This is a genomic window from Candidatus Tumulicola sp., assembly GCA_035601835.1.
Taxonomy (GTDB): Bacteria; Vulcanimicrobiota; Vulcanimicrobiia; order Eremiobacterales; family Eremiobacteraceae; genus DATNNM01.
This window is the reverse complement of record DATNNM010000016.1, coordinates 173,014-228,804: the sequence shown is the minus strand read 5'-3', so window position 1 is coordinate 228,804 and position 55,791 is coordinate 173,014. Positions and strand designations below refer to the sequence as shown.

50 protein-coding genes and 3 tRNA genes (1 of these 53 only partly in view) are annotated in these 55,791 nt (G+C 64.5%); 38 read left to right on the top strand and 15 right to left on the bottom strand.

The features are described 5' to 3' along the window. Window positions 1–215: 215 nt before the first annotated feature. On the top strand, window positions 216–587 hold the full coding sequence (locus VN934_11510) for a hypothetical protein (protein ID HXM19418.1): 372 nt from the start codon (window positions 216–218) through the stop codon (window positions 585–587). 65 nt (window positions 588–652) lie between these two features. On the opposite strand, the gene VN934_11505 is transcribed toward VN934_11510, so the two are convergent. From VN934_11505 to VN934_11485, 5 genes are read right to left on the bottom strand one after another with little or no spacing between them, the layout of a single operon-like run. Next, the gene (locus VN934_11505; protein HXM19417.1) at window positions 653–1,372 is read right to left on the bottom strand and encodes a hypothetical protein; all 720 of its coding nucleotides are present in this window, start codon (window positions 1,370–1,372) and stop codon (window positions 653–655) included. A gap of 5 nt (window positions 1,373–1,377) precedes the next feature. Further along, window positions 1,378–1,608 (bottom strand): DUF2905 domain-containing protein, encoded by a 231-nt coding sequence (locus VN934_11500; GenBank protein ID HXM19416.1) that lies wholly within the window; start codon window positions 1,606–1,608, stop codon window positions 1,378–1,380. Window positions 1,609–1,612: 4 nt separating this feature from the next. Next, window positions 1,613–2,185 carry an aminoacyl-tRNA hydrolase gene (pth, locus tag VN934_11495; protein HXM19415.1) on the bottom strand — a complete coding sequence of 191 codons (573 nt, stop codon included), beginning with the start codon at window positions 2,183–2,185 and terminating at the stop codon, window positions 1,613–1,615. Window positions 2,186–2,224: 39 nt separating this feature from the next. Next, complete coding sequence (locus tag VN934_11490; GenBank protein HXM19414.1) at window positions 2,225–2,881, bottom strand: 50S ribosomal protein L25; 657 nt, start codon at window positions 2,879–2,881, stop codon at window positions 2,225–2,227. A 6-nt stretch (window positions 2,882–2,887) separates the two neighbouring features. Next, window positions 2,888–3,940: a ribose-phosphate pyrophosphokinase gene (locus VN934_11485; GenBank protein HXM19413.1), complete on the bottom strand. Its 1,053-nt coding sequence runs from the start codon at window positions 3,938–3,940 to the stop codon at window positions 2,888–2,890. Between the two features lie 164 nt (window positions 3,941–4,104). Here VN934_11485 and uvrB point away from each other — a divergent pair, with 164 nt between their 5' ends. From uvrB to ligA, 9 genes are all read left to right on the top strand, one after another. Continuing rightward, window positions 4,105–6,156 (top strand): excinuclease ABC subunit UvrB, encoded by a 2,052-nt coding sequence (uvrB, locus tag VN934_11480; protein HXM19412.1) that lies wholly within the window; start codon window positions 4,105–4,107, stop codon window positions 6,154–6,156. Next, the gene (locus tag VN934_11475; protein ID HXM19411.1) at window positions 6,156–6,749 is read left to right on the top strand and encodes a hypothetical protein; all 594 of its coding nucleotides are present in this window, start codon (window positions 6,156–6,158) and stop codon (window positions 6,747–6,749) included. The genes uvrB and VN934_11475 overlap by 1 nt, the downstream gene beginning before the upstream one ends. Window positions 6,750–6,766: 17 nt before the next feature. Then, a complete protein-coding gene (locus tag VN934_11470; GenBank protein HXM19410.1) occupies window positions 6,767–8,818 on the top strand; it encodes a M28 family peptidase in 2,052 nt (683 codons plus the stop codon). Beyond that, window positions 8,815–9,561, top strand: coding sequence for an HAD family hydrolase (locus VN934_11465; protein HXM19409.1), 747 nt, complete (start codon window positions 8,815–8,817; stop codon window positions 9,559–9,561). Before VN934_11470 ends, VN934_11465 begins: the two co-directional genes overlap by 4 nt. Before the next feature lie 39 nt (window positions 9,562–9,600). Continuing rightward, window positions 9,601–10,023, top strand: coding sequence for a DUF1036 domain-containing protein (locus tag VN934_11460; GenBank protein ID HXM19408.1), 423 nt, complete (start codon window positions 9,601–9,603; stop codon window positions 10,021–10,023). Between the two features lie 107 nt (window positions 10,024–10,130). Beyond that, a complete protein-coding gene (uvrA, locus tag VN934_11455; protein HXM19407.1) occupies window positions 10,131–13,145 on the top strand; it encodes an excinuclease ABC subunit UvrA in 3,015 nt (1,004 codons plus the stop codon). Window positions 13,146–13,219: 74 nt separating this feature from the next. Then, window positions 13,220–13,939 (top strand): hypothetical protein, encoded by a 720-nt coding sequence (locus VN934_11450; GenBank protein HXM19406.1) that lies wholly within the window; start codon window positions 13,220–13,222, stop codon window positions 13,937–13,939. A gap of 7 nt (window positions 13,940–13,946) precedes the next feature. Beyond that, on the top strand, window positions 13,947–14,303 hold the full coding sequence (locus VN934_11445) for a PilZ domain-containing protein (protein HXM19405.1): 357 nt from the start codon (window positions 13,947–13,949) through the stop codon (window positions 14,301–14,303). Between the two features lie 79 nt (window positions 14,304–14,382). Next, window positions 14,383–16,404 (top strand): NAD-dependent DNA ligase LigA, encoded by a 2,022-nt coding sequence (ligA, locus tag VN934_11440; protein HXM19404.1) that lies wholly within the window; start codon window positions 14,383–14,385, stop codon window positions 16,402–16,404. A 4-nt stretch (window positions 16,405–16,408) separates the two neighbouring features. Here the strand turns inward: ligA and VN934_11435 are convergent, their stop codons facing one another. Next, a complete protein-coding gene (locus VN934_11435; protein ID HXM19403.1) occupies window positions 16,409–17,980 on the bottom strand; it encodes an NAD(P)H-hydrate dehydratase in 1,572 nt (523 codons plus the stop codon). Beyond that, window positions 17,977–18,339, bottom strand: a complete 363-nt coding sequence (gene acpS, locus VN934_11430) for a holo-ACP synthase (protein ID HXM19402.1) — start codon at window positions 18,337–18,339, stop codon at window positions 17,977–17,979. The genes VN934_11435 and acpS overlap by 4 nt, the downstream gene beginning before the upstream one ends. A gap of 68 nt (window positions 18,340–18,407) precedes the next feature. Here acpS and VN934_11425 point away from each other — a divergent pair, with 68 nt between their 5' ends. Continuing rightward, the gene (locus VN934_11425; protein HXM19401.1) at window positions 18,408–18,941 is read left to right on the top strand and encodes an archaemetzincin family Zn-dependent metalloprotease; all 534 of its coding nucleotides are present in this window, start codon (window positions 18,408–18,410) and stop codon (window positions 18,939–18,941) included. Between the two features lie 20 nt (window positions 18,942–18,961). On the opposite strand, the gene VN934_11420 is transcribed toward VN934_11425, so the two are convergent. Further along, on the bottom strand, window positions 18,962–19,483 hold the full coding sequence (locus VN934_11420) for an NUDIX hydrolase (protein ID HXM19400.1): 522 nt from the start codon (window positions 19,481–19,483) through the stop codon (window positions 18,962–18,964). A gap of 48 nt (window positions 19,484–19,531) precedes the next feature. On the opposite strand from VN934_11420, the gene VN934_11415 reads away from it, so the two are divergent. Both VN934_11415 and VN934_11410 read left to right on the top strand, forming a co-directional pair. After that, window positions 19,532–20,740: a thiolase family protein gene (locus tag VN934_11415; protein ID HXM19399.1), complete on the top strand. Its 1,209-nt coding sequence runs from the start codon at window positions 19,532–19,534 to the stop codon at window positions 20,738–20,740. A 17-nt stretch (window positions 20,741–20,757) separates the two neighbouring features. Then, complete coding sequence (locus VN934_11410) at window positions 20,758–22,242, top strand: aldehyde dehydrogenase family protein (protein ID HXM19398.1); 1,485 nt, start codon at window positions 20,758–20,760, stop codon at window positions 22,240–22,242. 1 nt (window position 22,243) lies between these two features. On the opposite strand, the gene VN934_11405 is transcribed toward VN934_11410, so the two are convergent. Then, a complete protein-coding gene (locus VN934_11405) occupies window positions 22,244–22,897 on the bottom strand; it encodes a TlpA disulfide reductase family protein (GenBank protein HXM19397.1) in 654 nt (217 codons plus the stop codon). Between VN934_11405 and VN934_11400 the strand changes: the two genes are divergently transcribed. Further along, window positions 22,865–23,314: a MauE/DoxX family redox-associated membrane protein gene (locus tag VN934_11400; protein ID HXM19396.1), complete on the top strand. Its 450-nt coding sequence runs from the start codon at window positions 22,865–22,867 to the stop codon at window positions 23,312–23,314. The genes VN934_11405 and VN934_11400 overlap by 33 nt on opposite strands. 10 nt (window positions 23,315–23,324) lie before the next feature. Beyond that, window positions 23,325–24,227 (top strand): cytochrome c, encoded by a 903-nt coding sequence (locus VN934_11395; protein HXM19395.1) that lies wholly within the window; start codon window positions 23,325–23,327, stop codon window positions 24,225–24,227. Between the two features lie 11 nt (window positions 24,228–24,238). On the opposite strand, the gene VN934_11390 is transcribed toward VN934_11395, so the two are convergent. Both VN934_11390 and VN934_11385 read right to left on the bottom strand, forming a co-directional pair. After that, window positions 24,239–24,844, bottom strand: a complete 606-nt coding sequence (locus VN934_11390) for a hypothetical protein (protein ID HXM19394.1) — start codon at window positions 24,842–24,844, stop codon at window positions 24,239–24,241. Window positions 24,845–24,912: 68 nt separating this feature from the next. Next, a complete protein-coding gene (locus tag VN934_11385) occupies window positions 24,913–26,547 on the bottom strand; it encodes an AMP-binding protein (protein HXM19393.1) in 1,635 nt (544 codons plus the stop codon). A 163-nt stretch (window positions 26,548–26,710) separates the two neighbouring features. Between VN934_11385 and VN934_11380 the strand changes: the two genes are divergently transcribed. The 6 genes from VN934_11380 to lipA are packed head-to-tail and all read left to right on the top strand — an operon-like array spanning window position 26,711 to window position 33,208. Then, window positions 26,711–27,823 (top strand): thiamine pyrophosphate-dependent enzyme, encoded by a 1,113-nt coding sequence (locus tag VN934_11380; protein ID HXM19392.1) that lies wholly within the window; start codon window positions 26,711–26,713, stop codon window positions 27,821–27,823. 13 nt (window positions 27,824–27,836) lie between these two features. Then, window positions 27,837–28,835: an alpha-ketoacid dehydrogenase subunit beta gene (locus VN934_11375; GenBank protein ID HXM19391.1), complete on the top strand. Its 999-nt coding sequence runs from the start codon at window positions 27,837–27,839 to the stop codon at window positions 28,833–28,835. A gap of 55 nt (window positions 28,836–28,890) precedes the next feature. Then, entirely contained in the window at window positions 28,891–30,258 is a 1,368-nt protein-coding gene (locus tag VN934_11370; protein ID HXM19390.1) for a dihydrolipoamide acetyltransferase family protein, read from the top strand. Next, the gene (gene lpdA / locus VN934_11365; protein HXM19389.1) at window positions 30,252–31,682 is read left to right on the top strand and encodes a dihydrolipoyl dehydrogenase; all 1,431 of its coding nucleotides are present in this window, start codon (window positions 30,252–30,254) and stop codon (window positions 31,680–31,682) included. The genes VN934_11370 and lpdA overlap by 7 nt, the downstream gene beginning before the upstream one ends. Continuing rightward, window positions 31,679–32,347 carry a lipoyl(octanoyl) transferase LipB gene (gene lipB, locus VN934_11360; GenBank protein HXM19388.1) on the top strand — a complete coding sequence of 223 codons (669 nt, stop codon included), beginning with the start codon at window positions 31,679–31,681 and terminating at the stop codon, window positions 32,345–32,347. Before lpdA ends, lipB begins: the two co-directional genes overlap by 4 nt. Further along, window positions 32,348–33,208 carry a lipoyl synthase gene (gene lipA / locus VN934_11355; protein HXM19387.1) on the top strand — a complete coding sequence of 287 codons (861 nt, stop codon included), beginning with the start codon at window positions 32,348–32,350 and terminating at the stop codon, window positions 33,206–33,208. Between the two features lie 23 nt (window positions 33,209–33,231). Here the strand turns inward: lipA and VN934_11350 are convergent, their stop codons facing one another. Further along, window positions 33,232–34,041 (bottom strand): biotin--[acetyl-CoA-carboxylase] ligase, encoded by an 810-nt coding sequence (locus VN934_11350; protein HXM19386.1) that lies wholly within the window; start codon window positions 34,039–34,041, stop codon window positions 33,232–33,234. Between the two features lie 248 nt (window positions 34,042–34,289). Here VN934_11350 and ndk point away from each other — a divergent pair, with 248 nt between their 5' ends. From ndk to VN934_11320, 6 genes are all read left to right on the top strand, one after another. After that, window positions 34,290–34,739 (top strand): nucleoside-diphosphate kinase, encoded by a 450-nt coding sequence (gene ndk / locus VN934_11345; GenBank protein ID HXM19385.1) that lies wholly within the window; start codon window positions 34,290–34,292, stop codon window positions 34,737–34,739. A gap of 14 nt (window positions 34,740–34,753) precedes the next feature. Continuing rightward, entirely contained in the window at window positions 34,754–36,010 is a 1,257-nt protein-coding gene (eno, locus tag VN934_11340; GenBank protein ID HXM19384.1) for a phosphopyruvate hydratase, read from the top strand. Between the two features lie 52 nt (window positions 36,011–36,062). Next, window positions 36,063–36,139, top strand: a tRNA-Ile gene (locus VN934_11335). Between the two features lie 22 nt (window positions 36,140–36,161). Further along, window positions 36,162–36,234: transfer RNA gene (locus tag VN934_11330), tRNA-Glu, on the top strand. Between the two features lie 414 nt (window positions 36,235–36,648). Next, a complete protein-coding gene (locus tag VN934_11325; protein HXM19383.1) occupies window positions 36,649–37,488 on the top strand; it encodes a hypothetical protein in 840 nt (279 codons plus the stop codon). A gap of 40 nt (window positions 37,489–37,528) precedes the next feature. Further along, a tRNA-Val gene (locus VN934_11320) sits at window positions 37,529–37,601 on the top strand. A gap of 543 nt (window positions 37,602–38,144) precedes the next feature. Here the strand turns inward: VN934_11320 and VN934_11315 are convergent. Beyond that, the gene (locus VN934_11315; protein HXM19382.1) at window positions 38,145–39,035 is read right to left on the bottom strand and encodes a Dyp-type peroxidase; all 891 of its coding nucleotides are present in this window, start codon (window positions 39,033–39,035) and stop codon (window positions 38,145–38,147) included. Window positions 39,036–39,138: 103 nt separating this feature from the next. Between VN934_11315 and VN934_11310 the strand changes: the two genes are divergently transcribed. Then, entirely contained in the window at window positions 39,139–40,173 is a 1,035-nt protein-coding gene (locus VN934_11310; protein HXM19381.1) for a hypothetical protein, read from the top strand. A gap of 27 nt (window positions 40,174–40,200) precedes the next feature. On the opposite strand, the gene VN934_11305 is transcribed toward VN934_11310, so the two are convergent. Beyond that, window positions 40,201–41,037 carry a hypothetical protein gene (locus VN934_11305; GenBank protein HXM19380.1) on the bottom strand — a complete coding sequence of 279 codons (837 nt, stop codon included), beginning with the start codon at window positions 41,035–41,037 and terminating at the stop codon, window positions 40,201–40,203. A gap of 73 nt (window positions 41,038–41,110) precedes the next feature. On the opposite strand from VN934_11305, the gene VN934_11300 reads away from it, so the two are divergent. Genes VN934_11300 through ileS form a run of 6 tightly spaced genes read left to right on the top strand, consistent with a single transcriptional unit; the run spans window position 41,111 to window position 50,725 of the window. Continuing rightward, window positions 41,111–42,799, top strand: coding sequence for a tetratricopeptide repeat protein (locus tag VN934_11300; GenBank protein ID HXM19379.1), 1,689 nt, complete (start codon window positions 41,111–41,113; stop codon window positions 42,797–42,799). Between the two features lie 33 nt (window positions 42,800–42,832). Beyond that, window positions 42,833–43,309, top strand: a complete 477-nt coding sequence (locus VN934_11295; GenBank protein HXM19378.1) for a hypothetical protein — start codon at window positions 42,833–42,835, stop codon at window positions 43,307–43,309. A gap of 52 nt (window positions 43,310–43,361) precedes the next feature. Continuing rightward, on the top strand, window positions 43,362–45,395 hold the full coding sequence (locus VN934_11290) for a DUF5693 family protein (protein HXM19377.1): 2,034 nt from the start codon (window positions 43,362–43,364) through the stop codon (window positions 45,393–45,395). After that, window positions 45,392–46,498 (top strand): polysaccharide pyruvyl transferase CsaB, encoded by a 1,107-nt coding sequence (csaB, locus tag VN934_11285; GenBank protein ID HXM19376.1) that lies wholly within the window; start codon window positions 45,392–45,394, stop codon window positions 46,496–46,498. Before VN934_11290 ends, csaB begins: the two co-directional genes overlap by 4 nt. A gap of 13 nt (window positions 46,499–46,511) precedes the next feature. Then, complete coding sequence (locus VN934_11280) at window positions 46,512–47,633, top strand: site-2 protease family protein (GenBank protein ID HXM19375.1); 1,122 nt, start codon at window positions 46,512–46,514, stop codon at window positions 47,631–47,633. Then, window positions 47,630–50,725 carry an isoleucine--tRNA ligase gene (gene ileS, locus VN934_11275; GenBank protein ID HXM19374.1) on the top strand — a complete coding sequence of 1,032 codons (3,096 nt, stop codon included), beginning with the start codon at window positions 47,630–47,632 and terminating at the stop codon, window positions 50,723–50,725. Before VN934_11280 ends, ileS begins: the two co-directional genes overlap by 4 nt. Window positions 50,726–50,820: 95 nt before the next feature. Here ileS and lgt read toward each other — a convergent pair whose 3' ends face one another. Beyond that, complete coding sequence (gene lgt / locus VN934_11270; protein HXM19373.1) at window positions 50,821–52,716, bottom strand: prolipoprotein diacylglyceryl transferase; 1,896 nt, start codon at window positions 52,714–52,716, stop codon at window positions 50,821–50,823. A gap of 50 nt (window positions 52,717–52,766) precedes the next feature. On the opposite strand from lgt, the gene VN934_11265 reads away from it, so the two are divergent. The 4 genes in view from VN934_11265 to tgt are tightly spaced (each overlapping or abutting the next) and all read left to right on the top strand, a layout consistent with a single transcriptional unit that may run on beyond the window. Further along, window positions 52,767–53,513 carry a cytochrome c biogenesis protein CcdA gene (locus VN934_11265; GenBank protein HXM19372.1) on the top strand — a complete coding sequence of 249 codons (747 nt, stop codon included), beginning with the start codon at window positions 52,767–52,769 and terminating at the stop codon, window positions 53,511–53,513. Then, window positions 53,510–54,004: a signal peptidase II gene (gene lspA, locus VN934_11260; GenBank protein ID HXM19371.1), complete on the top strand. Its 495-nt coding sequence runs from the start codon at window positions 53,510–53,512 to the stop codon at window positions 54,002–54,004. The genes VN934_11265 and lspA overlap by 4 nt, the downstream gene beginning before the upstream one ends. After that, window positions 54,001–54,915: an RluA family pseudouridine synthase gene (locus VN934_11255; GenBank protein ID HXM19370.1), complete on the top strand. Its 915-nt coding sequence runs from the start codon at window positions 54,001–54,003 to the stop codon at window positions 54,913–54,915. Before lspA ends, VN934_11255 begins: the two co-directional genes overlap by 4 nt. After that, window positions 54,912–55,791: the 5' portion of a tRNA guanosine(34) transglycosylase Tgt gene (gene tgt, locus VN934_11250; protein HXM19369.1), read on the top strand. It continues 239 nt past the right edge of the window; only the first 880 of its 1,119 coding nucleotides appear in the window; it begins with the start codon at window positions 54,912–54,914; its stop codon lies beyond the right edge, outside the window. The genes VN934_11255 and tgt overlap by 4 nt, the downstream gene beginning before the upstream one ends.

The window sequence follows — 55,791 nt, the reverse complement described above, 5'->3', positions numbered from 1 at the left end:
ACCCATCGTCAAGCGCGGCAAACCCAAGCTCGCGTATCCGGTGACCGCCCTGCTCGACCTGCCGCTGGCGGACTATCCCCCGGAAGCTTGCCCGCTGTGCCGGCGCGGTGAGCCGGTGACCGACCCCGGCAGCCGGCGCTCCAGCCAGGCCCCTTGAATCGCGTCTGGCCGTGATGTACAATCGCCATACAGGGATTCGAGGGGGCTTCTAGAGCATGCGTAATTTCCTGGCACTAGCCGTGGCGCTCTTTTTCGTAGCCGCGGCATCACCGCGTCCGGCGGCGGCGGTTCAATTCCAAGGCAATCTGCTTGACGGCAGGTTCTTACGAGCGACGGTGTTCGGACCCTTCGGCATGCAGCCGGCAACCGTGTACTTCACCGGCGACCGTGCCCGCGTGACGACGAGTGACGGCTCGATCCTCATCATGCATGTGAGCGACGAAGATATCATGGACCCGGCGTTCGTCTCGGCGACTGGGCTCGACGGTTTCCGCTACAGACTGATGTTGGATCCAACGCAGGTTTCGTTCGGCGGAGCGGTGTTCGACCCAGGTATGCTCCCGCGCGGAGGCCGCGGCAACTTCTAGTGGTCTAATAGTCGAGTTTGTAGTGCCGGGGCTTTAGCCCCGGTTCTTTTTTTCCACGCCTTTTTTCACGCCAGCAAAACGTTCGAAACGATCTGCGTTCCCAAGTGCTGGGCGGTGAGCAGTTCCGTCACCGCCGCGTGCGCGGCGGCGAGGTCCAGCAGCTGCGCGGCGTCGACGCCGGCCCGTACGCCGAGCGCGGCCGCGACGAGACGCCGCGACAACTGCGGAGAAAGATCTGTGCTGTCGGCAAGCGCGAGCGCTTCGGCGGCGGTCAACTCAGCGATGATGCCTTCGGCTGCCGGCACGCCCCCTGATGGCGCGTTGAGCATCAGACGAACAGCGCCGACGGCTCCGGCCAACGCGCACGCGGCGTCGTCGCCGTTCAGCGGCGCGGGTTGACCCGAAACGGCGGCGCCTTCCGAAGCGAACAGCGGGATATAGCCTTTTTCCAGGAGCAACGACACGAGCTGGACGTTCACCGATCGCACTGCGGTCGCACCCGCCTCATCCACGGATACCACGAGCGTGCTCGCCGAGCTGCCATCCAGGTTGACCGCCTCGCCGCCGACGCGATTGATATTCCCGATCAACCTCGCCGCAGTGCGCCGCTGGGCCAGATCGTACACGACGAGCGGGCGCACGCCCAGCCGGCGCATGAACACGAGGTCGGAGCTCAAGGTCGCCGATTCCGAAAGCGCCTCGTCCAGGCGCATGACGACCGCGCGCCCGACGAACGGTCGCGCCGTCGTCAATTTTTCCGGATCCGGTTCCAGGAATGCGTCCATCGCCTCTAGCGCCGCCTCAACAGCACATTCAACACTATCGTCAAAACGATGGAGAGCAGCAGCGAAGTTCCAAGCGGGACGGCGATCTGCCAGCCGCGCCCCGAAAACGTAAGATCGCCAGGGAGCGCGCCCAAGCGGAGCGGCCGCGCGAAGTAGAGCAGAAGACCGATAGTGGCAAGCGCCAGTCCGGCTACGATCAGTATGCGTCCAAGCTGCGGCGCAAAATTGATCAACACAGAGTCATTCGGGTTCGACGAGCCAGCCGCCCTCCGCGTTGACGAGCGCGATCGCGGCCTCTACCCCGTCGCGCAAGAACGCTTCGACGCCATCGGCCGCACGCCCGATGACCTCGTCGAGCGCGGCTTCCTCATCGGCGCTGAACGGGCCGATGACATGGCCGATCAGCGGCGCCGGTCCCGGCCGTCCGACGCCGACGCGCAAACGAGGGAAATCGTCTGAGTGCAGCGCGTCGATGATGGAGCGCAGCCCGTTGTGCCCGCCTTCGCTGCCGCTGCGGCGCGCGCGGAGCCTGCGAAACGGCAGATTCACGTCGTCGCAGACGACGAGCAGCTGCGGCGGCGCCAGCTTATAGAAGGAAGCGAGCGGTGCGACGCTGTCGCCGGAATCGTTCATGTAGGTCTGGGGCATGGCCAGCAGCGCGCCGAGCGCCGGCACCTGCGCCGTGCGCGCATCGAATTTCGAGCGCCACGTGACCGGGCCGTGCCGGCGCGCCAGCAATTCGACCACGCGAAAGCCCACGTTGTGCCGAGTCCGGACGTACGAACGCCCCGGATTGCCGAGTCCGACGACCAGACGGGAAACGCCTGAGTCCGCCGGCTTGAGCAGCGGCCTTTAGGCCTCCGCCTCTGCCTCGGGCTCCTCTGCTTTTTTCTCGCCGATGAGCTCGGGTTGCAGCGGCTCGGCCGCCACCACGGGCACCTCTTCTTCGATCTTCGAAGGCGGCAGCAGCGTGCACACGATTTCGTCGGGCTCGTCGACGACCTTGACGCCCTCCGGCACGGGCAGGTCGCGCACGTGGAGCGTGTCGCCGATGTTCAGGCCGCTGACTTCCACCTCGATCTTCTCGGGGATGTTCCCCGGCAGCGCCTCAACGGTGAGTTCGCGCAAGACCAGATCGAGCACCCCGCCTTCCTTGACGCCCGGGGCGGCTCCGACGGCGACCAGCGCGACCTCCGCCTCGACCGTTTCATCGAGCCGGACGGCGTGCAGATCGACGTGCACGAGATGCTTGGTGATGACGTCGAGTTGGCGCTCGTGGACCATCACCGGCGTGGGACCGCGACCTTCGATCTCCAACGTGAAGACGGAGTTGATGTTGTGGCCATGCAACGCGTTGCGCAAGTCGCGCGCTTCGATGACGACCGGCAGCGGATCGCCGAATTGATGCCCATAGACCACGCCCGGCACCTTGCCTTCGCGGCGTAGTTTGTTGACGGCGTGCGTGCCGGTCTCTTTACGCGGCTTGGCCGCAATCGTGATTTGTTCCATGATTCCTTACTTGACGCCGACGGCTTCGGCCGGCGATTCGAGGTTGAAAAGCGATTGATCCTTGCCGTCCTTGCCCAAGGTCTCTTCCTGTTCGGCGTAGATCTCGGACACCGAGCGGTTGGCCGAGATGCGCCGTATGGTTTCGGCCAGCATCGGCGCGACTGAGAGAACTTTGATCTTGTCGCCGCGGATGTCGTCCGGCACCGGGATCGTATTGGTCACGATGATCTCGGAGATCGGCGAGTCGATGAGCTTCTTCGCCGCTCCAGCGGCGAAGATGCCGTGCGTGGCGCAGGTGACGACCGACGTCGCGCCGCGCTCCAGCAGTGCTTCCGCGGCCTTGGCCAGCGTGCCGCCGGTCGAGATCATGTCGTCGATGATCACCGCGGTCTTGCCGCGCAGATCGCCGACCACTTCGCTCACCTCGTTGACATCGGGTCGCGGCCGGCGCTTGAACACGATCGCGACCGAAGCTTGCAGCTTCTTCGCGAACGATTCGGCGCGAGCCACACCGCCCGCGTCGGGCGACACCACCACGACGCCGGAGCCGCGCAGCTTCCGGGTGTTGATGAGGTAGTTCGCGAGGATGTAGCTGGCGGTGAGGTTGTCGACCGGGTCGTCGAAGAAACCTTGGATCTGCGCCGCGTGAAGGTCCACCGTCAGCATGCGCTGCACGCCCGCGGTCGACAGCATGTTGGCGACCAGCTTGGCCGAGATCGGCTCGCGGCCTTTGGTCTTCTTGTCTTGCTTCGCGTAGCCGTAGTACGGGATCACGGCGGTGATCCGATAGGCGCTCGCTCGGCGCAGCGCATCGGTCATCAACAGCATCTCCACCAACGAGTCGTTGACGGAGCGGCCCGCTTCAGGCGGCTTGCATAGCGATTGGATGACGAAGACGTCGGCGCCGCGCACGTTTTCGTGGATCTCGATGCGGCACTCGTCGTTGGCAAACGTCGAAACCAGCGCTTTTCCTACGTGCGTGCCCATCTTGTGGGCGATCTCCACGGCAAGCGCGCGGTTCGAATTGCCGGAGAAGAGGACCGGTTTTGCCGTAGCCATAACAGCGGTCTCCCATCAGGTTCGTCTTGTGTAGTGCCGGAGCTTTAGCCCCGGAATCACCGACCCAAGGGTCGGACTAGTTGTTCTCCGAAACCAGTCCACGAACCCCCCAAGGACCAAGCACGAATGTAGCGCTCCGAGCGTAGCTCGGAGAAGAGATAGATATGCCCAAGTTCAAAGTCGAAGCCCCTTTTCGTCCCTCCGGCGACCAGCCCGCCGCCATCGATGCGCTCGCCTCGGGCCTCGAGCGAGGCGACCGCGCGCACACCCTGCTGGGGGTGACGGGCAGCGGCAAGACCGCGACCATGGCCTGGACCATCGAGCGCGCCCAAAAACCGACGCTGATCTTATCGCATAACAAGACGCTGGCGGCGCAGCTGTGCGGCGAGTTCAAAGAGTTCTTTCCGAACAACGCGGTCGAGTATTTCGTCTCCTATTTCGATTACTATCAGCCCGAAGCGTACATCCCCTCATCGGACACGTACATCGAAAAGGATTCCTCCATCAATGAAGAGATCGAACGGCTGCGCCATTCCGCGACGCAGTCGCTGCTGACGCGTCCGGACACGATCATCGTGGCGTCGGTGTCGTGCATCTTCGGCCTCGGCTCGCCCTCCGACTACATGGAGATGTCGCTGCGGCTGCGGCGCGGCGAACAATTCGACCGCGATAAGCTGCTGCGCAAGCTCGTCGACATGCAGTACACGCGCAACGACCTCGCGATGGTGCGCGGCACGTTCCGCGTGCGCGGCGACGTGCTCGAATACGTCGCGGTCGACGACGAGATCGTGACGCGCATCGATTTCTTCGGCGACGAGATCGAGCACATCACGCGGGTGAATCAGGTCACGGGCGAGATGCTCGACGACCTCGGCGACATCACGATCTTCCCGGCCAAGCACTTCATCACGCCGGAAGAGAAGCTGCGCCGCGCGCTCGTGAGCATCGAGGCGGAGCTCGACGAACGCCTGGCGTTCTTGAAACGAGAGAACAAGCTGCTCGAGGCGCAGCGACTGGAGATGCGGACGCGCAACGACCTCGAGATGTTGCGCGAACTCGGTTACTGCAACGGCATCGAGAACTACTCGCGTCACCTCACCGGCCGTGCTCCTGGTCAAACCCCGTTCTGTCTATTGGACTTCTTCCCGGACGACTGGCTGCTGTTCGTCGATGAATCACACGTGACGTTGCCGCAGGTGCACGGCATGTACGCGGGCGACCGCTCGCGCAAAGAGGCGCTGATCGAGTACGGATTCAGATTGCCATCAGCGATCGACAACCGGCCGCTCACCTTTGAGGAGTTCGACAAGCACATCAATCAGGTGGTCTACGTGTCTGCGACGCCCGGCACGTACGAGCGCAAGCATGCGTCGCAAGTGGTCGAACAGATCATCCGCCCGACCGGGCTCGTCGACCCGAAGATCGAAGTCCGCCCCACCAAGGGCCAAGTCGACGACCTCATGGAGGAGGTGCGCCTCCGCGCGCAGGCGGGCGAGCGCGTGTTGGTGACGACCTTGACCAAGAAGATGGCGGAGGATCTGACCGACTACCTCATCGAGATGGGCGTGCGCGCCCGCTACCTGCACTCCGAGATCGAGACGCTAGAGCGGATCGCGATCCTGCGCGACCTGCGCCTTGGAGAATTCGATTGCCTGGTCGGCATCAATCTGCTGCGCGAAGGGCTGGATCTGCCGGAAGTCTCGCTCGTGGCGATCCTCGACGCCGACAAGGAAGGCTATCTCCGTTCGGAGGTCTCGCTGATCCAGACCATCGGGCGCGCTGCGCGCAACATCAGCGGCACGGTGCTCATGTACGCGGACAACGTCACGCAATCCATGGAGCGCGCGATCAACGAAACCGCACGGCGACGTGTCAGGCAGGTGGCGTACAACGCCGAGCATCACATCGATCCCCAGTCGATCCGCAAAGCCGTGCGCGACATCCTCGCCGCCGCACTGTCGAACGACGACGAGCGCAAGCGTACCCGGGCCGGCAAGCTCAAAGACGTGCCGCGCGACGTGCTGCTCGCGACTTGCGTCAAGCTCGAGAAAGAGATGCGCGCCGCCGCCCAACGGCTGGAATTCGAGAAGGCCGCTGCGCTGCGCGACGAACTGTGGGAGCTGCGCAAGCAATTGCCTGACGGCGGCGATCCGGCGCTCTCGCGCAAGGCGCCCAACGTGTTCGGCGAAAAGCTGCGCGAAGCCGCGCTCTTCTGATGTCCACCCGGATGATCGCCGTGACTCTCGCGTTTGTCCTCTGTTCCGCGGGCGGAGCGCTCGCGGCCGATCCGTCCGTCTCAAACCATCAGTACATAACCTGGGTGAAGAGCTTGCCGCTCGACCAGCTCACATGGCCCTTCGAAACCGGAGGCCGTGGCGTTTCGCCGACAAAGGTCACAGACGGATTCAGCGCCCTCAAACTGGACGGCGCGACGATCGATGACCTTGCGCCGCAACGCTACTACGTGAAGTATGATGCTGCGAACCACCTCGTAGCATTCCAGCGCGGCTGCTGCTCGTGGGGCGAGAGGGTGCTCGAAGAGGCCTCTTCGCCGCCGCCGGCAGGGCTCGCCGCCGCTGACTACGGCGGATTGAAGACCGACCTCGGCATTGGGATCGGCTCGACAGTTGAAGAGGTCGCGAAAGCTTTCGGGCCCGTGAAATCTTGGATCTCAAAGAAAACGTCGCCCCTGCGCGGCGTGGAGTATCGCCATCGCATCGGCCCCGCGCATCCCACGTGCGTGCAGGACGCCCGCTTCGTGTTCAACGGCGGCAGAGTCGTCGCCATGTCGTTCATCACCGCGTGCTAGGAAAGGGAGCGTCAAGAATGCGTGCTGCGCAGGCGCTTGTCGCCATTCTCTGCCTGACGCTCGTCGCGGCGACGGCGTCGGCCGATCCGGTCGCGAGTGAGCCACGCGGCTTCACGCCCGGGATGCTGGCCCAAGAATTGAAGTGGGAACGCATTGTCAACGACTCGCCGTCGGTCACGGCGGCCGACGTCTACGAACGCGCGCTCGCTTCCGAAGTGCATCGCATGGGCTCAGCGGCGGACTATCGCACCGCGGTGTACGTGCGCGACCGATTGGCGGCGGCGGGCTGGGATGCGCGCATCGTGGAATATGAAGTCGCGATCGCAGTGCCAACCGTGCAGCGCTTGGAGATCGTGGCACCGCAGCATCAAGCGGTAAACCTCTATGAGGCGGCGCTGCCCGGCGATCTGTATTCGAAGGACCACGCGGCGATCGGCAAGCCGTTCGCCGGCTACAGTTTTGACGGCGACGTCACCGGCCCGGTGGTCTACGCGAACTACGGGCTCGAAGAAGACTACAAACGTTTAACCGCATCGCACGTCGCCGTCCGCGGCGCGCTGGTAGTCGTGCGCAACGGCAAGGGCAGCGCCGTGCGCAAAGGACGCACTGCGGTGAAGTACGGCGCCAAAGCGCTGCTCATCTTCAACGATCCCAGCGCGGACGGTTACCTACATGGCGAAGTCTACCCGAACGGACCATGGCGGCCCAGCTTCGCCGCAATGCGACGGACGCTCGGCATCGACAGCACCGGCGATCCGACCGCCATCGGCGTCCCCGTTCCCGGCGCTCCGCACAAGCCGTTCTCATCGCTCCCCTATCCGAGGATTCCGATCTCCCCAATCACCGCAGACGTCGCCATGCTTCTCCTGGCGCGCAACGGAGGGCCACCGGTGCCGTTCGATTGGCACGGCGGGCTGCCGATCGTCATGCATGTCGGCGGCGGCGCGCTGCGCGCGCGCTTCGTGTTGCAATCGCATCGTTACTTCGGTCCGATCTGGGACGTCATCGCGGAGTTGAAAGGCGCCGTGAAGCCGGACGAGATGGTGATCACCGGCGGTCACCGTGACGCATGGACTTATGGCGCGGTCGACCCGATCAGCGGCACGGTCGATCTGCTGCAGCTGGGCGACGCATTCGGCAAGCTCGCGAAGACCGGTTGGCGGCCCTACCGCACGGTCGTCATCGGATCGTGGGATGGAGAGGAAGTCGGTCTGTTCGGCAGCGCGGCGTGGGTGCAACAGCACGAAGCCGAACTGCGCGCCGGATGCGTGGCGTATATCAACACCGACGAGGTCGCCTTCGGTCCGACTTTTGGAGCGGGCGCCACCCCCGATCTCGCCGGCATGCTCCACGACGTGAGTTTCGCTGCGAGCGCGCCGGATGGCCGGCTGACCGCCGACTACTGGCGCGCCCAAGACCCGAAGATGAAAGTCGACGACATCGGCGGCGGCAGCGATCACGAGCCGTTTGTCTTCATGGAAAACCTGCCCGCGGGCCAAACCGGATACTTCGGTGCGTTCGGCACCTACCACTCGGCATACGATGACATCGCCAGCCTCAAGATCTTCGATCCCGGAATGAAACGCGCCGTCGCCGCCGCACGCTACACGAGTCTGACCGTGCTGCGACTCGCCGGCGCGCCGTATCCGGACTTGCGCCTTTCCGGCCTGAGCGACGCGATGGCGACCCGCGTCAAAGCATTTGCGGCAATGCCCGACGCCAAGGAGCGCCGGGCCGCGGTGGCGGTCCAGCTCCAGCCGCTTGTCGATTCCTTCGCGCAAGGCGCGGCCGCCCTGGACAAGGCGGCCGATGACGCGCTCTCAACCGGCGACGTGACGAGCGCCGCGAGCGCGTATGCGCGCTTGCGCGCCGCAGAAGCAGCATTCCATACGGTCAAGCTGCGGCGCGGATCGGATTGGCAGCATTCGCTTCTCTACGGCGTCGGCGGATACGTTTCCAACGTTCTGCCGACGCTTGACGACACGCTTGACGCCAAATACGGGGATGAGGCTTTGGGACAGCTCAGCGACGCGTTCGCGGCAGCGCTGCGCGCGCTCGCCAATCAATGAAGGTCCGCGCGATCTTCTTCGATCTCGACGACACGCTGGTCGAGGACACGCTGGCGCTCGAGCAGTGCGCGGAAGCGGCGGTAAGAGAAGTTGCGCCCGGCATCCGAGCAGACCCGAGAGCGCTCGCGGTCGCGTACGTCGAATCCGCAATCGACTTCTGGGAAAGTCTCGAACCTGGCGCGGCGCGACCGCGAAGCGGCGATATCCGGCCCTCGATGTGGCGTGCGGCTCTCGCGCGCCACGGCATCGAAGACGCGAGCCTCGCGGGCAAGATCGCCGAGCGTTACGATGTACTGAGGCTCGAGCGAGCCGAGTTGCTTCCCGAGGCCGTGCCGGTGCTTGCCGCCCTGCACGGGCGCTACAAGCTTGCCATCATCACCAACGGCTTCGCCGAGACGCACGAAAAGAAGATCGCGCGTCTGGAGTTGGGACGTTTCTTCGATCACGTCATCCTCGCCGGCGAGATGCAGCTGGTGAAGCCCGATCCAGCGATCTTCGTGCACGCGATGGCGCTGGCGGGAGCGACTCCGCAAGACAGCGTCATGGTGGGCGATCGCTACAACCGCGACATCGCCGGCGCCCACGCCGCCGGCATGCGCGCCATTTGGATCCAGATGCGCGGCGAAACGGTCCCGCCCGGCGCGCGCCCGCCGGACGCCGTCATCGCCCGTATCGGCGACCTTCCCGCTGCGCTCAAAGGTATGGAGGCGTCTAGCCAGGGCATGCCGAGGGCATCTATATGAGGGGGACCCTGGCAATATCGTCAGCCCGGAGATTTTTTCATGGATCGGAAGATCATCATCGCGACGGTCAGCGCCGTCGCCGCAATACTTTTCCTGGCCGCACCGCGACCCGCGCAGGCAAGCCTGCAGATCTGCAACAAGAGCAGCGAACGCATCGACACTGCGGTCGCCTACTATTATGACGACGGCCTCGATGCGGCGTGGGAGAGCGAGGGCTGGTGGGTACTTCAGCCGGGACAATGCGCCACCCCGGTCAGCTACGACCTCGACTACCGTTACTATTATGTGTTCGGCAACGGGCCGAGCCACTATTGGGGCGGCACGTACAATTTCTGCGTGGACATGAGCACGAAGTTCGACTTTCTTGATTCGGACACGAAGTGTCCCAACGGGACCTGGAAAGGCTTCCGCAGGATCGACACGGAGAACTACAAGCAGTATACGTGGTCGTTCAATGACTGAGCCAGACTAAAGTCTGGCTACGCAGGACCTAAAAGGTCCTGCTCCACAAAGGTCCCGCTCCACATGAGAGGCACGCCGCGTAGCGGAGCGCGAAGTAGTGCCTCCCAATGAATAAGCGTCCCAACGGCAGTCCGGCCGATCCGCACGCGGCGCCGGTCGTCGCCGTGCCGGTTCGTCGTGGCCTCGACACGATCGTGATCAAGGGCGCGCGCGAGCACAACCTCAAGAACATCGATCTCACGCTGCCGCGCAACCAACTGATCGTCATCACCGGGCTGTCGGGCTCCGGCAAGAGTTCGCTCGCATTCGACACGATCTACGCCGAGGGCCAGCGGCGTTACGTCGAATCGCTCTCGTCGTATGCGCGGCAGTTCCTCGGTCAGATGGAGAAACCCGACGTCGACTACATCGAGGGGCTGTCGCCGGCCATCTCGATCGATCAGAAGTCGGCTAGCCACAATCCCCGGTCCACGGTGGGCACGGTCACCGAGGTCTATGACTATCTGCGCTTGATCTACGCGCGCATCGGCATTCCGCACTGCCCCAACTGCGGGCGCGTGATCACCCGCCAAAGCGCCGAGCAGATCGTCGACCAAATGCTCAAGTTGCCGGAAGGCACGCGCCTGCAGATATTGGCCCCCATGGTGCGCGGGCGTAAGGGCGAGTATCAAAAACTGTTCGAGCAGGCGATCAAGGACGGCTATGCGCGCGTCCGCGTCGACGGCGTCGTGCATGAGCTGCGCGACAAGATCGCGCTCGACAAGAAGCGCAAGCATTCCATCGACGTCGTCATCGACCGGCTGGTCGTCAAGGCCGACTTGCGCAAACGGCTCACCGATTCGGTGGAGACCGCGCTGCGGCTGACCCAAGGCCTCGTCACGGGGTTGGCGCAAAAGCCCGGCGGCAAAGAAGAAGACCTGCAGTTCTCCGAAAAGTTCGCATGCAACCATTGCTGCCTGTCGTTCGATGACATGGCGCCGCGCATGTTCTCGTTCAACTCGCCGTACGGAGCGTGCCCCGAGTGCACCGGCCTGGGCGTGAAGATCGAGGTCGACCCGCGCCTGGTCATCCCGGACCGCAATAAGTCGTTCCGCGAAGGCGCGGTCGTGCCGTGGACCAAGAATCTGTCGCCGGGCATGAACCCGTTCTACGTGCAGCAGGTCGAGTCGCTGATCCGTACGGCCGGTTACGACCTCGACACGCCCATCAAGAAACTGCCGAAAGATCTGCTCGACCTCATCCTGTACGGCGACGACGAGGACGAAAAGCGCCGCTTCACCTTCCGCACCAAGTCCGGCAAGAAGTGGCACTACGAGTCCCACTACCGCGGCATCATCCCGAATCTGCAGCGGCGCTATGCGGAGACGTCATCGGACTGGGTCAAGGAAGAGATCGAGAAGCTGATGACCTCGGTGAAGTGCGCAGCGTGCAAGGGCGCGCGCTTGAAGCCGGAGTCTTTGGCGGTCACGCTCGGGGCTCAGTCGATCGCGCAGCTGACCGCGTTGCCCGTGGACCGCGCGCTGCGCTTTGTGGAAGCGCTCAGTCTGAACCCCCGCGAGAAGAAGATCGCGCAGCAGATCGTGAAAGAATTGCGCGCTCGCCTCGGGTTCTTGGTCAACGTCGGACTCGAATATCTCACGCTCGATCGCAGCGCCACGACGCTTTCAGGCGGCGAAGCGCAGCGCATCCGGCTTGCCACCCAGATCGGATCGTCGTTGGTGGGCGTCCTGTACGTGCTCGACGAGCCGTCGATCGGCCTGCACCAGCGCGACAACGCGCGCCTGCTGGCCACGCTTAAGACGCTGCGCGATTTGGGCAACACGCTGATCGTGGTCGAGCACGACGAAGATACGATGCGCGAGGCCGACTATATCGTCGACATCGGACCGCGTGCCGGCAAAGAAGGCGGCGAGATCGTCGCGCTCGGCAAGATCGCCGACATCGAGGCGAATCCTCGATCGCTCACCGGCCGCTACCTCAAGGGCGAGGAGTTCATCCCGATACCGCGCGCGCGCCGCACGCCCAAAGGCACGTTGACCGTGCGCAACGCGCGCGCCAACAATTTGGCCGGCATCGATGTGTCTTTTCCTCTCGGCGTGCTGTGCGCAGTGACCGGCGTGTCGGGCTCAGGCAAGTCCAGCTTGGTGGACATGGTGCTCTATCGCGCGCTCGCGCATCATCTTCACGGCCAGTCGGGCGATGAGACCTATGGCGCCGTCCGCGGGATGGAGCAGCTCGACAAGGCGATCATCATCGATCAGTCGCCGATCGGGCGCACGCCGCGCAGCAACCCGGCGACCTATACCGGGGCCTTCGATCCGATCCGCGAGCTGTTCTCGCTGACGCCGGATGCGCGCGCGCGAGGCTTCGCGCCTGGACGCTTTTCGTTCAACGTGAAAGGCGGCCGTTGCGAGTCGTGCGCCGGCGACGGCATCATCAAGATCGAGATGCATTTCTTGCCCGATGTGTACGTGCAATGCGAGGCGTGCAAGGGCAAGCGCTACAATCAGCAGACGCTGGAGATCCGCTACAAGGGCAAGTCGATCGCCGACGTGCTCGAGATGCGCGTCGACGAGGCGGCGGAATTTTTCGAGAACGTGACGCGCGTGCACAACAAATTGAAGACGATCTGCGACGTCGGATTGGGCTACATCCAAATGGGCCAACCCGCGACGACGCTCTCCGGCGGCGAGGCGCAACGCGTGAAGCTGGCGACCGAACTCTCGCGACGGAGCACCGGGCGCACGTTTTACATGCTCGACGAACCCACGACGGGCTTGCACTTCGCGGACATCGCGCAGCTGCTCGACGTGCTCAACCGCTTGGTCGACGCGGGCAACACCGTGCTTGTGATCGAGCACAACCTGGACGTCATCAAGACCGCCGATTACATCATCGACCTCGGGCCTGATGGCGGCGAAAAGGGCGGCACCGTGGTCGCCGCGGGGACGCCTGAAGCGGTGGCCCGGGAAGACCGCTCGTACACCGGGCGTTACCTGCGCCGCGTGCTTGCCGATCCGCGCGCTCACATCGCCATCACCAGCGAGCACGCGGCGGTGGCAGATTACCAGCGCGCCAACGTCGAACTGCTGCGGGCGCTCGAAGAGGCCAAGCTGCCTTAAGCAAAGGGCTCCGCTTTGCCGATGAGAATTATATAGCTCTTCGAGCGAGGCTCGGAGACAAGGACGACATTCTAATGGCTGAAGCATTGAACGCAAGCGAGCTCCCGACGGTGCTTGCGTTGCCCGTGCTGGTGAGCGGCCGCAACGCCGAGCACAAAGTAGACGTCAAGGGACAAGCGACGCGGTTGGACGAGACCGGTTTCGTCGCAAATTTCCCGGACCCGATCCCCGACGGCACGATACTCTTCACCACGATCGATATGCGCAATATCAACGCGATGGCGCGCGGGCTCGCCAAAGTGAAATCGCAGACGCCCATGGGCGAGAACGCAGGCTATCAGACTTACGCTGATTTCATCGACCTCAACGACGACGGCAAGCAGAAGATCGCGAAGATGCTCGGCGGCGGGCGCTCGGAAGGTTTCACGCAAGCGCCAACGCGCAACTTCGCCGTCGATCAGCTCGGCACGCTGCCGGGCATGGGGCCGCTGCGCACCGGTGGTCCCGGCAACTATGGCGGCGGTCCCGCCAACTATCAAGTGACGCAAGAGGGCAGACGTTCGTACTTCGAACCGGCGCCGTTGCGCGCGGTCGCGCACCCGACCGCATCCACGAAGTTTTGGAATTCACTCGGCGTGACCGCCTACATCGCGGCCTTGCTCATCGTCGTGGCGCTGTTCCCCCAGGGGCGCGCATTCGAGTTGATGGTGCTTCACAAGATAGCCTACGTGTTCGAGCGCATGTGGTATTGGGCCAATCACATCGGCAACGTCCAGCTCTATAACAACACGTAAGCACCGCATGACTCGCGCTGCCCGCCCGAGCGCTCCCGAGCGCCGTAAGCATGCTCGCATCGCGAGATCGCTGCCGGTGCACGTGCACGTGGGCACCGAAGCACAGCGCCACGACGGGCGGATCCTGAACATCGGCGGTGGCGGCGTGCTGCTCAAGACGGAGTGCCCCGTCGGCACGAACGACCAGATCAGCATCGAGATCGACCTCAAGGACGAGAGCAAACCGATCTCCGTCTACGGCGTGGTCGTGCGCAATGATGCGCGCGGCATGGGCGTCTCGTTCATACGCGTGAGCGAAGTGAACTCCGACCTCATCGCCTACCTCATCAGGAAATGGCAGCGCGAAGAAACCCCCCAAGTCTAACCCCAATGTAGCGTTCCGAGCGAAGCTCGGATGTGTGGTATGCCGGACTTTAGTCCGGCTCGATAGAACTGCGCCGCCAATGCCACAGGTCGAGCGCGATCGCGCAGCGGCCCGCGCGGCTGAGTTGCGCGAGCTGCTGCACCGTTACAACTACGAGTACCACGTCCTCGATAGTCCGAGCGTCAGCGATGCCGACTTCGACGCGCGCCTGCGCGAGCTGCAAGCCGTTGAGACGGCGTTTCCCGAACTGCGCACGCCGGACAGTCCGACGCAGCGTGTCGGCGGCGCGCCATCGGGAGCGTTCGCGCCGTATCCGCACAGCGTCCCCATGCTGTCGCTGGGCAATGCCTTCGGTCGCGAGGAGTTCGGCGCGTGGCACCAGCGCGTGCGCAAACTGCTCGGTCGCGAGCCGAGCGGCTACGTGGCCGAACTCAAGATCGACGGGCTGGCGATCTCGCTGCGCTACCAAAACGGGATCTTCGAATCCGGCGGGACGCGCGGCGACGGCTCGATCGGCGAAGACGTCACAGCCAATCTGCGGACGGTCCGCTCGCTCCCATTGCGCTTGCGCGACGCGGCGCCGCGGCTGCTGGAAGTGCGCGGCGAAGTATACATGCGGCGCTCGGACTTCGAGAAGATGAACGAGCGGCGCATCGCAGCCGGCGAGCCGGCTTTTGCCAATCCGCGCAATGCTTCGGCAGGCTCGCTGCGCCAGTTGGACCCGCAGGTGACCGCGACGCGGCCCTTGCGCTTCTTCGCGTACGCGATCGGCGAATCCGACCCGCCGTTGCCGGTCGCCACGCAATGGGAGCTGCTCCGCGCGCTCGACGGCCTCGGCCTCCCCGTAAACCGCGAGGCGAAGCGTTTCGACGAGTACGAAGCGGTCGTGGCCTTTTGCGAGTCGTGGGAGAGCAAGCGCGCAGGCCTGGACTACGGGATTGACGGCGTGGTGGTCAAGGTCGATTCGCTCGAGGAACAACGTACGTTGGGATTCGTCGGCAAAGACCCGCGCTGGGCCATCGCGTTCAAGTACGCGCCGGAAGAAGCGACGACGAAATTGCTCTCGATCGAGGTCAACGTCGGGCGCACCGGCAGCCTCAATCCGTACGCCGTGCTCGAGCCGGTGGTCGTGGGCGGCGTGACCGTCAGCACCGCCACCCTGCACAACGAGGACTACGTCCGCAGCAAGGACATCCGCGAGGGCGACGTCGTGATCGTCCGTCGCGCAGGCGAGGTGATTCCGGAGATCGTCGGGCCGGTCATCGCAGAGCGCAAAGGCAAACGCTTGCGCGAATATTCGCTGCCGACCCGTTGCCCGGCATGCGGCACCCCGGTAGTGCGAGTCGAAGGCGAGGCGATGACGTACTGCGAGAACGCCGCATGTCCGGCGCAACGCAAGGAGCGGCTCGTCCATTTCGCCTCGCGCGGCGCGACGGACATCGAGGGTTTGGGCTACCATTTTTCTCGCGCGCTGGTGGAGGCCGGCTTGGTGGAAGACGTCGGCGACGTCTACTCCCTCACGAGCGACGGTCTGCTGACGCTGCCGCGCACCGGCGAGAAACTCGTCGCCAACCTGCTGCGCAACGTCGAGCTCAGCAAGCGGCGGCCATTCGAGCGCGTGCTGTACGCGCTCGGGATACGCTTCGTCGGCGCCCAGAACGCGCAGATCCTCGCGTCGGAGTTCGGTGACATCGACGCGCTCATGGCGGCGACCTCGGAACAGTTGGAGGAGGTCGAGCAGATCGGCCCGCGCATCGCGGCGAGCGTCGTGGCGTTCTTCCACGAGCCGCGCAACCGAAGCGTGATCGAGAAGCTGCGCCGCGCGGGCGTCACGTTGCGGGGCCCCAAGCGAACGCGTGCCGCCGCCGCCGTAGGGCCGCTGTCCGGAAAGACGTTTGTGCTGACGGGGACGTTGCCGAATCTTTCGCGCGAGGAAGCAACCGAACGCATCGTCGCGGCGGGCGGCAAAATCTCAGGTTCGGTGAGTTCGAAGACGGACTACGTCGTGGCGGGCGAGTCGCCCGGCAGCAAACGTGCGAAGGCGGAAAAGCTGGGCGTGACGATCATCGACGAATCCGGCCTGAAAAAACTGCTGCCGTAAGGCCCTACACGACGCGCGTCAGATAGCCGTCGTCGTCGTCTTTGCGCTCCTCCAGCCAGTGCAGCGAGTCTTGCAATGCACGAGCGACGTCGCCCGCGGCGACGCTGCGTTTGTGCTGGCTGGCCAGATAGTCGGCTGTGATCCCATGCCAGTAGGCGCCGATCGCCGCGGCTTGGCGCGCGCTGCATCCGGCGGCGATCATGGCCCCGATGATGCCGGAGAGGACGTCGCCCGTACCGGCGGTCGCGAGCAACTCGTTCCCCGTGAGGTTGACGTAGGTCGCCTCTTTGGTCGCGATGATCGAACGCGGTCCTTTGAGCAGCAGCGTGACATCAGCGCTTTCGGCGAAATCATCCGCTGCCTTGATGCGGTTCGCGATGGCGGCATCGGCGTTCTCACCGAGCAGGCGCGCGAATTCGCCGTCGTGCGGCGTCAGCACCGCCTTCTTGTCCTTGAGCACGCCGAGGTGCCCGGCCAGCGCGAACAGCGCGTCGGCATCCACGACCAGCGGCCGCGTGGTGCGCTCGACGAACGAGCGCACGACGGTTTGCGTTGATTCCTCCCGCCCCAAACCGGGGCCGATGACGACGGCGCCGGCGTGGCGTGTGAGCTCGAGCAGCGACGCGACAATGGCTTCCGCGTCGTCCGTTTCCGGCCACGGCGCGACGATCTGCTCGACGGCATGATAGCGGACCGGTCCCGCCGCTGCGGACGGACAGGCGATCGTCACGTAGCCCGCGCCGGCGTTTTGAGCGCCCAAAGCCGTGAGCAGGGGTGCGCCGACATATTCTTGGCTGCCGCCGATCACGACCACGTCACCCGCCGTGCGCTTGTTCGCGAGAGCGCTGCGCTGCGGCAGCCAGAAGAAGAACTGCTGCTTGGTCATGATGTGGTAGCGGCCGCCGACGTCGGCGAGAATGGACGGCGGGATGCCGATGTGCGCGACCCACAGCTCGCCGACGTAGGATGCCGCGGGGTAGAGCAGCATGCCGACTTTCGGCGCCGCCATGGTGACGGTCGCGTCTGCCGAGACCGCCGGCCCGGGGACCAGTCCGGAACTGGCGTCGATGCCGGTCGGCATGTCGACCGCGACGACGTCGCGATCCGCGATGTTGATCTCGTTGACCCAGGTGCGATACGCTTCGCGCAGCGGCCCCGTTGAGCCGGTGCCGAGCAGCCCGTCGATGATGAGCGCCGCCGCGCGGAGGCCCGAGCGGAAGAACTCCGGCGTTTGTTCGCGTAAGTAGCTGATGGAGGCGCCCAGGCCGTCCATGATCTCCAGTTGCGTGCGGCACAGTTCGTTGCATTCGGGCTTGGGGGCGGCGACGTAGATGTCCGGCTCGAAGCCGAGCTGCATGAGGTAACGGGCTGCCACGAGCGCGTCGGCGCCGTTGTTGCCCGGGCCAGCGACGACCGCGATGCGAATAGGGTCGCCTTCCAGTTCTTCAAGAAAATCGCGGCTCAGGTCCGCGACGGCGCGGCCGGCCGCCTCCATCAGGACGATCGGCGGTATGCCGACGTCCTCGATAGCGCGCTGGTCGGCGGTGCGCATCTCCTGCGCGGTCAGCGCGTTCATGCTTCTAGGATCACGGTCGCGACCGCGCTGACTCTTGAGTGCGAGATCGTCAGATGCATGCGCCGCACGCCGCGCAGAGCGACCAGACGCTCAGCCTCCCCGAGCAGCGCAACGTACGGTTTGCCGCTGCGCTCGTGGCGCACGCCGACGAGCCGCCAGGGGATCGCGTGGCCAAAGGCCTTGCGCGTCGCCTCTTTGGCGGCAAACGCGCCGGCAAGACGCTCGGCGCGATAGCGATGACGCATCGCATGGGCCATCTCTTCGATCGTGAAGACCTTCTTCGCGAAACGTTCAAGTCTGGCGGAGTCGAAATTGAATCGCTCCACTTCTGCGATGTCGGTCCCCAAACCGATGATCATGCGTTAATGACTCCCATCACAAAAGGCCGGCGGAGGACTTCAAAAGGTTCGGTGGAAATTGCAAGTTCGTGGAAAAGATCGGGCTGGTTCCCATCAACAGCGTCGCCACCGAATTCTGCGAACGTTTGGTTCCATGTCTCGAAGAGCGCTTTCTGCATAGGTTCGCAGTCGAAAAGCCCGTCACCCTCTCACCGGCGCTTGCGAATAGCGCGCGCCGCCAATACTTCCTCACCACGGTTTTCAACCGGCTGCAGGCGGCATTCCCGAATCGTGAAGGCTTCCTCCTCGGCGTGATCGGCGACGATCTGTACAAGACGTCGCATAACTTCATTTTTGGCGATGCGAGCGACAGCGACCGCGTCGCCGTGGTGTCGGTCTATCGATTGCGCAATGATTTCTACAACGAGAAGCCGGACGAAGCGACCCTTTTCAACCGAGTGCTCAAAGAGTGCGTCCATGCGCTCGGCCACGCCTTCGGTTTGAAGCATTGCTACAACGCGCGCTGCGCGATGTACTATAGCCACTCCGTGTACGACACGGACGGCAAGCTCACGTATTTCTGCGACGCGTGCGACAAACGCGTGCGCGCGCAACGCCTCTGATCCGAGCTTGGCTCGGAACGCTACAACTGACCGCGCGCCCAGGCCAGCGCGATCTGCGTCTTCGCGTCCGGGATCTCGTCGCGCGTGACCATCGCCCACGCCTCCTCGACGTCGTACGTGCGCACCTCGATGTGCTCATTGTCCTCCGGCTGCGCGACGCCGCCCGTCAAGCCTTCGGCCACGAACAGGTGGAGCAGTTCGCTGCAAAAACCGGGCGCGCTATAGAACGACCACAAACGGCGCATCCGCTCGCAGCGGTAACCGGTTTCTTCGATGAGTTCTCGCGTGGCGCACGCCGTCGGGTCCTCGCCGCGTTCGAGCTTCCCCGCGGGCACTTCTAACAGGAAGCGGCCGGCGGCCGGCCGGTATTGACGAACCAGAACGATCGTACTCGGCTGAGGCTGCGCGATGATCGCGACCCCGCCGTTATGCTCGACGATCTCAAACGACGAGCGATGCCCGTTGTCGAGTTCCACGTCGTCGATGCGCAAGCTGACCACGCGTCCCTCAAAGATGCGGCGGGTCCCATGTATGCTGGTCACGAACGGCCCTTTCAAGCCTCATCACCCAATATCCTAAAGAAGCGATCAATGCGCGAAGTCGTCATCGTGGCCGCCGCTCGTACCCCCATCGGCAAGTACGCCGGTGCGCTCCGTCTCGTCCGGCCGGACGACATGTCCGCCCTCGTGCTGCGCGCGCTGGCGGACAAAACGCGTCTGGATCCGGGCGACATCGAAGACGTGGTGTGGGGTTGCAGCAATCAGGCGGGCGAGGACAACCGCAACGTCGCGCGCATGGCCGTCCTAGCCGCGGATTTTCCCGAATCCGTCGCCGGCGCCACCGTGAACCGGCTGTGCGGTTCGGGCTTGCAAGCCGTCAATTTCGCGGCGCAAGCGATCGCCTGCGACGCCGGTGACGTATTCTTGGCCGGCGGGGTGGAGAGCATGACGCGCGCTCCGTACGTCATGCCCAAACCGGAGGCGGAATTCGCGCGCGCCCCTCAGTTGTACGACACCACGCTCGGGGCGCGCATGTACAATCCCAAACTGACGCAGCGCGGCTACCCGCCCATCGCCATGGGAGAAACGGCCGAGAACGTTGCGGAACAGTATCACATCAGCCGGGTGGAGCAGGACGAGTTCGCCTTTCACAGTCAGCACAAGACCGGCGCGGCGCAGAAGGCGGGTGCATTTGCGGCGGAACTGATCCCTGTGCCGCTGCCGTCCAATGGAAGGCTCAAGGCTGAGTCGGAGATATTCGCAGTTGATGAGCCTCCCCGTCCCGACGTCACCATGGAACAACTCGCGAAGCTCAAGCCGGCGTTTCGCGAAGGCGGCTCGGTCACGGCCGGCAACTCTAGCGGCATCAACGACGGCTCCGCCGGCGTGGTGCTGATGTCGCGGGAAGAAGCCAAGCGCCGCGGACTGAAACCGCTCGCGAGTATTCTCACAACGGCGGTGGCCGGCGTGAATCCCAATTGCATGGGCCTCGGCCCGATTCCGGCGACGCAGAAAGCGCTCGATCGCGCCCGGCTCCGCGTCGACGACCTTGACCTCATCGAGCTCAATGAAGCCTTTGCCGCGCAATCGCTTGCGTGCGTGCGCGAGCTCGAGCTGCCGATGGAGCGGGTCAACGTCAACGGCGGTGCGATCGCGCTCGGTCACCCGCTGGGCTGCAGCGGCGCGCGCATCCTAGTGACCTTGCTGTACGCCATGCAAGCGCGCGGGGCGAAACGCGGCCTCGCGACGATGTGCATAGGCGTCGGCCAGGGCATCTCCACCATCGTGGAACGCACTTAAGTAACCGGAGACATCGAATGGCAATCGCGCTCGACAAGAAGACCTACGATCTTTTCATCAACGGCGAGTTCGTCAAGCCGCAATCCGGCGAGTATTTCGACGTCATCAATCCGGCGACGAACGAGGCCATCGCATCGGTCGCTGCCGCGAGCATCCGCGACGCAGACCTAGCTGTGGTCGCCGCGCGCAAAGCGCTGGAAGGGAAATGGGCGACCACGCCCCCGGCGCGCCGAGCTCGGGTGCTGTTCAAAATCGCCGGCATCATCGGCGAGCGCATCGAGGATCTAGCGCGCATCGAATCCCTCAACAGCGGCAAGACGATCTCCGGCGCCAAGGCCGAGATCGGGCAGGTCATCGAAGATTTCGAGTTCTACGGCGGCGCCGTCACCAAGCTGATGGGCAACACCATCCCAGCCCCGCCCAACTTCTTCAATTACACGCTCAAAGAGCCGGTCGGCGTGTGCGCGCAGATCGTGCCGTGGAACTATCCGCTGCTGATGGCAGCGTGGAAAGTGGCGCCCGCGCTCGCCGCCGGCTGCACCGTCATCCTCAAGCCGGCGAGCCCGACGCCGATCACCGCCCTGCTGCTCGGCCAGATCTGCACAGAAGCGGGGTGTCCGCCGGGCGTCGTCAACGTGCTTCCCGGCCCGGGCGCCATCATCGGAGCCCACTTGGCGAGCCATCCTGGAGTCGACAAGATCGCGTTCACCGGAGAGACGACCACCGGCGCGACCATCATGCAGCTCGCGGCCGCAACGATCAAGCGTGTGACCCTCGAACTCGGAGGCAAATCGCCCAACCTCGTCTTCGAAGACGCGGACGTCGACGCGGCCGTCGCCGGTGCGCTGCACGCGATCTTCTACAACGCGGGGCAGTCGTGCGACGCGCGGTCGCGCATCCTGCTCCACGAGCGCGTGTACGAAGATTTCTTGCAGAAGTTCGTCGCGAAGGCCAAGGCGCTGGTGGTCGGCGATCCGCTGGACCCGAAGACCCACGTCGGAGCCATCATCTCGCGCAAGCAACTCGAGAAGATCGAGGGCTACGTCGGCATCGGTCAGCAAGAAGGCGCGACGATTGCCTGCGGCGGCTGTCGTCCGGATGGCGCGCTTGCGAAGGGCAACTTTCTCCTGCCTACAGTCCTCGACAAGGTGAGCAATAGCATGCGCGTGGCGCAAGAAGAGATCTTCGGACCGGTGGCGGTCGTGACCACCTTCAAGGACGAGGCTGAGGCGATCGCGCTTGCCAACGATTCGACGTACGGTCTCGCCGCGTCGGTGTGGACGAACAACGCAGGGCGCGCGCAGCGCGTCGCGGCTGCGCTCAAATCGGGCGGCGTCGCCATCAACACCCCGATCTCGATCTTCCCGGGCGTGCCGTTCGGCGGTTACAAGCAATCCGGCTTCGGCCGCGAGTTGTCGCTGCAGACGCTCGAGCTCTACACCGAGACGAAGGGCGTCGTGATGTACACGGGCGCCAAGCCGATCAACCTTTTCGGGGTTTAAGCTAGAGGCCAGCCTTGTGAAGGCCTGCGAGCAGGCGTGATTCTTTCATCTCACCACCTTGCGACCACACGATTTTACCGTTCGCGTCCACGACGTAGAACTGCGGAAAACCCGCGATTCCAAAAGCGTTCGCAACCGTGAACTTCGGATCGAAGAACGTCGGCCAACTGACGCCGAACTTCTTATCGAACGCTTCGACGTCGGCTTGACTTTCGGGGACCGGGTTGTTGGGCGTCGCGTCCGATGCGAGCCCCGATGCGGTCACCGAGATGATCGCCAGTTTGGATTCCTGGATCTTGGAGCGGATGGATTTGAGCACTTTGGTCATGCGCTGGCAATGCGGACACCACGTGGCGAACAGCTCGAGCAGATACGGCTTGCCGGCCAGCGACGCGTTGGTGATGCTGCCTAACGGCCCGCTGACCGAGAACGCCGGCGCCTTGACGCCGGCGGGCGCAGGCGACGGAGCCGCAGGCGGGAATGCGTCGAGGGAAACGGCGGCCCCGGAGACGACTTGGTTGTGTTGAATGATCGCGTAGGCGGCGATCGCAGCGATCGCCACGAGCGCGATGACCACGGCGACGATCTTGCCGGTGCGTCGCGGCCCAGAGGAAGGATCTCGTTGCTGTCGGCGGCGTTCGGCGCGCGTGCTCATCTCGTACCCCTTCTTGCCAGGCTGCTGCTCGGTGGAGTGTTCTTCGCCGCCGGCGCACTGAAAATTGCGCACCCGTCTGATCTGGCCGCCACGATCACGGCGATGAAATTGGGACTTCCGGGCCAACTGGTCGCATTCATCGCCGTTGCCCTGCCTCCATTCGAGATGCTGCTCGGCGTATATCTGATCGGCGGCTGGCTCCTCGCGTGGAGCTCCGTAGTCGCGGGCGCCCTCCTTGGCGCATTCATCCTCGCGCTCAGCTCGATGTTGCTGCGAGGGATCCATGCCAACTGCGGCTGCTTCGGCGTGGGTGCGGAACCGACCACGTGGCTGACGGTGCTCCGCGATGGGTCCTTCATCATCCCGGCGCTGTACCTGGTCTGGTGGAGCAGGATTTCCAAGGACGACGGGGCGTAGCGTCAGCCTCATGCTCCGTCGGCTGTTCCTCATCGTTCTCGGTATCGTCGGCCTTGCCGTCATCGCGATCGTGGCCCTCTACGCGATCGGCAGCGCAGCGCTGGACAAGACCTACGCGATCGCGCCATCGGCGCTCGACCTGACGATTCCAAGCGATAAGGCCAGCATCGCGCGCGGCAAACACTGGGCGACCTCCCTGGCGAAATGCGCCGACTGCCACGCCGCCGATCTCGGCGGCGGCGGGATGAACCTCGACGTGCCGCCGTTCCACGGGGTCGCCCCCAACCTCACGCGCGGTCAAGGCGGCATCGGCGCGACGTTCACCAATACCGACTACGTGCGCGCGATCCGGCACGGCCTCGACGAGAGCGGCCACGCCCTCATCATCATGCCATCCGACCAATACACGTCGTTATCTGACCAAGATCTGGCCGACATCATCGCGTACGTGAAGAGCGTTCCGCCCGTGAACCGCGAGTTGCCGGATACGACCGTGAAACCGCTCGGCCGCATTTTGATGGGCGCGGGGATGTTGCCGCCGCCACCTGCGACCGTCATCAATCACGACGGGCCTTGGGTCGCGGTCATGAAGCCGGCGGCGAGCGTCGAGTACGGACGCTATCTCGCGATGACAAACGGTTGCACGGGTTGTCATGGAGCGGGCCTATCAGGCGGGCCGATTCCGGGCCTGCCGCCCAGCGCGCCGAAAGCCACGAACATCACGCCGACGGGCATCGGCGGCTGGAGCGCCGCCGATCTCACACTCGCGCTGCGGACTGGCAAGCGCCCGAATGGCACCACGATCAATCCGTTCATGCCGTGGGCGGCCACCGCGAAGATGACCGATCAGGAGATGAAGGCGCTGGTGATGTACGTGCGCTCGGTGCCGCCAAGACCTACGGGAACGAGATAAAACGATTTCGCTTAGGTCGTGCGCGTCGGCTCGGCGATGTCGGAGACGATCCGGTCGCTCAAGCGCTCGATGAGACCGACCTCGTCGTGCGCGACGCGCATCGCACGATCGAGCGACGGCACGCCGGTCGGCGCGTTCATGGAAACGGCCATGACGTAGAACTTGTCGGGCTGTGCGAACAGCGGCTCGACGTGCACGTCGCGCTGCGTGCCGTCATCGCCCGTGAACAGGAAGCGCACGCACGAGTGGGTGCAATGGCCCCCGACGATGTCCCAGGCCGGATTGGGCGGCGCGTAGTTGCGCAGCACCGCAGCCGGATCGAGTCCCTCCAGAGCCTGTATGGTGCCCGTGCCCTCGATCCGCACGCGATAGGGCGGCGCGATGTCGATGAGGGGGACCGTCTTGTGCAGGTCCGCTTGCATCTGCTCGAGCGCGTTGGTCGACACGTGAGCGCCGTTTTCGGAGACCTCGATGCGCGTCTGGTCGATGATCAGGGCGCGGCCTTTCGTGGCATCGGCGAACAGCACCCCGTTGGGGATCTGCGTGAGCGACGGATAGTCGCGCGACAACTCACGCAGCAGGTCGCCTTGCACGGACGCCGGCAGCGGCGCGCTCATCGTATTGCGATACAGCCCGACGGCGATCTTCGTGAACGTGAATGGTCCGAGTTTTATGGTGAGTTCTCCTAAGTCTGGCGCGCTCGTTTGCGGAGGTCCACGCGGCGGATCTTGCCGGAGATCGTCTTCGGCAGTTCGCTGACGAACTCGATCTCGCGCGGATATTTGTACGGCGCGGTCAACTTCTTGCAATGCTCCTGCAGTTCCGCCACGAGCTCGTCGCTTGGGGTGTGCCCAGGCGCCAGAATGACGAAGGCCTTGACGATCTCGCCGCGCAGCGGATCCGGCGCCCCCACCACCGCTGATTCGGCGACCGCCGCATGCTCGAGCAACGCGCTCTCGACCTCGAACGGTCCAATGCGGTAGGAGGCCGAGTTGATGACGTCGTCCGCGCGTCCGACGAACCACAGGTAGCCATCCTGGTCGCGCAGGGCGCGGTCGCCCGTGATGTACCAATCGCCGACGAACGATTTTTTCATCTCGTCCGGATTCTTCCAGTACTCTTGGAAGAGCCCGACCGGCCGCTGCGGCTTGACGCGCACGGCGATGTCGCCCTCCTTGCCGGGCGGCAGCACGGCGCCGCCATCATCGATGACCTGCACGTCGAAACCGGGCGTCGGCCTGCCCATCGAACCCGGCCGCACGTCCATAGGCGGAAAGTTCGCGCACAGCAGCGTCGTCTCTGTTTGACCGTAGCCGTCGCGGATGGTCAAGCCGGTGTGGCGCTTCCAAGTCTCGATCACTTCCGGGTTGAGCGGTTCGCCCGCGGCGACGCAGTGCCGCAGCGCCTTGGGCTTGAACGCGTCCAGCGGCTCCAGCACCAGCAGCCGGTAGACTGTGGGCGGCGCGCAAAACGTCGTGACGGGATAATGCGCCAACATCCGCAGGCATTGCGCCGCATCGAATTTGCCGGTCGCGTTGTGCACGAAGATCGCGGCGCCGCACAGCCATGGGCCGAACAAGCTGCTCCACGCCGCCTTCGCCCAGCCGTTGTCCGAGAGGTTCCAATGCAGATCCCCGGGCGTGAGATCGAGCCAGAATTTTCCGGTCGCGGTGTGGCCGAGCGGATACGATGCGTGGGTGTGCAGGACCATCTTCTGATTGCCGGTCGTGCCGGACGTGAAATACAGCAAGCACGGATCGGACGACTTCGTCTTGGCTGCGTTATCCACGTTCGGTTGCGATGCGAGCAGGCTGACGAACGAATACGCGCCGTTGCGACTTTCTCCGAGCACGATGACGTGCTTGAGCGTCGGGCACTGGTCGCGTATGTTCCACACCTTTTCCAAGTTCGCCGGATCGACGAATGCAGCCGCTGCTCCCGCCGCGTTCACGCGATAGACGATGTCCTTGGGCGTGAGCAGCGCGGTGCCGGGCATCGGCACGATGCCGGCACGGATGCAGCCGAGCATCGCTTCCCACCACTCAGGAATGCGCGGAGCGACGATCAAGGCGCGGTCGCCCGCCGCAAGACCAAGCGAACGGAGCGCGTTGGCGCAGCGCTTGGACGCGTCGCGGAAGTGCGCGAACGTGAAGTCTTCTCGGGTCTCGTCGTCATCCGCCCACGCCAAAGCGAGCTTGCCTTCGTCTTCGGCCCAGCGGTCGATCACGTCGCTCGTGAAGTTGAAGCGCTCGGGGACCTCGAGCCGGAAATCACGATATGCGCTCTCGTAATCGGTCATGTTCGACGTGCGCACACCCATATGACGCAAAAGCCTCCGCGCAGCGAAAACAGAAATTCAACAGAGGGATATGCTCTCGCGTCGGCACCGACCTCTGGGGTCCGAACTTCCACAGGGCGGAGGGAATGACCGATAACCCAAGAAGCGGCAAGACGACACATTCGCGGTTTTGAGAAGAGGCGTCATGGAGATCAAGCCCTTCACGGACAAGCCCATAAAGTTCATGGAGTACGATGGCCGGCCGGCCGGCGACGTCAGCGCGCTCGGCCTCACCAACGAGCAGCTCGTCGACATGTATCGCTGGCTCATCTACAATCGCGCGGTCGACGACCGCGGCTACATCCTCGTGCGCCAGGGCCGCGCCGGGTTCTATGCGCAGACCTCCGGTCAAGAAGCGTCGCAGATCGGCAGCGCGCTGCCGCTCCAAAAAGACGACTGGCTGTTCGGCGATCACCGCTCGCAGGGCAGCATGCTCGTCAAGGGACTTAGGGCCGCGGAGTGGTTCGCACACGTGTTGGGCCGCTCGCTCGACCCGACCAAAGGGCGCATGATGCCGCACGGCTCCGGCCGCGCCGATCTGCACATCGTTCCCGGATCGTCCACCGTCGGCAATCAGATCACCGAAGCGGTCGGCACCGCGATGGCTCAAAACATCAAGAAGAAGAAAGAGATCACGATCTGCTATTTCGGCGACGGCGCGACGAGCGAAGGCGACTTCCATGTCGGCATGAACTTCGCAGCGGTCTATAATTCGCCGATCATCCTGTTCTGCCAGAACAACCAATACGCGATCTCGGTCAGGCTGGAAGAGCAGACGCACACCAAGACGATCGCCGAGAAGGCGCACGCGTACGGCATGGAGGGTTACTTCGTGGACGGCAACGACGTGCTGGCCGTTTATGCGGTCACCAAGCATTGCGCGGACAAAGCGCGCGAGGGACGCGGGCCGAGCCTGATCGAGTCGTACACCTACCGCTATGGCCCCCACTCTTCGGCCGATGACGATAGCCGCTACCGTCCAAAAGGCGAACTGGAGATGTGGCGCTCGCAGCGCGACCCGATCACGCGTTTTCGGAATTTCTTGCAGCTCCGCAAGCTGTGGGACGACGAGAAAGACATCGCACTGCAAGCCCGGGTGAAAGACGAGCTTGCCGCCGCGCTCGAGGAAGCGGAGAAGAGCCCGCCGCCAGAACCGCTGACCGTGTTCGATCAGGTGTACGCGCAGTTGACGCCGCATCTCGAGTGGGAGCGCAGTGAGCTCGCCGCCGAGCTGGGCGTCTCGCAACAGGCCAGGTGACTAAGAGACCGCCATGACAACCGTTGAAGTTGAAAAAAAGCAGACCTACACGATGGTGCAGGCCATCCGCTCAGCGCTCATCGACGAGATGAGGCGCGATCCGAACGTCGTCACCCTCGGCGAGGACATCGGACCACGCGGTGGCGTGTTCTTGGTCACCGAAGGGCTGATCGACATGTTCGGCAAGGACCGCGTCATCGACACGCCGCTCGCCGAGTGCGGCATCATCGGCGCTGCGGTCGGCATGGCTCTGTACGGCTTGCGGCCGATCGCCGAGATCCAGTTCATCGATTTTCTGTATCCCGGCTTCGACATGTTCGTGTCGGAAGCGGCGAAGCTGCGTTACCGCTCCGCCGGACAGTTCAAGGTGCCGATGGTCGTCCGCTCGCCGTACGGCGGCGGTGTGCGCGGCGGCAACTACCACTCACAATCGCCGGAGGCGTACTACGTCGCGACGCCCGGCATCAAAGTCGTGGTGCCGAGCAATCCATACGACGCCAAAGGTCTACTCATCTCGTCGATCCGCGACGACGACCCCGTGATGTTCATGGAGCCTAAGAAGATCTATCGCGCGGTCAAGACCGAGCTGCCCGAAGGCCCGTATGAAGTGCCGCTCGGCAAGGCCGCGGTCGCGCGCGAAGGCAAGCACGTTTCGATCATCACGTTCGGTGCGATGGTGCCCGTGGCGCTCGAAGCGGCGACTGCGATGGAGAAAGAAGGCGTCCAGGTGGAGGTCATCGACCTGCGCACGCTTCAACCCTATGACACCGAGGCGATTCTGCAGTCGGTGGGCAAGACCGGCCACGCGGTGCTGCTTCAGGAAGCGCCCCGCATCGGCGGTTACGTCGCGGAGATCGCGGCATTCCTCGCGGAGCAGGCGATCGAACATCTCGAAGGGCCGATCGTCCGCGTGACGGGGTGGGATACGCCGTTCCCCTATGCGCTTGAGAAGGCGTATATGCCGAACGTCGAGCGCGTCGTCCGCGGGATCAAGAAAACGCTCAACTTCTAACCGACCGCGTCGCTTTTGTAGTGCCGGGGCTTTAGCCCCGGGAATTGGGGACTAAATGCCGGTCGAACTCGAAATGCCGGAACTGGCCGAGTCGGTCATCGAAGGCGAAATCGTCAAATGGCTCGTCAAAGAGGGCGAGCACGTCAAGTTGGATCAGCCGCTCGTCGAAGTCATGACCGACAAGGTGACGGTCGAGATCCCGTCTCCGATCGAGGGCATCTTGCTCAAGCAAGTGGCGCCCGAAGGCGCGGTCGTTCCGATCGGCAAGCCGATCGCGATCTTCGGCAAAGAAGGCGAGTCGCTCGCAAGCCCCGCGCCGGCCGAGACGGCTCCGGCTTCCGCCACCCCACCCCCCGAAGTGGTCGTGGGCGGCGAGGTCAAACCCAAGATCGAAGCACAAGCCCCTTTAGATAAAGTCGCGCCGGCGCGCGTCGGCAACGGACAGACGGGCGCGCCGGCCAAAGGGCCGTCTGAGACGGCTGCGATCGGCCCCTTCGGAAGGCCGCTCGCCACGCCGGCCGTCCGCAAGTTCGCGCGGGAACTCGGCGTCGATCTCAACCAGGTGCGCGGGTCAGGCGAAGGTGGGCGCATCCAACGAGAAGACGTTCAGCGCGTCGCCTCGTCCGGCGGCGCAGCTGCAGGCCAAGCCGCACAACCGAGACCGCAACCGGTCGGTGCCGGAGCCGCCGCGAGCGCCGGCGCCGCCGCGAGCGGCGAAACCGAGCGCGTGCCGCTGCGCGGCCTGCGCCGCGTCATCGCAGATCACATGATCCACTCCAAGCACACCGCCGCGCATACGCTCCACGTCGACGAAGCCGACGTCACCGAGCTCGTCGCCATGCGCAATCGTGCGAAGCAGATCGCCGCCGAGCGCGGCGTGAAGCTGACCTTCTTGCCGTTCTTCGTCAAGGCCGCATGCGCAGCGCTGATCAAACATCCGTACATGAACGCCTCGCTCGACGACGACAAGCACGAAATCGTGCTCAAGAAGGACTACAACATCGGGATCGCCGTCAATACCGAGGGCGGACTGGTCGTCCCCGTCATCCACAACGCCGATCGAAAGTCCATCTTCGACCTGGCGCGCGCCATCGCCGATCTCGCGGAAAAAGCCCGTGCAGGCAAGCTCGCGCACGACGACATCGCCGGCGGCACGTTCACCATCACCAACGTCGGCTCCGTCGGCGGCCTGTTCACGTTTCCGGTCATCAACTGGCCGGAAGTCGGCATTCTCGGAACGCACTCGATCCAGCAGCGCCCCGTCGTGCGCAACGATCAGATCGTCATCCGCGACATGACCTATCTGTCGATCTCGTTCGATCACCGGGTGGTCGACGGCGCAATCGCCGCGCAGTTCGTCAAAGACGTCGCCGAACTGCTCGCCGCTCCCGACGTCTTTCTTATGGAGAGCGGCTCATGGTAGCGAACAAGTACGACGCGATCGTCATCGGCGGAGGCCCGGGCGGCTATACCGCTGCGATCCGCTTGGGGCAACTGAAGAAGAAAGTGGTGTGCATCGAGCGCGAGCGTCTCGGCGGCGTCTGCCTCAACTGGGGATGCATGCCGAGCAAAGCGCTGCTCCACGTCGGAGAGGTCATAACGGCGGCACACGACCTCAAAGAGATGGGCGTCGAGTTCGGCGAGCCGCGGATCGACCTGGCGTCGCTCAACAAATGGAAGTCCAAGATGATCGACGACCTCGTCAACGGCGTCGGCACGCTCTTCAAGGCGAACAAAGTCGAGTATATGGTCGGCGAGGCCGAGCTGATCAACAAGATCACGGTGCGCGTCAAGAAAGCCGACGGACGCTTCGAAACGCTAGTGGGGGACGCCGTCGTGATCGCCACCGGGTCGGAGCCAGTGGCGCTTCCGGGCTTCAAACGCGACAGCAAGACGATCCTCAATTCCGACGACGCCGTGAGCCTCGCGGATCTGCCGAAGAGCATCCTCATCCTCGGCGCCGGGGTGATCGGTTTGGAATTCGCCACGATCTATCGACGGCTGGGCGCCGAAGTCACGGTCGTCGAGATGCTCGACCGCGCCCTCGCCGACACCGATCTCGAGATTTCGACGCTGCTGCTGCGCATCCTCAAGAAGCAGGGCATCAACGTCCACCTGAAGACGAAGGCCGCGGGCGTTGAGGTGGTGGGCTCGCGCGCGCGCGTCAAGCTCGAAGGCGAGATCAACGAGGCGCGCGAGTACGACAAAGTGCTCGTGGCGGTCGGCCGGCGGCCTCGCACCGGCGACCTGCGCCCCGAGTCGCTCGGCATAGCCATGGACGGCTTGTTCATCAAGGTCAACGAAAAGCGCGAAAGCGACGTGCCGGGCGTGTACGCCATCGGCGACTGCGCCGGCGCGCCGCTGCTCGCCCACAAAGCGATGAAGGAAGGCATCGTCGCAGCCGAAGTGATCGCCGGGCTGCCGGCGGCCTACGATCCGATCGCCGTCCCCAACTGCGTCTATACCGACCCGCAAGTGGCGACCGTCGGCTTGTCGGAAGAGCAGGCGAAGAGCGCGGGCTATGAGGTCAGCGTGGGCAAGTTCCGCCTCTCGGCGTTGGGGCGCGCGCGCACGGTCGGCATTTCGGACGGCATGGTCAAGATCGTCGCCGACAAGAAGACCGACCTCGTGCTTGGAGTGCATATCGTGTCGCCGACGGCCGAGTCGATGGTCGCGGAAGGCGTCGTCGCACTCGAGATGGGCGCGACCGTCGAGGACATCGGCTTGTCGATACATCCGCACCCGACGTTCTCTGAGTCCATCATGGAAGCTGCGGAAGCGCTCCACGGCAAGTCGATCCACATGGCCAACGTCACGGCCCCGATACCAACGCCGGCGAAGACGTGACCGTCAGCCTTTTCGATCTCGGCTTCATCCGCTTCAAAGAGGCATGGGATGTGCAGCGGCACATCCACGCGGAACGGGTCGCCGGCATGGTAGGCGACGCGCTGCTGTTCTGCGAGCATGCGCCGGTGATCACGATGGGCAAGTCGGGTCGCAGGCACAACCTGCTCGTCTCGCAAGAAGAACTGCGTCGCCGCAACGTCGAGTACTACGATATCGAACGCGGCGGGGACCTCACCTATCACGGGCCCGGCCAATTGGTCTGCTATCCGATCTTCAAGCTCGCGCGGCTGCGCGAGGTGCAAGGCTTCGTGCGCAAGATGGAACTCAGCATCATCAAAGCGATGAACGCGTTCGGGGTGAAGGGGGAACAGCGCCAAGCGCATGCTGGCGTGTTCGTAGGGTCCGCCAAGATCGCGTCGATCGGAGCTGCCGTTCAGGGCGGGGTGACTTTCCACGGTTTCGCCCTCGACGTCATCACCGATCTCAGCTACTTCCAACTGATCAATCCGTGCGGCATGCCCGACGTCCAGGTGACATCGCTTTCGAGAGAAGCGGGCCGCGAGGTGCGGATCGGCGAAGTCAAGCCTCCTATGCGCGCCGCCCTGGAAGAAGTGTTTGAGATCAAGCTCGCCCCCACCGCGGCGCAGGCGATCGGGACTCTGTAGATGATCGCGCGAAAACCCGAATGGCTCAAAGTCAGGCTGCCGAGCGGCACGAACTACGAGAAGCTGCGCTCGATCGTCAAGGAGCGCGGCCTGCACACCGTGTGTCAGGAAGCGATGTGCCCGAACATCGCCGAGTGTTGGGGCGTCGGCACCGCGACCTTCATGATCTTGGGCGACACGTGCACGCGCGGCTGCCGTTTTTGCAACGTGAAGACGGGCCTTCCCAACGCCATCGATCCCCTCGAGGCGGTAAAGCTCGCGCAATCGATCGAGGATCTTGGGCTGAACTACACGGTCATCACCTGCGTCGATCGCGACGACTTGCCTGACGGCGGCGCGCTGCAGATGGCCGAAGCGATCCGCGCGATCCACCACCGCACGCCGCACGTCAAAGTCGAAGTGCTGACGTCGGATTATCGCGGCGACGTCGCCGCGCTGCGCACGGTGATCGATGCCAATCCGGAAGTTTTCGCGCACAACATCGAAACGACCCGGGCGCTCACTCCGCACGTGCGCGACCGCCGCTGCGGCTACGACCAATCCTTGAACGTGCTCGCGAACGCCAAAGCCATGCGCCCGCAGAAATTCACCAAGTCGAGCATCATGCTCGGCCTCGGCGAGAGCGACGAGGACGTGCTGCAGACAGCGAGCGATCTGCGCAACGTCGGCGTGGACATCATCACGTTCGGTCAGTACCTGCAGCCCACGCACCGCCACCTCAAGGTCGTCGAGTTCGTCTCGCCGGAGAAGTTCCGATGGTTCGCGCAAGCGGTGAAGCCGCTGGGATTCCACCAAGTGGTCTCCGGCCCACTCGTGCGTTCTTCGTACCACGCCGAGCAAGCATTCGCGACGACGATGTGATTCCCGGGGCTAAAGCCCCGGCACTACAGCATCGCAACGTCGCCGAGGGTCACGCGAACGGGTCCGCTCGTGGTGTCCAGCAACAAAGCGCCGTCATCCGCGACCCCACGGGCTATGCCTTCGTGCAGCAGCGCGCCGCCCGCGGCGCGGACGCTCAGGCGCAGGCCTTCAAGCTTGGCGCCGCGCGCCCAATCGGCGATGATCCCCTTAGGGCGCTCAAGCAGGCGGTCGTACTCCCGCTCGTAGCACTGCAACAAACCAGCGGCCAAAACAGTCCTATCGATACGGTGGCCGGCTACGTCCGATAACCAGGCCGCTGTTCCCGCGAGGGCGGATGGAACTGCGGCGGGCCGATTCACATTAATTCCGACGCCGATCACCATCCGCGAGGCCGCTCCAATCGTTTCGCCTTCAACGAGGATGCCTGCCAATTTGCCGTCGCTCGTGACTAGGTCGTTGGGCCACTTGAAGTCCGGCCGGAAGCCGGTCAGCCTCTCGATGGTTTGGGCGGCGGCGAGCGCGGCCCAAAACCCCAGCGCCGGAAGCGTTTGCTGCGAAAGAGGGGTTGGCAGAATCGTGGACAGGAGCAGTCCCGAGCCCACAGGGGACGTCCACGGACGTCCGGCACGGCCGCGTCCAGCCCGCTGCTCTTCCGCGAGGATCGTCAGTCCTGCGGAACCGCGCGATCGCATGGCACGCAACGCGCTGGAATTCGTGGAATCAAGCTCCGCTTGGCACTGTACTTTTCGGAATCTTACCAGGTGAGCAACCGCCGCTGCCAGGGCTGCAGCGTCGATCGGCAACAAACGATCCTCGCTTTCAGAACGAGTCACGCGAAGATCCGCTTTCGAGCACACATCATCGGGAGGATTTACCCGTGTCGCGCAAACTGACGATCAAAGAACTCGCTGCCGCCCTGGGCGTTTCTGTTCCAACGCTTCGAAAATATGGCGAATGCGGCCTCTTACCCACATCGCCGAGATTAATAGCTAGGACTCAAGCCTAAGACCGGCTAAGATTCCGAGCGGCTCATGCGGCCGGCGCCATTCGCGCCGGCCGCTCTAGCGAACGGAGCGATTCGTTGGAACGAACCCTCATTCTGGTCAAGCCGGACGGCGTGCAGCGCGGCCTCGTGGGCGAAATCATCGCTCGTTTCGAGCGTCGCGGGCTACAGATCGTCGGGCTCAAATTCCTGCGCGTCTCCAAGACGTTGGCGAGGGAGCACTACCAAGAACACGTAGGCAAGCCGTTCTTCAAAGGTTTGGTCGAGTACATCACCGGCTCTCCCATCGCGGCGATGGTGGTGCAGGGATCGAACGCCGTGGAACTCTGCCGCACGACGATCGGCGCGACAAATCCGGTCGCCGCGACGCCCGGTTCTATCCGCGGCGACTTCGGCGTCGACGTCGGCCGCAATCTCGTGCACGGTTCGGACAGCGCGCGCAGCGCCAAGCGTGAGATCAAACTGTTCTTCAAAGCCGCCGAACTGCACGCGTACAATCGTTCTATGTCGCGCTGGATCGTGGAGTGACGCCAAGCGCCCGGATAAACTCTCTGCACGCCCGCGAGATCCTCGATTCACGGGGCAATCCGACGCTGCGCGTGCGCGTCGTCACCGATGACGGCATTGCGGGCGAAGCCTCCGTTCCGTCCGGAGCGTCGACCGGCTCCCACGAAGCGCTGGAGTTGCGCGATGGCGATCCCAAGCGCTACGGCGGCAAGGGCGTGCTCCGCGCGGCCGAACATGTGGAAACCACGATCGCGCAAGTAGTACGCGGCATGCCGATCGCGGATCAAAGCGTCATCGATCGTGCGATGATCGAACTCGACGGAACGCCCAATAAGAGCCGTCTGGGAGCGAATGCGATTCTCGGCGTCTCGCTCGCGTGCGCGCACGCGGCAGCAGCGAGCGCCGGCGTACCGCTCTATCGTCAGCTCGGCGCGGGCACGACCATGCCGGTGCCGATGATGAACGTCATCAACGGCGGCAAACATGCCGAAGGCGCGCTGCAATTCCAAGAGTGCATGATCGTGCCGGTCGGAGCGCCGACGCTGCGCGAGGCGATCCGCTGGGGCTCGGAGGTCTTTCACGCGCTGGGCCGGTTGCTCCACGATCGCGGACTGCCGACGACGGTGGGCGACGAAGGCGGGTACGCTCCGCCGCTGCGCCACATCGACGAGGCGTTGGGGCTCATGGTCGAAGCGATCGCCAAGGCCGGCTATCGGCCAGGCGTTCAGGTGGCGCTCGCGCTCGATCCGGCGGCGAGCGAATTCAGGCAGAAGGACGGGTATGTCGCCGAAACCGGAGCGAAGCCGCTCTCGGCGAGCGAGATGATCTCGCTCTACGAGCGTCTGCTTGGCGCGTTTCCTATCGTCAGCATCGAAGACGGACTTGCCGAGGACGATTGGGCCGGTTGGAAAGAGATGACGGCGCGCATCGGATCGCGCGTGCAATTGGTGGGCGACGATCTGTTCGTGACCAACGTCGAGTTCTTGCAGCGCGGCATCGACGAGCACGTCGCCAATGCTATCCTCATCAAAGTCAACCAGATCGGCACGCTGACCGAGACGATAGAGTGCGTGCGCATGGCCCAACGCGCGGGATACGGGGCGGTCATCTCGCACCGCTCCGGTGAGACCGCCGATACCACGATCGCCGACTTGGCTGTCGCGCTCGACGCCGGACAGATCAAGACGGGTTCCTTGTCGCGCAGCGATCGCGTGGAGAAGTACAACCGGCTGATGGCGATCGAAGAAGAACTGGGCGCAGCTTCGCGTTATCCGACGCGCCGGGCGGGTTGACGCCATTGCCGCTAGTTCCTATACTAAGGAAGTGCGGCAAACCAGCCTGCTTGGGCCTGTAGCTCAGTTGGTTAGAGCGGCCGGCTCATAACCGGTTGGTCGCAGGTTCAAGTCCTGCCGGGCCCACCAGTCAGACGCCATGATGGATCGAGCCCCCATCGTCTAGAGGCCTAGGACACCGCCCTTTCAAGGCGGCGACAGGGATTCGAATTCCCTTGGGGGTAAATTTTTACGGCCGGACCTTTGGGTCCGGCTTTTTTCTTCTAGGGCGCGGAGATGGCGAGCGAGGACAAGAGTCTGCGGATACCCGACCAACGCATTGAAAATAACCCCGTGTGTTGGGGTCGCAGACGCTTTGGCTGAGCGCTGCGACCCCAGTGTTGCCCCGGTACGGTTGGTCTGCAGGAGGAGTCATTCAAACCTAGCCGGGGACTCGTTGAGCCCTCGCTCACGCTCACTCGAGGTAACCTTCATCTTAGCACCACGGTACGTGCCAGACGTGATACTCTTGTGCACGGAAAGCCTTATAGAATGCCGCTGTAACTGTGGTACCATTCCGGCTTATTGTGACGCAGCCAACATGTAGTGCCGGGGCTTTAGCCCCGGAAATGCCTTCGCGCGGTGCGAAAGGCATGAATGTGATTCCAACTCCCAACCGCGCGACGCGCATAGCCGGCTTCGTCAACATTTGTGTGCTGCTCTGCGCGTGCAGTAGCGGCGCAACGGCGTCGTTGAATCCGCAAAACCCGGGTCCCAATCCATCGCCCACGACGGTAGCCCATTTCAGTACGCTGCCGCCGGGTTCGGTGCTGCCCGGCGACGCGACGTGCGCCGCCGAAGTGAAAACGCGCTCCGAAAACAAGCGCATGAACGTGACTTTCGATGCGACGCGCGGCAGTCAATCGTTGTCGAGCAGCTTCTTTGGAAGCGCCGACGATCCGCGCGCCGACGGCGTCATCGCGCCGCGAGTCACCGGCAACTACGCCGGCACGACTGATGAGATCTTGCAATGGGCTGCGTGCAAGTGGGGCATCGACGAGGATGTCGTCCGCGCGCAAGCAGCGATCGAGTCGTGGTGGCGTCAGACCGCGCTTGGCGATTTCGGCACCGACCCGACGCAGTGCCCTCCGGCTCATGGGCTTGGTGTGGACGGCACACCGGGGCAATGTCCGCAAAGCTATGGCGTCTTGCAGAATCGATGGCCGTTCGAACAATCGTCGTGGCCCGGCATAGCGCAATCCACGGCGTTCAACGCGGACACCGCGTACGCGATCTGGCGCACGTGCTTCGAAGGCTACGAGTTATGGTTGAACAGCGTCGAGCACGGTCAGACCTATGCGGCGGGCGATCAATGGGGCTGCGTGGGCAGATGGTTCGCCGGAAGATGGCACACGCCGGCGGCGGACGGATACATCGCCAACGTCCAGTCGTATCTATCCCAGCGCATTTGGGAGACGCCGAACTTCCAAGAGCCCTGAGATGGGATAATCGCGCTACGCTCGCGTAGTCCTCACGCGCGGGCGGATAGCTCAGTTGGTAGAGCACCTCCCTTACAAGGAGGGGGTCACAGGTTCGAGCCCTGTTTCGCCCAAGCAAAGTCTGTCGGACTGCTGTCGGACGGCGCCCTGCTATCGTGTATGGGGGTGCCCACCCATGTCTGGAAGGACGAAATGCTGAGATCAATCTTCGCCGCCACGTCAGTCATGACAGTAGTCGCGCTGGCTTCTCCGGCTCTTTGCAATGTGCCCTCAAGCCCCGGGCCCGTCCACGTGCAAGGGTTTTGGTTGAACGGCACATTTAGCGCAAATCCATCGAGTTATGGAGGCCGCTGTGGAACCGGGTTTTTCATCACCTACACCGGCATCATTACCGGTACACGCGGCGCACATATCGGCTACAGATTCCAATATGGCGGTACCGAAAGCGCACCGGTGTACATGACGTTGGACGCGCCGAGCATTACGGTCTTTGATCGCAAGCACTTCACCACCCAAGCGCGCCAGCCGGTCGCACGCTATGACGAAAGCCTCGAAATACTGCTAGCCCCAGTCCCACCTGCTAAGTTCCCAATTCTCTGGACCACAAAGGTGGCGAGAGCGAGTTCGCAGTGCACGCAGTTTCAACCGCCCCAACATTAGGGTGATGCGGTGCGGGCGAGCGTAGGGAGCGCCGGAATGAAGTAGTACGCGCCGGTGAGCGGAACCGAGAAGCGTGTGAGCGCGTCGCGGACGCCGTCCCCGACGCCCGCCATGCGCTCCAGCATCCGCTGCAGACGATGCTGCTGTTTGGCGAAGCCGACAAACACCGTGCCGTGATCGCCAACACTGCCGTAGGCCGTGTTGCGGCGAAATATCTTGAGCTCTTCTCCGTTCTCCTCGAGCGTCGTGCGCGCGACGTGCGAGTCGGCCGGCATATGAGCCTCATCAATCTCGATGCTCTCAGCCTTAGTGCGGCCGATGATACGCTCTTGCGCTTCGACCGGCAGCGCGCGCCACGCGCTGGCCTCGTGCTTCCATTGTTGGAACAGCAAGATGCTTCCGCCCGCGCCAGGCTCGCCGTCGGGGATGAGCGCCACATCGGGTGCTTCCACAAGCGTCGGATTCTCCGTGCCGTCTTGGAAACCGGTGAGATCGCGGTTGTGTTGATACGTCCAACCGGTCAACTCGCGCACCGGTGCCGCAATGGGCTTGAGGTGGTCGACCACGGTGGCCGCGACGTCGAACACGCCGTCATACGAGGCTCCAGCGATCCAGATGAAGATGTCGGTCTGCGTCGCGGGCATCGTGTAGCCATCCGGGCCGATGAGGGCGCTCTTAAAGGAAGCCGCATCTGACGGCGCGTCGGCGGGCGCGACAGCGCGCCACAACTCGGGCCGAAAACCGACGACGAGATTGACGCCCTCGGTCGTCTTGCGGGGATCGTGCATGTCAGCGACCGCGGAGACCGCATCCTTTGCTGATGCGCCGCTGCGCAATGCGAATTCCATGTAGCTATGCGAAGCGTCGCCCAGCGAAAAGATGCCCATCTGCGGGGTGTTCATCGGGCGTGGTGTATTGGAGAGCGGTGTAGGCCCGACCTGGGCAACGGAACCAGGCGCGAGTCGCTCAGGCCTGTAACTCATTGGTCGGATGAGTTGGATTCTGAGGAAGAGTGCGCTTTCGTTCGCCGGCGTCGCGGCGCTGGCGCTTGTCCTCGGCGCGTGCGCGCAGCGAAGCGAGCTGGCGGGCACGCCTGTCCCCGGCCTCATCGGCACGACCGAGCTTGACGCCGGCGCACACGTCACCGGCCTCGCGGTCGCCGACAATGGTGACGTTTGGCTCGCGACGACCAACTATGGCAACGGACCCTCGGGCGCGATCCGCGTCGAGGCCAACGGCGCCGTCAAACGCTTCCCGCGCATCGAGTCGTTCAATCGAGTGGCGGTCGATTCCGCGGGCAGTGCTTGGTTCACGGTAGGGGCTGGGTCTGCCGGTCAGCAGCCGAAAATCGTGAGGATAGAGCGCACCGGCCGAGTGCACGATTTCGCGCTGCCCCCGGAGGGAAACTTTCAAGGCATCACGATCGGCTCCGACGGAGCACCATGGTTTGCAGACGCCGCCACGGGCGAGATCTGGCGCATCTCCTCCGACGGTTCCTTGACGCACTACAGCGCGGCGACCAGCGACGCAGACGAACTCGCCGACGACACCAAGGGCGACCTTTGGTTCACGGAAACGAACGGCAATCAAATCGGGCGGCTTCATACGGCGGACGGCACGCTGAAAGAGTTCCGGATCCCGACGCTCGCAAGCCGGCCCGCGGGCATCGCGCTCGGCGCCGACGGCAACATCTGGTTTTGCGAATCGGCGGCCGACAAGATCGGGCGCATTACTCGCGCCGGCACGATCGCCGAATTTCGGATCCCGACGTCGGGCGCGTGGCCCGTCGGCATAGCACCGGCCCACGACGGGGCGCTGTGGTTCACGGAATTGACGACCGGGAAGATCGGCCGCATCACGGCTACGGGAACGATCACGGAGTACGTCGCGCCGGGCGGTGGGCAGCCTGGACCGATCGCTCGCGCCGCCGACGGCAGCCTCTGGTTCGTCAGCAACGGCAAACAGGGGGCGCTTGGTCTTTCGACCTCGCGCGGCCGGCTGGCGCATTTCTCGCCGAAGCGATAGAAGTTCTTCCGAGCTTCGCTCGGAACGCTACATGCTAACGGAAGCGTGGGCGAGCAGCGCGCTCGAGCTCGCAGCATCGGCCGGGTACGACGCGATGCCGATGCTGACGCGGGCCCGCGCTTTCGAGGATCGGAGAATTTTCTCGAGGCGCTTCGCGATGGCGCCGGCCCCTTCGCGATTCGCGTGAGCGAGTACGAGCACGTAGTCCGAATCGCGCCGCCCAACCCCATCGCCCTCGCGCACAGCGCCCGCGAGCAGCCGGCTGATGAGCGCTTCGTCGGCATCGGGCGCGCGCACGAGCACAATTGAGAAAAGCGCTCCGCTTGCCTTGCACCACGCGATTTCATCGTCGATGAGCGCCCGGGCTTCAACGCGCCGGACGCCGGCGCGATCCTTTGACTGCTGCTTTACGCGAGCAGCGGCGACGTGGGGTCGCAGACGGCGCGTGGCGTGGTCGCGATCGTCCGCTGCGCGGGGCTGACCGGCGGCGCGCGCGGGAGCAGCCTCGGAGCTTCCCGGCCAATCCGCCGGCAGCCGCCCGGCGCGAAAAGCGCTGCGTTCGAACACGCTAAAGCGCGGAGGCAGCTCCTCGGGCAGAACTGCCGGATCGTCGACCGCAAGCGCGACGGAGGAACCGCCGAGCAACGCGACCGCCGCATCCGCCACCGACCGCTCGTTCGCAGCAAGCGGCACGACACACGCTTCGAAACCGTAGGTCCCCGCGAGCGCGGCGCGCAGTGCCGCGGCGCGGGATGAGTGCTGCACGCGGTAACCGGCGGCCTCCAGCGTCTTGCCAGCGGCGCGGCACTCCGCGCACGGACGGGTGCCGTCGCACGCAACGCAGGTCACGTTGACGGTCAGCATAAAAAGAGCACGGTGGGCACGCGTCGGCTTTCGACGGCATTTGTGAGCCCCCATCCAACAGGATCGATACGCTTTGGCTAGAGGCGCTCGCGCCGGAGTCAAGCTCCTCGCCGCGCTCGGCGCGCTGAGCGTCGTCGTGTTCGGCGGTCGCATCGCGGCGGCGGACCCCACGTGGACGTCGCCCGGGTTCACTGCGCTTTCCGCGTCGGAGGCGGCGACTGACCTTGCCGGCGCGAAGCTGCTCATCCGGCAAGGAAGAGCTTTGCTCGCCGTTCCGGCGCTGCGCGCGGATCATCAACGCGACCCGGCCAACGATCAGATCACGATCGCGCTCGCACAGGCGCTGGCGTTCAGCGGCGAACACGGTCAAGCGATCGCGTTGCTCGGCGACGTCATCCTTGCGCATCCGGCGGACGTGTCCGCGCGCGCCGCGCTCGGACAGGCGTACGCGCTCAACGGCGATTTCAACGCAGCTGAGGCGCAGTTCCGCGTCGCGTTGGATGCAGATCCTCGCGACGTCGACGCGCAAAACGGTCTTGCCCATGCGTACGCACTCGAGGGCCGCGCCGTAGATGCACGTCGTTTGTACGACGCGGTGCTCGCGCAGCATGCCGACAACGCCGACGCACTTGTCGGGCGCGGAGCAGTTGAGGCGCTCGACGGCAAACTGCACGTCGCGCGCGCCGACTACCGCAGCGCGCTTGCGTTGGAGCCGGAAAACGTGCAGGCCGGCGTCGAACTCGCGCGCATCGAGCTTGGCCTTGGCGATTACGCGGCGAGCGTTGCGCTGGTGGATCGCGCGCTGAGCACCATGCCGGACGACGCCGACGCCACCGCGCTTAGGCTAGAATTGCGACGCAGGTTGGCGCCGACGCTCGACCTTGCCGGCGCGCAGACGATCGGCAACGGCATTGCGCAATCGCGCAGCGCGTTCGCGCCGCGCTGGTTCGTCAACCCGCGCTTGCAGCTGGGCGTTGAAGCATCGCGCTTCACGCTTTCGCACGGCAGCGCGCAGACAAGCGCGGATCGCTTCGGCGTGACCGCCGCGTATGGACGCAGCGCCGCTGGGAACGTGCGCGTCGCAGTGGACCGCTCGCAGTTCACCGGCTGGGGCTCGACGATCGATGCTTCGGCGATCCTTGCCGGCGTGCAAGGGGGGACCGACTATCGGGTGGGCTTCCAAAGCGGCGGCATCGATGCGGCCGCCGGCGCACAAGAGAACCTCATCGCGCCGTACGGAGCGGGCCTTCGCGTGAATAATCTCTTCGCCGACATCGGCACGACATCGAGGAACTACGGGTTTCACGCGCACGCGATTTTTGGCGGTTACAGCGACACCAACCGGTATCGGGAATTGGATTTCGACGTCGACCGCCGGTTCGCGTTGGGCGACACGGCTCTTGTCACGCTCAGCGCGGCTGAGCGCGCCGCCGGCTTCCGGGAGAACTACTCAGCGGTGAGCTCGCACGGTTACTACGACTACACTGCGCAAAGCGACGTCACGCTTTCCGCGCTGGCGAGCGCGAGACTCGGCGCTCGCACAAGCGCCGGCGTGCTCGCTTTGCTCGGGCAGCGCCACACGATAGTGCTTGCAGGCAGCAGCGGCGCTCAACCATTCTCGCGCTTCGAGCCCTACGTCGCCATCAACGCTGGAGGCCTGACCTTCGGGGCGTCCGACAGCATCTCGCGCTACGGCAGCGCGCCCCGGGTGCCGAACTACTATAGCAATGCGCTGCGGGTAGACGTGCGGCTACGCATGTGAAACCTTTGCACCGGGACGCGGGTATCGAGCGGTATGAACAGCACCACCACCCCCATGGATCTCGCACCTGAGGCGACCGCCGCGATCAACGACTATCTCGATCGCGTGCGGATGGCGTTGCCGCTCTCGCCCTCCGCGCGGTTGGCCGCAGCCGACCGCCTGTATCACGAGATCGTCAGCGCATGCTCCGAAAAAGCGCAGCAAGCCGGCAAGAAGCTCATCGACGCAGACGTCGTGCACGAGCATCTGACGACGCTCGGCGATCCAGTCGCCAAAGCGCAAGCGATGACGAGCGAGACGGGCGCCGGCGCGTGGGCGTGGCCCGGCGACTATTTCGCGGATGCTTTGCGCCATCACCGCGTCGCCGAGCGCGTCGACAAGTTCGCGCGCGCGGCGGCCGAGCACGGCGAGCATGCGGCTCGCGTCTCGATGGATGCGGCGGCGAGTGCGCTCGACATCGCGGCGAAGAAGCTGCGCGAAGCCGCCGAGCGACTCAAGAACAGGCAATAACCGCCCTAAGGCCAAATCACCCGGGCCATATGAGCATGGCCCGGGTAAGCGCATGCGCCGCGTAGCGCTGATCGCGATCGCGATCGGCGCTGTGGCTTCTTTGATCGTCGCCGCCGAACGCTTCCGCTACGAGCGCAACAGCCGCTCGGTTGAGATCGCCATGGACCAGCAGGACCTGGCGGACTTCGCGACCGCCTACGGCTACGACATGACCGAATTGATGCGCCAGATGCGCATCGCCGGCCTCAGCGCCGTGGCGATCTACGAAGAGACGGGCCTACGCGTCAACCTCGGCAATCATGCGTACGCCCAGTCCGGGCAGCAGCTGATCGCGACCGCCCGCACCACGCCGCTTTCCGACCCAGTGCTGGCCGCCCTCGCGAAGCAGGGCGCCATCGATCCCGGCAGCATGTACTTGCTCGTGTACGATCGCGCGTCGCTCGATCGCTACGTGTGGGCGCTGCGCAACCAGCTCGAAGCGCGCAACGTGCGCGTGCTGCGCTCGACGCTGCCCGCTTTGCTCGCCGTCAAGACGCAGGTGGACTACTTCAATAACCTAGGGCTCGGCATTCCGCAAGACGTCGCCGCCAAGGTGCGCGACTTAGGCTTGATAGTCGATCCGCGCTTTCAGAACAACGAGAAGTTGGACCAGCAGCGTATCGAGGCGGTCTTCGATCAAGCGATGGCAGGCGGCAAGATCGGCACCGTCATCTTTTTCGGTTTGCGCAATGAGGTGATGGGGTACGAGTACCAGCTCGACGCCACAGCCGCGGTGTTCTCTGCCCCGCGCGCCAATCGCCCGCTCTTCGGGTTCATCGAATTCTACGATCCCACGCAGGCGCAAAAAGGCGGAGAGACGCTCGGCCGCAAGATCCCCGGCCAAACCGTGCGCGTCCAAGCGATCTCGAAGCTCGAACTCGACAAACTCGATCTCGACACGGTCATCGCGCGCTATCTGCTCGGCGTGCGCGAGCGCAACATCCGCGTGATCTATCTGCGCCCGTTCCCGCACCTGATCCAGATCAAGGATGCGTCGGGCCAATGGGTAACCGCGTCGGCCGAAGCGACCAACCTCGAGATGCTGCGCGAGCTGCGCGGCGCCCTCGAGGCGAACGGATTCCACGTCGGTCGCGCGCACCCGTTCGTGGATTTTGGGGGCGCGTGGATCGAACTGCTCTACTTCCTCGCCGCGATCGGCGTCGCCGGCGGCCTCTTGCTGTTCCTCGATCTCTTCGGCTGGGCGCGCGCCTGGATGCCGTGGGTGTTTTTCGGGCTCACCACGATCGCGTTCTGGGCAGCGGCCTTCGTCCACCACGACGATATCGTCCGGCGCGTGTGGGCGCTCGGCGGCGGGCTGATCTTCAGCGTGCTTGCCGGCATGGCCGTCGCGCCATATTTCTCGAGTGCGGAGGAGGACGCAGGAGCTAAAGCTCCTGCTCCACAGCGCGGGCTGCGCTGCCTGCTCACCGCCGCCGGCGTGGCGCTGCTCGGAGCGCTGTTCGTCATCGGTTTGCTCTCCCAAGCGACGTTCATGCTCGAGGTCCAACAGTTCTTCGGGGTCAAAGCGTTGCTCGTCGTTCCCGCGCTCGCGCTCGTCGCGATCTATCTGTTCACCGATGCGTTCGGCGCGCGGCGGCAGATCGGCGATGCGTTCTCGTCGCCGGTGCGCGCGTGGCAGCTCGCAGCTATCGTGGTCCTCGTTGCGGGAGCCGCGCTGCTCGTCTTGCGTTCCGGCAATCAACCGGATACCGGCGTCTCGCCCCTCGAAGTGCACCTGCGCGGCTTTCTGACCACCCTGCTCGGCGCAAGACCGCGCTTCAAGGAGTTCCTCGTCGGCTTTCCCGCGCTGTTCTTGCTGCCCGCGCTCTTGCCGGCGCATCGCCGCGCGCTTGGCTGGGTCTTCGTGCTGGCCATCGGCATCGGCACCGCTGATATCGTCGATACGTTCTCGCACATCCACACGTCGCTCGTGATCGGCGCGCTGCGGTTGTTCAACGGTCTGGTCGTCGGCTCTGCCGTCGGGCTGATCGCGCAAGCCGTGTACCGGCGTTTCGCTCGCTCCGCGACGGCCGCGCGCGGTACATGAGCTCCGCGCCCGCGCGCCTGCTGCTATCCGGTTACTATGGGTTCGGGAACTTCGGAGACGAAGCGATCCTGCGCGTCTTCGTGGACGAGTGGCGGCGACGCCGCGCGAACGACGTCATCACCGTGCTCTCCGAACGCCCCGATGAGACGCGTCAGACCTACGGCGTCGAAGCGTTGCCGCGCATGGCCTGGAGCAGCGTGCATGCAGCGGTGCGCCGCGCCGACGTCACGGTGAGCGGCGGCGGCGGATTGCTGCAGAGCGCGACGAGCTTGCGCAGCCTGCTCTATTACGCAAGCATCATCCGCGACGCCAAGCGCGCGGATCGCAAGGCGGCGATCTTCGCGCAAGGCATCGGGCCGCTCAACTATTTCGGCCGCGAAGTGACCAAGCGCGCCTGCGCGAACGTCGATCTTGCGTGCGTGCGCGACGAAGAGAGCGCCAACACGCTGCAGGCGCTGTTGCCAAACGTCGAGGTGCGCCTCAGCGCCGATCCGGTTTTTCTCGCCCCCGGCGAGGTGAGCCCCGCCGCTCGCGAGACGCTGGCCGGCGAAGGGCTGCATGCCGGTATCGAAAGTCTCGTGGCGGTGATCGTCAGGCGCGGCGCGCCTCTGGATCAGATGATGGAAAGACTCGCGGGCCTCGTCGACCGTCTGTCGGCCGACGGCGCGCACGTGGTCTTCGTGCCGCTCCAGATCCCGCACGACGCGGAAGCGGCCGCGAGCGTCATCCGGCGCTGCAAGTCGGCTCCCGTGCTTCTGGGCGGCGGCTACGACCTTCCGACGATGACCGCGCTCATCGCGCGCTGCGCCGCGGTCGTTTCGATGCGGCTGCACGCGCTGATCATCGCCGCGCGCCTCGGCGTCCCGTTCATGGCCGTGCAGCATGATCCTAAGCTCGCCGCGCTCATCGGTACGCTCAACTATCCGCTCCCGCCTTTGCGGCGCGATAGTTTTGTGGACGAGATGACGAACGCGCTCTGGTCGCAACGCGACGCATTGCGCGCGCATCTGAAGTCGCGCGTGCCTGCGCTGCAAGCGCGCGCTGCGCTGGCCTTCGACTGGCTGCAGCAACTCGTCGAAGGCGCACCCTCCGCGGAAAGATAAACGTACTCGACACATGCGTATGCGTTGGACCTGGCGAGTAGGGAAGATCGCCGGCATTGAGATCGCCGTGCACCCGAGCTGGCTCATCATCTATTTGCTATTCGCGTGGTCGGCGGCCACAATAGCGAAGCTGTTATCGCAAGAATTGTCCGCCGCAAACGACATCGTGCTCGGACTCATCGCCTCGCTGGTGCTCTTCGCCAGCGTTGTGGCGCACGAGTTCGCGCACGCGCTGGTCGCGCGCCGGCTCGGCATTCCGATCGGCAACATCACGCTGTTCCTGTTCGGGGGCGTGGCGAGCATCTTGCGCGAGCCGGGAACGCCGGCGGACGAGATCAAGATGGCTGGTGCGGGCCCGCTCGCGAGCATCGTGATCGGATTGGTCTTCTACGCGCTGGCGCTGGCGTGCGACAGAATCAGTTGGCTCTGGGGCTTCACGTTTTGCTGGCTGCTCGCGGTCGCCAACGGCATGCTGGCGCTGTTCAATCTCTTGCCGGCTTTTCCGAGCGACGGAGGCCGCCTGCTTCGTGCGGTCTTGTGGCGCATATACGGCAGCCAGGCGCGCGCGACGAGCATCGCGAGCATCATCAGCGCGGGCGTGGCCGTGGCGCTCGTGGGGTTGGGAGCGTATGAGGGCATCGCGCTGAAAGAGCCGCGCGGCTGGTGGCTGGTGCTCATCGCCCTGTTCTTGTGGCAGGCAGCGCTCGCGAGCGGCCGCCAAGCGCGCATCAATCTCGCGCTCGAACGGACGCCGGTCGGCGATTGCATGGCCCGCCGGCTCATCCCCGTGCCGACCGACGCCTCGATCGCGTCCTTCGTCGGCGGACTTGCCGCGGACGGGAGCGTCGCCGGCTATCCCGTCGTCTCCGATGGGGCGCTGGTAGGGCTGGTCACACTGCACGACACCACCTCGGTTCCGCCGGAGCTATGGCCCCATACGCCGGTCAGCGCGATCATGACGCCCGCGGATAAACTCCCGACCATCGCGCCCGATGTCGCAGCCTCCGAAGCGCTGACGAAGCTCACCACCAGCGGCGCGAGGAACCTCGCGGTGATGGACAACGGCGTCCTCACGGGCGTGGTTTCCGAGGAAAGCATCTTCACAGCGCTGCGCTCGCGGGATGCCAAGGCATGAGCGGACGGGGGTTCCCCCAGGTGCCGGATCAGCCGGAAGCTGCGAAGCGCGAGCTTGAAGTCCTGGAGTTCTGGCGCGCACAAAAGATCTTCGAGCGCACGCTCGAGCAGACGAAAGACGGCCCGCGCTTCACGTTTTACGAAGGACCGCCCACCGCGAACGGCAAGCCCGGCGTGCACCACGTGTTGGCTCGTTCGTTCAAGGATCTGTATCCGCGCTTTTGGACGATGCGCGGCTACTTCGTCCGGCGCAAGGCCGGATGGGATACGCACGGGTTGCCGGTCGAGCATCAAGTCGAAAAAGAGATCGGCATCCTCGACAAGAGCCGGCTGGTAGCCGAGGTCGGCATCGCGGAGTTCACGCGCCGCTGCCGCGAAAGCGTCTATCGCTACGTGGCGGACTGGAACCAGATGACCGAGCGCATGGGCTACTGGCTCGACCTGGACGATGCGTACTTCACCCTCACCAACGACTACATCGAAAGCGTCTGGTGGCTGCTCAAGCAGTTGTGGGATCGCCACCTCATCCAGCAAGACTACAAGACGGTGCCGTACGATCCGCGCATCGGCGCGACGCTTTCGGATCACGAGGTGGCGCAGGGCTATCGAGAGGTGGACGATCCGTCGGTCTTCGTGCGATTCCGTTTGCGCGACGATCCGAAGACCTCGTTCCTCGCTTGGACGACGACGCCGTGGACCTTGCCCGCCAATATGGCCCTGGCCGTGCATCCCGAGGTGGAGTATTGCCACGTCGCGCACGGCGAGGAGACGCTGATCGTCGCGGCGCCGCTGCTCGGCGCGGTGTTCCAAGGCGAGGAACCGCGCGTCGTCAAGCGCGTGCGCGGCAAGGCCTTGACGGGAACGCACTACCAGCCGCTGTACGATTATTGCGAGAGCGACCAGGATCGCTATTACGTGATCGCCGCGCCGTACGTCTCGACGGAGGACGGCACCGGCATCGTGCACATCGCGCCCGCCTACGGTGCGGAGGACCTCGCCTTGGGCAAGGCCCACGATCTACCTATCTTCTATAGCGTGGATTTCACCGGGCACGTGGTCCCGGAGGTGAAAGTCGCCGCCGGGCTTTTCTTCAAAGACGCCGACCCGCCCATCATCGCGGATCTCAAGAAGCGCGGGCTGCTCTTTCGCAGCGGCACCATCCGCCACACCTATCCGTTCGGCTGGCGCACAGACGACCCGCTGCTGTACATCGCCAAGACCGCGTGGTTCATCCGAACGACCGAGTTCAAGCGCCAACTGCTCGCCAACAACGAGAAGATCAACTGGGTGCCCGAGACCATCAAGCACGGCCGCTTCGGCGATTGGCTGGAGCACAACGTCGATTGGGCGCTGTCGCGCGAGCGTTTTTGGGGGACGCCGCTGCCGCTGTGGACCGACGGCTCCGACTTCGTGTGCATCGGCTCGCTCGAAGAGCTTTCCAAACGCTGCGGTCGCGATCTCTCGGGGCTGGATCTGCACCGCCCGGCGATCGACGACATCACGTTCGTGCACGAAGGGCGCGAGTACCGGCGCGTGCCCGAGGTCATCGACGCCTGGTTCGACTCGGGTTCCATGCCATACGCTCAGTGGCACTATCCGTTTGAGAACGAAGCCACCTTCAAGGAGAGCTTTCCGGCGGATTTCATCACTGAGGCTGTCGACCAGACGCGCGGCTGGTTCTACAGCCTCCACGCGATCGCCACGATGCTCTTCGATTCGCCGGCGTATAAGAACGTGATCTGCCTCGGGCACGTCGTGGATGCCAAAGGCGAGAAGATGAGCAAGAGCAAGGGCAACGTGCTCGACCCTTGGGAGATCTTCGACGCGCTTGGTGCGGACGCGCTGCGTTGGTATTTCTTCACCTCGAGTCCGCCGGGAGTCGCGAAGCGCGTGTCGGAGGAATTCGTGCGCGACGGCGCGCGCACGTTGTTCAACACGTTGTGGAACACGCTCAAGTTCTTCGTGCTCTACGCCAATGCCGACGGAGTCGCGCATCCGGAAGACGTCGCGTTGGCGAGCCGGCCGGACATGGATCGTTGGGCGGTGGCGCGCCTGCAAGAACTTACCGCCGAGGTCACGCGCCGGCTCGAACTGTATGACGCACAAAACGCCGGGCGCGCCATCGAAGCGTTCGTGGACGAACTATCCAATTGGTACGTGCGCCTCTCGCGCGACCGCTTCTGGGGCGCGACCCTTTCCGCGGACAAGCGTTCTGCGTATCGCACGCTCTACGAGTGCTTGGTAGGCGTAGCGCTGCTGCTCGCGCCGTTCACGCCTTTTCTTGCCGAGTCGCTACATCAAACGCTCGTGCGTTCTGTCGATCCTCACGCGCGAGAGAGCGTGCATCTAGAGACATGGCCGGAGGCCCGAGCGGGCGATGCGGACTTGGTCGCCGCGATGCGCGTCGCGCAGGAATCGGTCGACTTAGGCCGGCGAGCTCGCGCCGCCGCGAAGATCCGCACGCGCCAGCCGCTGCCGCTTGCGTACGTGCGCCCGCGCCGCCCCGCGGACGCGAAGGCGCTGGAGCGCTTTCGTCAACTCGTGCTGGCCGAGTTGAACGTCAAAGACGTTCAGGTCGTCGGACTCGACGCGAAGTTCATCGAGTATTCCGCCCGGCCGAACCTGCCGCGCCTCGGCCCTCGATTTGGGAAGAGACTCGGCGCGCTGCGCGCGGCGCTTTCGTCGACCGACCCGCGCGCGGTCGCCACGGCCGTGGCTGAAGGCCGGTCGTTCGAGGTTTCGGCCAACGGCGAGTCTTTCACGCTCGAACCGGAAGACGTGCTGGTCGACAGCAAATCCGCTGCCGGCTTCACCTCGGCGGAGAACGACGGCATGTTGGTCGCGCTCGACGTGCGCATCGATCGCGCGCTGACGCTTGAAGGTCTGGCGCGCGAGGTGGTGCGCGCCGTGCAGGATGCGCGCAAGCAAGCGGGTTTGCAGGTCACCGATCGCATCAGCTTGCGCGTGGAGTGCGACGACGAATACCGGCAGGCGATCGAGCAGTGGCGGCGTTACATCGCTGAGCAAACGCTGGCCAACACACTCGATGTCGCCGCCGGAAGCGAGCTCAAGGTCACAGTCCGCAAGGCATGAACGAACCTAAATGTAGTGCCGGGGCTTTAGCCCCGGATCCGGACCTAGCCCCGACGCCGCATAACCGGGGCTAAAGCCCCGGCACTACAAGCGTATTATATACTCAGTTCTTTGATGCGGCTCTGCGCGTCCTGATAATCGGTTCGATCGTGGCGCGCCTGGAATAGCGCCGCCGCCTTCTTGAAGTCGGCGATAGCCGCGTCGCGCTGATTCAACTGAGCGCGGAAGAAGCCGCGGTTGTAGTAGCCGAAGGCTTCTTTGGGATCGACGGTGACGGCCTGCGTGCAGTCGGCGACCGCCTGCGAATATTGTTTGAGATTGCCGAGCGCGAGACAGCGATTGCTGTACGCGATGGCCTCGCGCGGCGCGATCTTGATGGCTTGGGTGCAGTCGGCGATCGCACCCTGGTAGTCACCCGCGTCGTTGCGCGCGAGGCAGCGGTTGTTCAGCGCGATTGACTCGTTCGGATCGAAAACGATCGCGCGCGTGCAGTCCTGGATGGCGCCCTTGAGGTCCTTGAGATCGCGCCGCACCAAGCAGCGGTTGCTGTACGCCATTGCCAAAGAGCCGTCGATCGCGATGGCGCTCGTGCAATCGGCGAGAGCAGCGCGATAGGCGCCAAGGTTTTCGCGCGCCAGGCATCGGTTATTCAACGCCTTGGCATCGTTGGGTTTGATCTTCAGCGCCGCCGTGCACTCGTCGATCGCGCCGGCGTAGTCGCCCGCATCGTTGCGCGCGAGGCAGAGGTTGGAGTGCGCGCCGCCAAGCGCAGTATCGAGTTTGACCGCTTTGGCGCAATCGCTTACGGCGCCCGCGAAGTCACCTTGTTTGTCGAGCACCAGGCACCTATTGGAGTACGCCATCGCAAAGCTAGGATCGAGACGCACCGCAGCGTTGCAATCCTTGAGCGCATCGGGTAGGCGGCCGAGCTCGTACGAGGCGAGACAGCGATCGTTGTACGCGACCGAATCGTTTGGGTTCGCCGCGAGCGCGGCGGTGCATTCATCCACCGCGGACTGATATGCTCGCGCGTCGATCTTATCGCCGCACGTGAGGGTGTGCCGTACGCCGGTGAACGACGAGCAGCCGAACAGCGCGCCGGCCGACGTCAAACACGCGAGGATGAACGCCGCAGCGGCGACTCCCTGTCGCTGTGAGCGCACGATCATGACGATCCCCAGCACCAGCATCGCGATCGTCAGGTATTGAGCGCCGGTCAGACCTAAGAACACGATGCCCGGCTCGCGGTAAAACTCTACGACGGTGCGCACGAGTCCATAACCGGCGATGAAGGCCCAGAAGATCGAGCCCGGGCGCCAGCGGTCGCCGCGCGCGTGCATCAGCCAGAGCACCGGCAGGACCAGCACGAGCATGCCGGCGGCCTCGAAGAGAACCGAGGGATAGCGATAATCGGTCATGTTGGGGAACTGCATGCCGAGGGGCGAATCCGTGACCCGACCGGGCAGTTCGGCGTTGATGAAGTTCGCGATGCGGGTGAGCGCGATTGCGAGAGGGATCCATAACGAGGTCTCATCGAGCAACGGCAAAATGGGCGTGCGCGCCCTGCGTGCGAAGAGCACGATGCCGGCGATCGCGCCGATGAGCCCGCCATGGAAAGCCATCCCGCCATGCCAAATCGCGATGATCTCGACCGGATTCGAAAGATAGTAGTTGATGGTGTGCCCGCCGGCAGGCAGAGGCGTCAGCAGGTCGGCGATGAGGAAGAAGATGCGTCCGCCGATGATGACGCCGAGCATCGCGTACACGACGAACTCTTGCGCCTGCTCGACGCTGATCCCGGTGCGGGCACGGCTGCGCCGGCTCTGCAGTTGGAGGTACACCAAAAGCGCGCCGATAACATACGACAGCCCGTACCAGCGGATGCCGAACGAGCCGAACAGATGGATGGCCACCGGATCGATGTGCGGATATTCGAACCAATGTGATACGAGGGTGGCAACGGTCGCGAACACGGCAGGAACTGGGATCAACGATACCTCCAGGAGCCCACGATGAGACGATCCGGACGAAGGCGGGACGGATGAGCACGGCCGTGGTGGCGCGCCGCGACGTCGTCTTTCATTCGCTCGTTTTCATCCTCGGCTTCACGCTCGTGTTCGTCGCCGCGGGGGCGTCGGCGAGCGCGCTCGGCCAGGCCTTTGCAGAATACCGCACGGTCATTACGCGTGTGTTCGGGGTCATCGTCATCCTTCTGGGCCTCAACATGGTGGGCCTGTTCAAAGTTCCGTTCCTAGCGATGGATAAGCGGCTGCATTTCGAGCGCCGGGGCGTTTCGTATGTCGGATCACTGCTTGCGGGACTCGGCTTCGCCGCAGGCTGGTCGCCGTGCATCGGTCCCGTGCTCGCGGCCGTGATCGCTCTAGCGAGCGAATCCGGCAGCGTGGCGACAGGCACCGGACTTTTGCTGGTCTATTCCATAGGCCTAGGCATTCCGTTTTTGCTGACGGCGATCGCACTCCAATACGTGCTGCCCCTGTTCCACCGCATCAAGCGCTTCTTGCCGGCGATCGAGATCGGCGCCGGCATCATCGTCATCGGTATGGGGCTCGTCCTGTTGACCAACTCCTTCGTGCGCTTCACGGGCTGGCTGTACCAGACATTCCCGGCGCTGGCAAACGTGGGCACGGGGCCGGAAAGCGCATCGCTGTCGCTCGGCGCGGTCTTCATCGCCGGTCTCGTCTCCTTCTTGTCACCCTGCGTCCTGCCGTTGGTGCCCGTCTACATCTCGCTGCTGACCGGTCAGAGCATCGAAGAGCTGGCGGCATGAGCATCGTGTTCTTCCTGGTCGCGGCGCTCGTCGTCGCCGGCGATCAACTGGCAAAACACGCCGTAGCGACGCACTTCATGCCGGACGAGAGCCGCATCGTCGTGCCCCACGGGTTGTGGCTGACGTACGTGCAGAACCACCGCGGCGCTTTTGGTCTATTCGGCGGGCACCCGCTGGTGCTGGCGGCGATCGCGCTCGGCGTGGTCATCTTGTTCTACCTGTGGTACCGTCAGGGCGGCGCGACCGCTTCCGTGCATATCGCCTTCGGCATGATCCTCGGCGGGGCGATCGGCAACATCATCGACCGCGTGCGCTACGGTTACGTCATCGACTTCATCGACTTACGCTGGTGGCCGGTGTTCAACGTCGCCGACTCTGCCATCACAATCGGCGTTTGCCTGCTGCTGCTGCGCATTCTCTGGCATGAACGCCGTCAGCCCGCGGAGCCGGTCGCAGCCGCGCCGTCCGCGCCCGAGTCCGCGCACCAGTGACGCGCACCGTCGCGTTCGCCGCGACGGAAGAAGACGCAGGCCGCCGGCTCGACGCAACGCTCGCCCGCCATCTGCGGCGCTCCCGCGCGGAGTGTCTCAGTTTGATCCGCGCGGGTCGCGTGCAGGTGAACGGCGCCGGCGTGAAGCCGTCGTATCCGCTGCGCGCCGGCGAGCGCATCACCGCGACGCTGCCGGATGACGCCGGGTCGCACGCGGACCCGAGGCCCGAGAAGATCCCGCTGCGCATCGTGTACGAAGACGCCGACTTGTGCGTGGTCGACAAACCCGCGGGCATGGCGACGCACCCCGCTCCGGGCGCCGAGCACGGCACGCTGGTGAACGCGCTGCTCGCCGCCGTCGGCACGCTCGCGCCGTCGGACGATCCGTCGCGGCCGGGTATCGTGCACCGCCTCGATCGAGACACGTCAGGACTGCTTATCGTCGCGAAGTCGGAGCGCGCGCTGCACGCTTTGCAGCAGGCGATCCGGCAGCGCCGCGTCGAGCGCCGCTACCATGCGGTCGTGTGGGGCGCGATGCCCGCGCCGCAGGGCAAGATCGAAGCGCCGCTGGGGCGTGATCCTGACGTCCCGACGCGATTCGCGGTGCGCGAAGACGGCCGGCCCGCGGTCACGCATTATCGTGTGCTCGAGGCTTCAAAGACGCTTTCGCTGCTGGAATTAACATTGGAGACCGGACGCACGCACCAGATCCGCGTGCACTGCGTGGCGCTCGGCAACCCGATCGTCGCCGATCGCGTCTACGGAGGCCGCAGAGATAAGCTCGGGATGAACCGGCAGGCGCTGCATGCGGTCAGCTTGCGTTTCGCGCATCCGGTGACGAACGCGGCGCTGCACTTCGAATCGCCGTGGCCCGAGGATTTTGCGGCGCTCGCGAGCCGCTTGCACACATGATCGGGTTCGCGCTGGAAGCCACCGACGGGCTCGCGCGCGCGGGCACGCTGCACACCGCGCACGGAGACATTCCGACCCCCGTGTTCATGCCGGTGGGCACGCAGGCAAGCGTCAAAGCGCTCACGCCCGAAGATCTGCGCGCAAGCGACGTCCGCATCGTGCTCGCCAATGCATATCATTGCTACCTGCGCCCCGGTGTCGACCTCATCAAGCAAGCCGGCGGTCTGCATGCGTTCATGGCATGGGATCGCGCGATCCTGACCGACAGCGGCGGCTTCCAAGTGTTCTCGCTCGCCGGCCTCGCAAGCGTCGACGACGATGGCTATCACTTCGCCTCGCACCTTGACGGCTCGCGCCACACCTTCACCCCCGAATCAGTGGTGGCGCTGCAAGAGGCGCTCGGCAGCGATATCGCCATGGTTCTCGACGACGTCGCGCCCGCGGGCGTCGAGCGCGCGCGCGCGGCCGACGCGGCTGAACGCACGCTGCGCTGGGCGGACCGAGCGCGAAAAGCGGCGACGCGCCCCGGCCAGAGCACGTTTGCGATCGTGCAGGGTTCGACGTTTCCGGATCTGCGCCGGCGTCAAGCGCGCGATCTCGCCGAGCTGGATTTTCCCGGTTACGCCATCGGCGGCTTATGGGTCGGCGAGCCGAAAGTCTTGGGTATCGAGATAGCAGCGCTCACCTGCGCGGAGCTGCCTTCAAACAAACCTCGTTATCTCATGGGCGTGGGCACGCCCGAGGATCTGCTGGCGTGCATCGCGCTCGGCGTCGACATGTTCGATTGCGTGTATCCGACGCGCTGCGCGCGGCACGCGTTGGCGCTGACATCGGCGGGCCGCCTCAACCTGCGCAATGCGAGGTTTGCGTCGGACT

Coding starts and splice junctions, on each gene's coding strand:
- VN934_11310 (HXM19381.1), top strand. CDS start 39,139: ATGAGTTGGATTCTGAGGAAGAGTGCGCTTTCGTTCGCCGGCGTCGCG.
- VN934_11460 (HXM19408.1), top strand. CDS start 9,601: ATGGATCGGAAGATCATCATCGCGACGGTCAGCGCCGTCGCCGCAATA.
- VN934_11265 (HXM19372.1), top strand. CDS start 52,767: ATGAGCACGGCCGTGGTGGCGCGCCGCGACGTCGTCTTTCATTCGCTC.
- VN934_11410 (HXM19398.1), top strand. CDS start 20,758: ATGGCAATCGCGCTCGACAAGAAGACCTACGATCTTTTCATCAACGGC.
- VN934_11445 (HXM19405.1), top strand. CDS start 13,947: ATGACTCGCGCTGCCCGCCCGAGCGCTCCCGAGCGCCGTAAGCATGCT.
- VN934_11510 (HXM19418.1), top strand. CDS start 216: ATGCGTAATTTCCTGGCACTAGCCGTGGCGCTCTTTTTCGTAGCCGCG.
- VN934_11395 (HXM19395.1), top strand. CDS start 23,325: ATGCTCCGTCGGCTGTTCCTCATCGTTCTCGGTATCGTCGGCCTTGCC.
- ligA (HXM19404.1), top strand. CDS start 14,383: ATGCCACAGGTCGAGCGCGATCGCGCAGCGGCCCGCGCGGCTGAGTTG.
- VN934_11280 (HXM19375.1), top strand. CDS start 46,512: ATGCGTATGCGTTGGACCTGGCGAGTAGGGAAGATCGCCGGCATTGAG.
- VN934_11375 (HXM19391.1), top strand. CDS start 27,837: ATGACAACCGTTGAAGTTGAAAAAAAGCAGACCTACACGATGGTGCAG.
- VN934_11470 (HXM19410.1), top strand. CDS start 6,767: ATGCGTGCTGCGCAGGCGCTTGTCGCCATTCTCTGCCTGACGCTCGTC.
- VN934_11315 (HXM19382.1), bottom strand. CDS start 39,035: ATGGGCATCTTTTCGCTGGGCGACGCTTCGCATAGCTACATGGAATTC.
- VN934_11390 (HXM19394.1), bottom strand. CDS start 24,844: ATGAGCGCGCCGCTGCCGGCGTCCGTGCAAGGCGACCTGCTGCGTGAG.
- lpdA (HXM19389.1), top strand. CDS start 30,252: ATGGTAGCGAACAAGTACGACGCGATCGTCATCGGCGGAGGCCCGGGC.
- VN934_11370 (HXM19390.1), top strand. CDS start 28,891: ATGCCGGTCGAACTCGAAATGCCGGAACTGGCCGAGTCGGTCATCGAA.
- VN934_11475 (HXM19411.1), top strand. CDS start 6,156: ATGTCCACCCGGATGATCGCCGTGACTCTCGCGTTTGTCCTCTGTTCC.
- ileS (HXM19374.1), top strand. CDS start 47,630: ATGAGCGGACGGGGGTTCCCCCAGGTGCCGGATCAGCCGGAAGCTGCG.
- VN934_11485 (HXM19413.1), bottom strand. CDS start 3,940: ATGGCTACGGCAAAACCGGTCCTCTTCTCCGGCAATTCGAACCGCGCG.
- VN934_11295 (HXM19378.1), top strand. CDS start 42,833: ATGAACAGCACCACCACCCCCATGGATCTCGCACCTGAGGCGACCGCC.
- csaB (HXM19376.1), top strand. CDS start 45,392: ATGAGCTCCGCGCCCGCGCGCCTGCTGCTATCCGGTTACTATGGGTTC.
- acpS (HXM19402.1), bottom strand. CDS start 18,339: ATGATCATCGGTTTGGGGACCGACATCGCAGAAGTGGAGCGATTCAAT.
- VN934_11465 (HXM19409.1), top strand. CDS start 8,815: ATGAAGGTCCGCGCGATCTTCTTCGATCTCGACGACACGCTGGTCGAG.
- lipA (HXM19387.1), top strand. CDS start 32,348: ATGATCGCGCGAAAACCCGAATGGCTCAAAGTCAGGCTGCCGAGCGGC.
- VN934_11405 (HXM19397.1), bottom strand. CDS start 22,897: ATGAGCACGCGCGCCGAACGCCGCCGACAGCAACGAGATCCTTCCTCT.
- uvrA (HXM19407.1), top strand. CDS start 10,131: ATGAATAAGCGTCCCAACGGCAGTCCGGCCGATCCGCACGCGGCGCCG.
- lspA (HXM19371.1), top strand. CDS start 53,510: ATGAGCATCGTGTTCTTCCTGGTCGCGGCGCTCGTCGTCGCCGGCGAT.
- VN934_11435 (HXM19403.1), bottom strand. CDS start 17,980: ATGAACGCGCTGACCGCGCAGGAGATGCGCACCGCCGACCAGCGCGCT.
- VN934_11505 (HXM19417.1), bottom strand. CDS start 1,372: ATGGACGCATTCCTGGAACCGGATCCGGAAAAATTGACGACGGCGCGA.
- VN934_11490 (HXM19414.1), bottom strand. CDS start 2,881: ATGGAACAAATCACGATTGCGGCCAAGCCGCGTAAAGAGACCGGCACG.
- VN934_11305 (HXM19380.1), bottom strand. CDS start 41,037: ATGCTGACCGTCAACGTGACCTGCGTTGCGTGCGACGGCACCCGTCCG.
- VN934_11380 (HXM19392.1), top strand. CDS start 26,711: ATGGAGATCAAGCCCTTCACGGACAAGCCCATAAAGTTCATGGAGTAC.
- VN934_11415 (HXM19399.1), top strand. CDS start 19,532: ATGCGCGAAGTCGTCATCGTGGCCGCCGCTCGTACCCCCATCGGCAAG.
- VN934_11450 (HXM19406.1), top strand. CDS start 13,220: ATGGCTGAAGCATTGAACGCAAGCGAGCTCCCGACGGTGCTTGCGTTG.
- VN934_11290 (HXM19377.1), top strand. CDS start 43,362: ATGCGCCGCGTAGCGCTGATCGCGATCGCGATCGGCGCTGTGGCTTCT.
- uvrB (HXM19412.1), top strand. CDS start 4,105: ATGCCCAAGTTCAAAGTCGAAGCCCCTTTTCGTCCCTCCGGCGACCAG.
- VN934_11385 (HXM19393.1), bottom strand. CDS start 26,547: ATGGGTGTGCGCACGTCGAACATGACCGATTACGAGAGCGCATATCGT.